This window comes from Mesorhizobium loti R88b, assembly GCF_013170845.1.
Taxonomy (GTDB): Bacteria; Pseudomonadota; Alphaproteobacteria; order Rhizobiales; family Rhizobiaceae; genus Mesorhizobium; species Mesorhizobium loti_B.
Window position 1 is genome coordinate 1,696,369 of sequence record NZ_CP033367.1, and the last position, 55,557, is coordinate 1,751,925.

General features: G+C 62.8%; 56 protein-coding genes and 1 pseudogene (1 of these 57 only partly in view). 25 read left to right on the top strand and 32 right to left on the bottom strand.

The features are described from left to right. Nucleotides 1-7: 7 nt before the first annotated feature. The 6 genes from EB235_RS08325 to EB235_RS08350 all read right to left on the bottom strand — a co-directional run bounded on the left by EB235_RS08325 (nt 8) and on the right by EB235_RS08350 (nt 3,472). On the bottom strand, nt 8-253 hold the full coding sequence (locus EB235_RS08325) for a membrane lipoprotein lipid attachment site-containing protein (RefSeq protein ID WP_027031441.1): 246 nt from the start codon (nt 251-253) through the stop codon (nt 8-10). An 83-nt stretch (nt 254-336) separates the two neighbouring features. Continuing rightward, nucleotides 337-663, bottom strand: a complete 327-nt coding sequence (locus EB235_RS08330; RefSeq protein ID WP_027031440.1) for a hypothetical protein — start codon at nt 661-663, stop codon at nt 337-339. A 129-nt stretch (nt 664-792) separates the two neighbouring features. Continuing rightward, nucleotides 793-969 (bottom strand): hypothetical protein, encoded by a 177-nt coding sequence (locus EB235_RS08335; RefSeq protein ID WP_155256416.1) that lies wholly within the window; start codon nt 967-969, stop codon nt 793-795. A 112-nt stretch (nt 970-1,081) separates the two neighbouring features. Beyond that, entirely contained in the window at nt 1,082-2,116 is a 1,035-nt protein-coding gene (locus tag EB235_RS08340) for a sensor histidine kinase (RefSeq protein WP_027031439.1), read from the bottom strand. Nucleotides 2,117-2,305: 189 nt separating this feature from the next. Then, nucleotides 2,306-2,470, bottom strand: a complete 165-nt coding sequence (locus tag EB235_RS08345; protein WP_027031438.1) for a DUF1328 domain-containing protein — start codon at nt 2,468-2,470, stop codon at nt 2,306-2,308. 207 nt (nt 2,471-2,677) lie between these two features. Then, entirely contained in the window at nt 2,678-3,472 is a 795-nt protein-coding gene (locus EB235_RS08350) for a response regulator (protein ID WP_027031437.1), read from the bottom strand. A 220-nt stretch (nt 3,473-3,692) separates the two neighbouring features. On the opposite strand from EB235_RS08350, the gene EB235_RS08355 reads away from it, so the two are divergent. Together EB235_RS08355 and EB235_RS08360 are read left to right on the top strand one after the other, a co-directional pair. Continuing rightward, nucleotides 3,693-3,896 (top strand): NepR family anti-sigma factor, encoded by a 204-nt coding sequence (locus EB235_RS08355; RefSeq protein ID WP_027031436.1) that lies wholly within the window; start codon nt 3,693-3,695, stop codon nt 3,894-3,896. Between the two features lie 3 nt (nt 3,897-3,899). After that, nucleotides 3,900-4,451, top strand: a complete 552-nt coding sequence (locus tag EB235_RS08360) for an RNA polymerase sigma factor (protein ID WP_027031435.1) — start codon at nt 3,900-3,902, stop codon at nt 4,449-4,451. A gap of 37 nt (nt 4,452-4,488) precedes the next feature. Here the strand turns inward: EB235_RS08360 and EB235_RS08365 are convergent, their stop codons facing one another. Beyond that, the gene (locus EB235_RS08365; protein WP_027031434.1) at nt 4,489-4,938 is read right to left on the bottom strand and encodes a response regulator; all 450 of its coding nucleotides are present in this window, start codon (nt 4,936-4,938) and stop codon (nt 4,489-4,491) included. Nucleotides 4,939-5,018: 80 nt separating this feature from the next. On the opposite strand from EB235_RS08365, the gene EB235_RS08370 reads away from it, so the two are divergent. From EB235_RS08370 to EB235_RS08380, 3 genes are all read left to right on the top strand, one after another. Next, nucleotides 5,019-5,780 carry a Crp/Fnr family transcriptional regulator gene (locus EB235_RS08370; protein WP_027031433.1) on the top strand — a complete coding sequence of 254 codons (762 nt, stop codon included), beginning with the start codon at nt 5,019-5,021 and terminating at the stop codon, nt 5,778-5,780. 191 nt (nt 5,781-5,971) lie between these two features. Continuing rightward, nucleotides 5,972-6,298 carry a DUF883 family protein gene (locus EB235_RS08375; RefSeq protein ID WP_027031432.1) on the top strand — a complete coding sequence of 109 codons (327 nt, stop codon included), beginning with the start codon at nt 5,972-5,974 and terminating at the stop codon, nt 6,296-6,298. A gap of 9 nt (nt 6,299-6,307) precedes the next feature. After that, the gene (locus tag EB235_RS08380) at nt 6,308-6,772 is read left to right on the top strand and encodes a hypothetical protein (protein ID WP_027031431.1); all 465 of its coding nucleotides are present in this window, start codon (nt 6,308-6,310) and stop codon (nt 6,770-6,772) included. 22 nt (nt 6,773-6,794) lie between these two features. Here the strand turns inward: EB235_RS08380 and EB235_RS08385 are convergent, their stop codons facing one another. Further along, nucleotides 6,795-8,327, bottom strand: coding sequence for a sensor histidine kinase (locus EB235_RS08385; protein ID WP_027031430.1), 1,533 nt, complete (start codon nt 8,325-8,327; stop codon nt 6,795-6,797). A 155-nt stretch (nt 8,328-8,482) separates the two neighbouring features. Between EB235_RS08385 and EB235_RS08390 the strand changes: the two genes are divergently transcribed. Next, nucleotides 8,483-8,656 (top strand): hypothetical protein, encoded by a 174-nt coding sequence (locus EB235_RS08390; protein ID WP_080680839.1) that lies wholly within the window; start codon nt 8,483-8,485, stop codon nt 8,654-8,656. A 29-nt stretch (nt 8,657-8,685) separates the two neighbouring features. Here EB235_RS08390 and EB235_RS08395 read toward each other — a convergent pair whose 3' ends face one another. After that, complete coding sequence (locus EB235_RS08395) at nt 8,686-9,606, bottom strand: diacylglycerol/lipid kinase family protein (RefSeq protein ID WP_027031429.1); 921 nt, start codon at nt 9,604-9,606, stop codon at nt 8,686-8,688. A gap of 275 nt (nt 9,607-9,881) precedes the next feature. On the opposite strand from EB235_RS08395, the gene EB235_RS08400 reads away from it, so the two are divergent. After that, nucleotides 9,882-11,165, top strand: coding sequence for a PRC-barrel domain-containing protein (locus tag EB235_RS08400; protein WP_027031428.1), 1,284 nt, complete (start codon nt 9,882-9,884; stop codon nt 11,163-11,165). Between the two features lie 48 nt (nt 11,166-11,213). On the opposite strand, the gene EB235_RS08405 is transcribed toward EB235_RS08400, so the two are convergent. Further along, a complete protein-coding gene (locus EB235_RS08405) occupies nt 11,214-12,785 on the bottom strand; it encodes an alkaline phosphatase family protein (RefSeq protein WP_027031427.1) in 1,572 nt (523 codons plus the stop codon). A 228-nt stretch (nt 12,786-13,013) separates the two neighbouring features. Between EB235_RS08405 and EB235_RS08410 the strand changes: the two are divergent. From EB235_RS08410 to EB235_RS08425, 4 genes and pseudogenes are all read left to right on the top strand, one after another. Continuing rightward, nucleotides 13,014-13,946: pseudogene (locus tag EB235_RS08410) on the top strand (ring-cleaving dioxygenase). 4 nt (nt 13,947-13,950) lie between these two features. Continuing rightward, nucleotides 13,951-14,571, top strand: a complete 621-nt coding sequence (locus tag EB235_RS08415; protein WP_027031426.1) for an alpha/beta hydrolase — start codon at nt 13,951-13,953, stop codon at nt 14,569-14,571. 2 nt (nt 14,572-14,573) lie between these two features. Beyond that, nucleotides 14,574-14,873, top strand: coding sequence for a GNAT family N-acetyltransferase (locus EB235_RS08420; RefSeq protein ID WP_027031425.1), 300 nt, complete (start codon nt 14,574-14,576; stop codon nt 14,871-14,873). A 145-nt stretch (nt 14,874-15,018) separates the two neighbouring features. Next, the gene (locus tag EB235_RS08425; RefSeq protein WP_027031424.1) at nt 15,019-16,077 is read left to right on the top strand and encodes a dipeptidase; all 1,059 of its coding nucleotides are present in this window, start codon (nt 15,019-15,021) and stop codon (nt 16,075-16,077) included. Between the two features lie 10 nt (nt 16,078-16,087). On the opposite strand, the gene EB235_RS08430 is transcribed toward EB235_RS08425, so the two are convergent. The 4 genes from EB235_RS08430 to EB235_RS08445 are packed head-to-tail and all read right to left on the bottom strand — an operon-like array spanning nt 16,088 to nt 20,785. Continuing rightward, complete coding sequence (locus EB235_RS08430; RefSeq protein WP_027031423.1) at nt 16,088-16,348, bottom strand: hypothetical protein; 261 nt, start codon at nt 16,346-16,348, stop codon at nt 16,088-16,090. Nucleotides 16,349-16,350: 2 nt separating this feature from the next. Then, nucleotides 16,351-17,610, bottom strand: a complete 1,260-nt coding sequence (locus EB235_RS08435; RefSeq protein ID WP_027031422.1) for an aminomethyltransferase family protein — start codon at nt 17,608-17,610, stop codon at nt 16,351-16,353. Between the two features lie 3 nt (nt 17,611-17,613). Continuing rightward, on the bottom strand, nt 17,614-19,179 hold the full coding sequence (locus EB235_RS08440; RefSeq protein ID WP_027031421.1) for a phytoene desaturase family protein: 1,566 nt from the start codon (nt 19,177-19,179) through the stop codon (nt 17,614-17,616). Beyond that, nucleotides 19,166-20,785 (bottom strand): phytoene desaturase family protein, encoded by a 1,620-nt coding sequence (locus tag EB235_RS08445; protein ID WP_027031420.1) that lies wholly within the window; start codon nt 20,783-20,785, stop codon nt 19,166-19,168. Before EB235_RS08445 ends, EB235_RS08440 begins: the two co-directional genes overlap by 14 nt. A 201-nt stretch (nt 20,786-20,986) precedes the next feature. Between EB235_RS08445 and EB235_RS08450 the strand changes: the two genes are divergently transcribed. The 5 genes from EB235_RS08450 (at nt 20,987) to EB235_RS08470 (ending at nt 26,100) form a co-directional block, all read left to right on the top strand. Continuing rightward, nucleotides 20,987-21,781: a class I SAM-dependent methyltransferase gene (locus EB235_RS08450; protein WP_027031419.1), complete on the top strand. Its 795-nt coding sequence runs from the start codon at nt 20,987-20,989 to the stop codon at nt 21,779-21,781. A gap of 6 nt (nt 21,782-21,787) precedes the next feature. After that, nucleotides 21,788-22,474 (top strand): transcriptional regulator BetI, encoded by a 687-nt coding sequence (gene betI / locus EB235_RS08455; protein ID WP_027031418.1) that lies wholly within the window; start codon nt 21,788-21,790, stop codon nt 22,472-22,474. A 48-nt stretch (nt 22,475-22,522) separates the two neighbouring features. Then, complete coding sequence (locus EB235_RS08460) at nt 22,523-23,605, top strand: ABC transporter substrate-binding protein (protein WP_027031417.1); 1,083 nt, start codon at nt 22,523-22,525, stop codon at nt 23,603-23,605. A gap of 111 nt (nt 23,606-23,716) precedes the next feature. Continuing rightward, nucleotides 23,717-24,793 (top strand): extracellular solute-binding protein, encoded by a 1,077-nt coding sequence (locus EB235_RS08465; RefSeq protein WP_027031416.1) that lies wholly within the window; start codon nt 23,717-23,719, stop codon nt 24,791-24,793. Next, nucleotides 24,790-26,100 (top strand): flavin monoamine oxidase family protein, encoded by a 1,311-nt coding sequence (locus tag EB235_RS08470; protein WP_027031415.1) that lies wholly within the window; start codon nt 24,790-24,792, stop codon nt 26,098-26,100. Before EB235_RS08465 ends, EB235_RS08470 begins: the two co-directional genes overlap by 4 nt. Here EB235_RS08470 and EB235_RS08475 read toward each other — a convergent pair. From EB235_RS08475 to EB235_RS08485, 3 genes are read right to left on the bottom strand one after another with little or no spacing between them, the layout of a single operon-like run. Further along, nucleotides 26,064-27,137, bottom strand: coding sequence for an ABC transporter ATP-binding protein (locus EB235_RS08475; RefSeq protein ID WP_027031414.1), 1,074 nt, complete (start codon nt 27,135-27,137; stop codon nt 26,064-26,066). The genes EB235_RS08470 and EB235_RS08475 overlap by 37 nt on opposite strands. 52 nt (nt 27,138-27,189) lie before the next feature. Beyond that, nucleotides 27,190-28,011 carry an ABC transporter permease gene (locus EB235_RS08480; protein WP_027031413.1) on the bottom strand — a complete coding sequence of 274 codons (822 nt, stop codon included), beginning with the start codon at nt 28,009-28,011 and terminating at the stop codon, nt 27,190-27,192. Further along, a complete protein-coding gene (locus EB235_RS08485; protein WP_027031412.1) occupies nt 28,008-28,925 on the bottom strand; it encodes an ABC transporter permease in 918 nt (305 codons plus the stop codon). The genes EB235_RS08480 and EB235_RS08485 overlap by 4 nt, the downstream gene beginning before the upstream one ends. Nucleotides 28,926-29,199: 274 nt before the next feature. On the opposite strand from EB235_RS08485, the gene EB235_RS08490 reads away from it, so the two are divergent. After that, complete coding sequence (locus tag EB235_RS08490) at nt 29,200-30,618, top strand: aminotransferase (RefSeq protein ID WP_027031411.1); 1,419 nt, start codon at nt 29,200-29,202, stop codon at nt 30,616-30,618. Further along, entirely contained in the window at nt 30,618-30,992 is a 375-nt protein-coding gene (locus EB235_RS08495; protein WP_032925593.1) for a hypothetical protein, read from the top strand. The genes EB235_RS08490 and EB235_RS08495 overlap by 1 nt, the downstream gene beginning before the upstream one ends. 16 nt (nt 30,993-31,008) lie before the next feature. On the opposite strand, the gene EB235_RS08500 is transcribed toward EB235_RS08495, so the two are convergent. After that, complete coding sequence (locus tag EB235_RS08500; RefSeq protein WP_027031410.1) at nt 31,009-32,046, bottom strand: aldo/keto reductase; 1,038 nt, start codon at nt 32,044-32,046, stop codon at nt 31,009-31,011. 74 nt (nt 32,047-32,120) lie between these two features. Next, nucleotides 32,121-32,876, bottom strand: a complete 756-nt coding sequence (locus EB235_RS08505; RefSeq protein ID WP_027031409.1) for an SDR family oxidoreductase — start codon at nt 32,874-32,876, stop codon at nt 32,121-32,123. Between the two features lie 114 nt (nt 32,877-32,990). Between EB235_RS08505 and EB235_RS08510 the strand changes: the two genes are divergently transcribed. After that, entirely contained in the window at nt 32,991-33,608 is a 618-nt protein-coding gene (locus EB235_RS08510; RefSeq protein WP_027031408.1) for a TetR/AcrR family transcriptional regulator, read from the top strand. Between the two features lie 76 nt (nt 33,609-33,684). On the opposite strand, the gene EB235_RS08515 is transcribed toward EB235_RS08510, so the two are convergent. Next, a complete protein-coding gene (locus EB235_RS08515; protein ID WP_027031407.1) occupies nt 33,685-34,887 on the bottom strand; it encodes an aromatic ring-hydroxylating oxygenase subunit alpha in 1,203 nt (400 codons plus the stop codon). Between the two features lie 499 nt (nt 34,888-35,386). Between EB235_RS08515 and EB235_RS08520 the strand changes: the two genes are divergently transcribed. Continuing rightward, complete coding sequence (locus tag EB235_RS08520) at nt 35,387-35,797, top strand: hypothetical protein (RefSeq protein ID WP_027031406.1); 411 nt, start codon at nt 35,387-35,389, stop codon at nt 35,795-35,797. Between the two features lie 123 nt (nt 35,798-35,920). On the opposite strand, the gene EB235_RS08525 is transcribed toward EB235_RS08520, so the two are convergent. Together EB235_RS08525 and EB235_RS08530 are read right to left on the bottom strand one after the other, a co-directional pair. Further along, nucleotides 35,921-38,008, bottom strand: coding sequence for a PAS domain S-box protein (locus tag EB235_RS08525; protein ID WP_027031405.1), 2,088 nt, complete (start codon nt 38,006-38,008; stop codon nt 35,921-35,923). Nucleotides 38,009-38,087: 79 nt separating this feature from the next. Continuing rightward, complete coding sequence (locus tag EB235_RS08530; protein ID WP_171878140.1) at nt 38,088-38,861, bottom strand: response regulator; 774 nt, start codon at nt 38,859-38,861, stop codon at nt 38,088-38,090. 45 nt (nt 38,862-38,906) lie between these two features. Here EB235_RS08530 and EB235_RS08535 point away from each other — a divergent pair, with 45 nt between their 5' ends. Then, nucleotides 38,907-39,602 (top strand): response regulator transcription factor, encoded by a 696-nt coding sequence (locus EB235_RS08535; protein ID WP_027031403.1) that lies wholly within the window; start codon nt 38,907-38,909, stop codon nt 39,600-39,602. Between the two features lie 68 nt (nt 39,603-39,670). Here the strand turns inward: EB235_RS08535 and EB235_RS08540 are convergent, their stop codons facing one another. Then, the gene (locus tag EB235_RS08540) at nt 39,671-39,838 is read right to left on the bottom strand and encodes a hypothetical protein (protein ID WP_080680838.1); all 168 of its coding nucleotides are present in this window, start codon (nt 39,836-39,838) and stop codon (nt 39,671-39,673) included. Between the two features lie 70 nt (nt 39,839-39,908). Then, complete coding sequence (locus EB235_RS08545; RefSeq protein ID WP_027031402.1) at nt 39,909-40,241, bottom strand: hypothetical protein; 333 nt, start codon at nt 40,239-40,241, stop codon at nt 39,909-39,911. A gap of 343 nt (nt 40,242-40,584) precedes the next feature. On the opposite strand from EB235_RS08545, the gene EB235_RS08550 reads away from it, so the two are divergent. Further along, nucleotides 40,585-41,040 (top strand): L,D-transpeptidase, encoded by a 456-nt coding sequence (locus EB235_RS08550; RefSeq protein ID WP_027031401.1) that lies wholly within the window; start codon nt 40,585-40,587, stop codon nt 41,038-41,040. 143 nt (nt 41,041-41,183) lie between these two features. Here EB235_RS08550 and EB235_RS08555 read toward each other — a convergent pair whose 3' ends face one another. Further along, a complete protein-coding gene (locus EB235_RS08555; RefSeq protein WP_027031400.1) occupies nt 41,184-44,267 on the bottom strand; it encodes an efflux RND transporter permease subunit in 3,084 nt (1,027 codons plus the stop codon). Beyond that, a complete protein-coding gene (locus tag EB235_RS08560; protein WP_032925592.1) occupies nt 44,264-45,571 on the bottom strand; it encodes an efflux RND transporter periplasmic adaptor subunit in 1,308 nt (435 codons plus the stop codon). Before EB235_RS08560 ends, EB235_RS08555 begins: the two co-directional genes overlap by 4 nt. 145 nt (nt 45,572-45,716) lie before the next feature. Here EB235_RS08560 and EB235_RS08565 point away from each other — a divergent pair, with 145 nt between their 5' ends. Then, complete coding sequence (locus EB235_RS08565) at nt 45,717-46,286, top strand: TetR/AcrR family transcriptional regulator (protein ID WP_027031398.1); 570 nt, start codon at nt 45,717-45,719, stop codon at nt 46,284-46,286. A 7-nt stretch (nt 46,287-46,293) separates the two neighbouring features. Here EB235_RS08565 and EB235_RS08570 read toward each other — a convergent pair whose 3' ends face one another. The 6 genes from EB235_RS08570 to EB235_RS08595 form a co-directional block, all read right to left on the bottom strand. Further along, on the bottom strand, nt 46,294-47,373 hold the full coding sequence (locus EB235_RS08570; RefSeq protein WP_027031397.1) for an ABC transporter ATP-binding protein: 1,080 nt from the start codon (nt 47,371-47,373) through the stop codon (nt 46,294-46,296). Further along, nucleotides 47,360-48,298: a PfkB family carbohydrate kinase gene (locus EB235_RS08575; RefSeq protein ID WP_027031396.1), complete on the bottom strand. Its 939-nt coding sequence runs from the start codon at nt 48,296-48,298 to the stop codon at nt 47,360-47,362. Before EB235_RS08575 ends, EB235_RS08570 begins: the two co-directional genes overlap by 14 nt. After that, nucleotides 48,298-49,320 carry an SIS domain-containing protein gene (locus EB235_RS08580; protein WP_027031395.1) on the bottom strand — a complete coding sequence of 341 codons (1,023 nt, stop codon included), beginning with the start codon at nt 49,318-49,320 and terminating at the stop codon, nt 48,298-48,300. Before EB235_RS08580 ends, EB235_RS08575 begins: the two co-directional genes overlap by 1 nt. Then, entirely contained in the window at nt 49,317-50,162 is an 846-nt protein-coding gene (locus tag EB235_RS08585) for a carbohydrate ABC transporter permease (RefSeq protein WP_027031394.1), read from the bottom strand. Before EB235_RS08585 ends, EB235_RS08580 begins: the two co-directional genes overlap by 4 nt. Then, entirely contained in the window at nt 50,162-51,046 is an 885-nt protein-coding gene (locus EB235_RS08590; protein WP_027031393.1) for a carbohydrate ABC transporter permease, read from the bottom strand. The genes EB235_RS08585 and EB235_RS08590 overlap by 1 nt, the downstream gene beginning before the upstream one ends. A 134-nt stretch (nt 51,047-51,180) precedes the next feature. Further along, complete coding sequence (locus EB235_RS08595) at nt 51,181-52,419, bottom strand: extracellular solute-binding protein (protein ID WP_027031392.1); 1,239 nt, start codon at nt 52,417-52,419, stop codon at nt 51,181-51,183. 220 nt (nt 52,420-52,639) lie between these two features. Between EB235_RS08595 and EB235_RS08600 the strand changes: the two genes are divergently transcribed. Together EB235_RS08600 and EB235_RS08605 are read left to right on the top strand one after the other, a co-directional pair. After that, nucleotides 52,640-53,854 (top strand): ROK family transcriptional regulator, encoded by a 1,215-nt coding sequence (locus tag EB235_RS08600; protein WP_027031391.1) that lies wholly within the window; start codon nt 52,640-52,642, stop codon nt 53,852-53,854. Between the two features lie 213 nt (nt 53,855-54,067). Beyond that, on the top strand, nt 54,068-55,557 hold the 5' portion of the coding sequence (locus EB235_RS08605; protein ID WP_027031390.1) for an inorganic phosphate transporter. 121 nt of this gene lie beyond the right edge of the window; 1,490 of the gene's 1,611 nt are visible here — the first part of the coding sequence; it begins with the start codon at nt 54,068-54,070; the stop codon falls past the right edge of the window.

Below are 55,557 nucleotides of genomic sequence, written 5' to 3' on the forward strand. Positions count from 1 at the left end.
CGCCGAATTAGTTGCAGCGAGCCGTATAGATCCGGCCGTGACGATCGCGATACTGGCAATAGCCGTTTTGCAGGTTGCGGACCAGCAGGCCGGTACCGGCACCGACAGCCGCACCGATCAGCGCGCCTTTGCCGCCGCCGACAAGACCGCCGACACCGGCACCAATCAAGCCGCCGCCAACCACGTCCTTCTCGGTGCTCGTGCAACCGCTGAGAGCTGCCATCGCAACCAGGGCAATAATCATCTTCCGCATTGAGTCACTCCTCACTTTGTGTCCACACTTTGGTAAGCTCCAACAGCCATTTAGCACGAAATGACGGCCTTTGCTGCTCGAATTTATTGTTGGCTAACGTAGTCTTTTTCTGGGCGTACGGCGTTCGATGCCATGACGAGGCTGGATATTGCCAGCGAAGCGTCAAGGTTGCCATCGGGGCGCACCTTCCAGACGATCTGGTCATAATCATCCTCGAGCGCGGGATCAACAGCAAGGCATCTGGCGACGATATGCTGTGCCTGCCCCTGCACGTCACCCATCGCGAACGGCCGCTCCGCAGTGCACTCGTCAGCGGTCGCGAAGATGCTGACAGGCACCTGCAGTTCACGACAGTCGGCCATCGTGTTCGAGCAGCCGATGACCAGCAGCAATGCAGCGATGTGTTCCATGGCGACGTCCTCTCGCCATAATAACGGCCCATATCGGCCAAAGTTCCTGACCGACCGGGGTGACATGCAAATAATGTCAGTGCTGCAAGCGGTTAACACTAGGCAGGGCTGCCGGAGGGCGGATTTCAATCAGCTCAATTGGAAGAAGGCGATCAAAAGAAGTGTCGCCGTTGCTGCCAGCACGATGACCCATAGCAGGCCGTGGTGCGGCTGCGAAAGCGGTTCCGCGGATGTCTCGGAATCCTGGAATTCGCCCATCGAAATACGAGCGGCCTGTTCCAGTCTGTTCATGTCGGCGACGGTCAAGCGCTCCTCCCCACACCTGCCGAAACCTTAACGGGCTGCAGCGGTATCTGGGTAAAACAGCATCCGCTCTTATGGTGAACAGCCGGTTAAGGATCGTTGCTTGCCGCAGGCCTCACGGCGTCTCGAAATTGCTGTGCGGAACGACCAGGCGATACTCCAGGTGGCCGTCCGCGATGTCGAGACTCGCGGTCCCGCTCAGCGACGCCGGCACCACCCGCTCCAGCGCGACGCTGCCGAAGCGCTTCTGATAGGCCCGGCCGCCATTGCCGCCTATTGTTTCGGCCCATGTCAGCGACAGGGCGACCTCACCGGTCGCCGCGGTGTTCAGATCGGCGGTCAGTTCGACGTAGCCATCCGGCCGGGACAGGGCGCCGTAGCTGACCGAGTTGACGGCCAGTTCATGCATCGCCAGGCCGATATGCAGCGCGGCGTTGGGGTTGAGATAGGGGTTGGCGCCCCGGAAGCGCAGACTGTGCGATGTGTTCGTGCCGTAGCGGCCAACCTGGCTCGTCACCAGTTCATGAAGTGCGGCACCGCGCCAGTTGGAGGATGTCACCAGGTCCTGGGAGGAGGCCAGTGACTGCAGCCGGCCGCGAAAACGCGTCAGGAAATCGCTGATGCCGTCGGAATAGCGACCGGTCTGGGTTGCGATGCTCTGGATGATCGCCAGCAGATTCTTCGAGCGGTGGCTGACCTCGCGCAGCAGCGTTGTCAGTGTCTGTTCGCGCCGCTTCTGCTCGGTCGTCTCGACCATGGTGGTGACGACACCCTGGACGTCGCCGGCGTCGCCGCGGTCGGCATCGACCCAGACCTGAAACCAGCGGACACCATTCTCGACCGGGACACTGATCTCAAGCCGCGCCGGATTGCCGGTAGCGATCACATCGCGCTTGGAGGCGGCGATGCGGTCAGCCTGCGCCATCGGCAAAATGCCGTTGCCATCAGCACCGTCCGATACCCATGGCGCACGCATGTTGCGGGCCCATACGGTCTTCATTTCGCGATCCTGATAGAGGACGGAAATCCCAGCATTGTGTAATGCGTGGAGAAGAGCCCGGCCAAGCTGCATGCCATTCTCTGCCGGATGCAGGGCGATGACTTCGTCGCTCCGCGCGCCTTCCGATTTATCGTCAGTCCTGGAGCGCATCGGTCAATCTGTCCACCCAACTCAGGTTGAACGGCTTACTGTTGAATGGGTTCCAAAATGAAATTTCCCCGGAAAACTGTCCCTAAAGCGGTCCGCCGGACGGTGTCCACTAAAGGATACCGCCCGGCGGTGGCTGGAAACCGTTTGAGGGGTGCGGCTTCCAGTGTTCGCTCGGATCTACCTTCGCTCTCACGCCCGTTTGAACAGGCCGGCCAGGAGCGAGATGACCAGGAAAGCGAGGAAGATGAAGAACAATATCTGCGCTATGCCAGCGGATGTGCCGGCGATGCCGCCGAAACCAAGCGCGCCGGCTATGATTGCCACGACGAGAAATACGAGCGCCCAGTAAAGCATGGTTCATCTCCTTCCGAATGGTGCGATGAAAACGTGAGTGGATGCGGTTTGTTCCACCTTTTGCCGAAAAAGACGATGCTTGCAAACCGTTAGAGCCGGAGCCGGCCTCGAATTCAGGGATGATGGGTCCGGTTGCAAAAAGGCCGGCCGATGCATCGCATCAGCCGGCCTTCGATGTTGTGTGTTTCTGCTAAAAAAGCAGCGAAACTATGCGGCGGCTTTCGCCTGGCGGTCGAAGAACAGCGCCTGGCTGATCAACGCCTTGACCATGTCGGGATTGAACGGCTTGGTCACCAGGAAAGCCGGCTCGGGGCGCTCGCCGGTCAGCAGGCGCTCGGGAAAGGCGGTGATGAAGATCACCGGCACTGAGGTTGACGACAGGATTTCGTTGACCGCCTCGATGCCCGAGCTGCCGTCGGCGAGCTGGATATCGGCCAGCACCATCTTCGGCCGCGTCTTGCCGAACATCGTCACCGCTTCGGCATGGGTGCGCGCCGTTCCAACGACGCGATGGCCGAGGCTCTCGACCATTTCTTCGATGTCCATGGCGATCAGCGGTTCGTCCTCGATGATCAGCACGTCGGTCGCCACCTGGCGGGAAATCTCATTGCTGGCCTGGGCAAGCAACTCGGAGAATTGCTGGTCGCCGACGTCGAGGATCTCGGCCGCCTCGTCTTCGCTGAAGCCTTCGACCGCAACCAGCAGGAAGGCCTGGCGGGGAAGCGGCGCGATCGCATTGAGGTTGGCGGCGGCGCGCTGCTCCCACGCCGATTGTGCCTGCTCCTGCGGCACGCGGATGGCGACCGAGGTGAACAGCTTGGCGAATACCTTGTAGAGCGCGATACGGTCCGTCGATGCCTCGGGGAAGATATCGGTATCGGCGATGATGGCTTCGAGCATCGCGGCGACCAGCGCGTCGCCGCTCTCTTGCGATCCCGAGACAGCGCGCGAGAAGCGGCGCAGGAACGGCAGATGCGGCGCGATGGTGGCGGATAAACTCATGGTAAGACGTCTCCCTCAGAATGACGTTATTGCCTGGATTGCAGGTCAAGCTGATTGCAAGCCCCGCTAATACAACGCGGGTTTTCCGAAAAAGTTCCGCCGCCATGGAACGAAAAGGCCGGGCCGGCGTTTGGTGTCGGGATGGGCAACCAGACGAGGGTGCCGCTTGCCTTGTGTTGAGTGATATGAGCGGCCTGGGTGCTGGGAATATAAGGGCAAAATGAAGGATATGACGAAAGATATTTTGGCTGGCGCCGCGGGCAAGCGCCGGAATGGAGTTGGCGACCCGCTCGGGGCCAACTCCGAAATCGGACGTAAACTCAAACAATATTACGACGAGCTTGTCTCCGACGATGTGCCGGATCGCTTCGCCCAATTGCTCAGCCAATTGGAACAGACCGAACCCGCACAGAAGAAGGACTGAGGCATGGCCGCGGTCTCCCAAGGCTTCAAGACCGATCTGCTTGGGGCAATCCCGAGCTTGCGGGCCTTTGCCGTGTCGCTGACGCAGAATGCCGACAAGGCCGACGACCTCGTTCAGGAAACGCTGGTCAAGGCCTGGGACAAGCATGAGAGCTTCCAGCCCGGCACCAATCTCAAGGCTTGGCTTTTCACCATTCTGCGCAATGAATTCTATTCGCAGATGCGCAAGCGCGGTCGCGAGGTGCAGGACAGCGACGGCATCATGACGGCCAGGCTTGCGGTCCATCCCGCCCAGCACGGCCAACTGGATCTTAAGGATTTTCGTGGCGCTCTCGAGCAATTGCCGGAGGACCAGCGCGAGGCGATCATCCTCATTGGCGCCTCGGGATTCTCCTATGAGGAGGCCGCCGAAATCTGCGGTTGCGCGGTCGGAACCATCAAGAGCCGCGTCAGCAGGGCGCGCACCCGCCTGCAGGAAATCCTGAAAATCTCCGGCGAGGACGAATATGGTCCTGACGCGATCTCGGCTCAGGTGACAGGCACGGCGGCGCGTTGAGGTGAAGGCCCGGATAGCAGCTCCGGGTCGAACGCTCTCACCCAGGAGAGCCGCGTCCGTAGGCCGCTGCCACCGCTTCGACGAGGTCTTCCCCTGAATAGGGTTTGGTCACCAGCCTCACCCCGGGAAAGGATGTCCTGATCTCTTCGGCATCCGAATATCCCGAGGCAAACACAAAAGGCATGCCTGTTTCCCGCAAGCCGGCGGCGAATTCCAGCGTCGAGGTGCCGCCCAGCATCAGATCGACGATGGCGGCGTCGAATTGCGTTGCGACTTTTTGGTCGTCGATCTCTGTCAGGTCGCGAGCGATCACCACCTCTTGCGCACCATGGTCGCGGCAAAGCTGCTCGACATCCATGGCGATGAGGAATTCGTCCTCCAGGACAAGAATCCGCAATCCGTCAAGCAATGTGGGCACAGGTGAAGGCTCCTTGAAACGCCCGGAGTCATGATCGCTATTGCGCGCGTTGTCATTTAAAAAAGACATGCCTTCAACCCCGGAACTCCAATCCCGGCAAAACGTTTAAATGGACCTGCTGACCGGCAGGCTTTCGAAGAGGGGTCGAAATGCCAGGGCAGAATGGGCGTACTTTTTCCGGTCGCCAGTATCCTTGCGAGAATTGTCCTTTGCGGCCCTTGCCGGTTTTCCGGGAGTTCGAGAAAGAGGAACTGGCTTTCATCAGCAAGTTCAAGAAGGGCGAACTCGCGGTCGACAAGGGCGCAACGGTCCTCGTGGAAGGAAGCCACAGCGCCCACCTTTATACGGTGCTGTCCGGCTGGGCGTTCCGCTACAAGCTGTTGCCGGATGGTCGCCGACAGATCCTCAACTACCTGATGCCCGGTGACCTCATTGGCCTGCAAGGCAGCGTCATGGGGGAGATGCAGCATTCCGTCGAAGCCCTGTCGCCAATGCTGCTTTGCGTCTTCGAGCGCGACAATCTGCACGAGCTCTACCGCAGCCATCCAGGCCTCGGCTACGACATCACCTGGATCGCATCGCGCGAAGAACGCATGCTGGACGAGAACCTGCTCAGTCTCGGCCGACGCAGCGCGATCGAGCGCGCCGCCTATCTGATTGCTTTCATAGCCAGCCGTGCCAAGGTTGTCGGGCTGAACGGAAAGCAATCCATCCAGATACCGATCACGCAACAGCATATCGCCGACACGCTCGGCCTGTCACTGGTTCACACCAACAAGACGATCCGCAAGCTCATGGACCGCAAGCTGATCCTCTGGCGCGACGGTGGCTGCGAGGTCGTCGATACTGAAGGGCTCAAGCATCTCGCTGGCTGGGAAGGGCTGGGCGAGGGCCGCCGGCCGCTGATCTGAAGACGCGCCTCTCGCCCATTGATTGGCGGCTGGCGCTTACGCGCACGTTTTCGGCTCTATCTCTTCTTTTGACGCAACTTGGGACGGAAAACCGCTTCACACTTTTCCTGGAGTTGCTCTAGTTTATCCCGATATCGGAACCTTGAGACGCACGGCGCGTTTGAAATCGAGCAATCACAAGGAGTTAAGCAATGGCAACCGCCGCAGGGAAGACCGCCAACGAGGCGCGGGCGAATTCGGACCTCGAGGCCGACATCCGGCAATTGAAGGCCGATATCGACAAGCTCACCAAGCAGTTGGCCAAGACCGGTGAACATGGTTATGGCACAGCCCGCCGCGCGGCCACCGAAGGTGTCGAGCAATTGCGCGCACAGGGCGAGGCTGCGTTTGACAGCATTCGCGGCAGTGCCAAGGACATCGAGGCGCAGTTGCTGGCAAATGTCCGCGAAAAGCCGGTCACGTCGCTGGCGATCGCCGCCGGTGTCGGCTTCCTCTTCGCGCTGCTCGCGCGTCGCTAGTCGAAAAAAATGGGAATGTTCGCGTCCCTGATCTCGGGGCTCGCTTCTGGCGAGACCTTGGCCGCCATGCGCCGCGCGCGCACGGCGGCCATCATCTATGTGCTGGCGACAATCGCCGCGCTGTGCGGTCTCGGCTTCCTCATTGGCGCTGCCTACATCTGGGCCGCTTTTCGCTATGGGTCGTTTGCCGCAGCTCTGGGTTTTGGCATCGGGTTTCTGATTCTCGCGGGCCTGATCCTGTTGATTTACCAGATATCGGCCGGGTCGCGCGCCAGGCGTCGGGCGGAGCGCCGCAAGTCGGACATGACGGCGATCGGCATTACGGCAGCGCTCGCGGTGCTGCCAACCCTTCTCAAGGGCAAAGGTGGCTTGGGGGTCATACTCGGGCCGGCCGCCGTGCTTGCGGCCTATGCCATCTACCGCGAGAACGTGAAACCGCGCAGCGACGATCCGGATGTCGATCCCCGGAAGTGAGTCTGTCAGGCCCGATTTCGGCTCATTTCGACAGATCTTCCAGCGGCATCGATATTTCGGCGAAGACGCCTTCCGGCCGGAATTCATGGGTCACCTCGCTTGAGATGACCTTGGCCAGGCTGCGGCGGATGAGGATCGAGCCGAAGCCGTGCCGCTCGGGCGGGGCGACTTCCGGGCCGCCGCTCTCGCGCCAGGTGAGCACCAGGCGCCGGCCGTCCTTCTTGCCTTGTGCCTTCCAGTCGAGATTAACCTTGCCCGATGCAACCGACAACGATCCATATTGCAGCGCGTTGCTGGCCAGCTCGTGCAGGATAAGTCCAAGGCCGACGGCCTGGTCGGGCGACAGCAAAAGGTCGGCGCCGGAGATTGTGATGCGCGGCTGGTCGGCGGCGTCAAAGGGCCTGATCTCGATCTGGACGAGTTCGCGGATGCCGATGCCGCGCCACTCGCGGTCGGAAAGGAGATTGTGGGCGATGCCAAGGGCCTGAAGCCGGGCACCGAAAGCCTCGAGGAATTCGCTCGGCTGGCGGGCATGACGCACGGTCTGCGTCGCCAGCGCCTGGACGGTCGCCAGCGTGTTCTTGACGCGGTGGTTGAGCTCGCGCAGCAGAAGCCGTTGCCGCTCGTCGCCGAGCTTGCGCTCGGAAATGTCGTAGTTGACGCCGAAGATCAGTGTCGGCTTGCCGTCGCCATCGCGCTCGATGACGCGGCCGCGCGTGGCTATCCAGCGCGGCGGATGAAAGCCTTTCACCCGGTATTCGCCGAAATAGTCGTCACTGCCGGACAGGGCATCGCGAAAGCGGGTTTCGGTCTGGTAGACGTCGCGCGGATCGATGGCGCCCAGGATGTCGCGCGCCCGAAGCCGGGTCGAGCGCGGCAGGTTGAACAGTTCCGACAGCCGGACATCGCATTCGATCATGTCGGTGCGGATATCCCATGCCCAGCTGGCGAGCGAGGCCGCGTCGAGCGCAATGGCGCGCCGTTTTTCCTCGCGTGCCAGTGCTGCCTCGGCGATGGCGCCGCTGCGGGTCGCGTCCTTTAAGGTGAACAGGCTGGCGGCAAGGCTGGCGAGTGTCTTCAACTGGTCGAGCTCGGTCTGTGACGGAAAGGCGTGCGGCTCGCGGTCGAGCACGCACAGCGTGCCGATCCTCGCGCCTGCCACGACCATCGGCGCGCCGGCATAGAAACGCACATGATGCTTGCCGGTGACCAGCGGGTTGGCTTTGAAGCGCGGGTCCGTCGTCGCGTCGGTCACCACCATGGGCGCGTCGCCGGCGGCGATGGCGTGGGCGCAAAAGGAGATGTCGGTCGCGGTCTCGGTCTCGTCCAGGCCAACACAGGATTTGAACCATTGCCGCTCGAGATCGACGAGCGTGACCAGGGCGATCGGTGCCTGCATCACCGTGGCGGCGAGGCTGCTGATGCGGTCGAAATCCGGGTCGGCCGCCGTATCCAGCATCTCCAGCCCGTGCAGCACGGCCAGCCGGTCCTTGCCATTGACCGCAAGGGCCACTTCAGCCGGCAGGCTGCCCCCTATGTCCGCCTTGCTATTCACCCCAGTGCCCCAATGTCCGTGCCGGCCTTTGCCGTTTTGCCGCTTCGCCAGGCTGCGGCCGGTCGGCTCGCCCGGAACCATCCTAGCGAGGAACCGTTACCCGACCGTGATCTGCCGCGTGCGCCAACAGACGCAAAACGAAACAAGGACCGGCCATGACCAAGATCATTCCGCAGGACAAAGCGCGGCAGGGGCGGTGGGGCTGGCATGGCTTGCGCATCCTGATCGCTGCGCTGCTTCTGGCTATCGCGGCCTGGGGCATCGCTGAAATCTATGGTCAGATGGTCAAGACACCGGCGACAGAGCAAGGAAGTGCGCCGGGTGGCTAGAGTTTCGGCCGTCATTGTTCGAGATTGCATCAGGCAGCCTTTGCCTCCGCAACTCTGGCGGGCACCAGGACATTCAACGCGCCAGGCCGGATTTCGATCGTCGTCTCCCGCTCGAGCCTGACCAACTCGCCATCCATGACGGCGCGGAACTTCCTGCTGCCGGAGTGGATTTTCAGGATCGTCCGATCTGATTGATGGATTTCGACATGTTCATTGTCGCGCCATTTGCCTCGCGCGATGTTGAAGAGGAATTTCATCAGTTCGGTCCGTTGCTGCGCCACCGTGACATAGATGCCAAGCACGCCGCCCGCCGGGTTGTCCGCATAAGGCAGATGGCCCTCGCCGAACAGATTGTTGGTGACGCCGATGGCTGTGATGCGCGCCGTCATCTCGGCCTCCCCGATCCCCAGTGTGACGTTCATCGCCGGCGGATTGTTGATCGTTTCCCATGCGGCCTTGGCCGAAGCGCCGATCTTTCCCAGGCGCGAACCGAATTCCATCCTCTGGCGCAGTTGCACCATCCTGGCATGCATGCCGATCGAGAACTGGTGGATGAAGGGCCGGCCGTTGGCCGTGGCCATGTCGACCGCGATGATCTCGCCATCGGCGAAGGAATTCAACGCGGCATCGAGCGACTGCGGAATGCCGAGGCCACGTGCGAACAGGTTCATGGTGCCGGCCGGCAAAATGGCAAGCGCCTTTTTATTGCCCATCAGCCTTGCGGCCGCCGCAGAAATGGTCCCGTCACCGCCACCGGCCAGCACGACATCGACCGCGTGGCGCGAAGCAGCATTGTCGAGGGTTTCCACCACGTCCCTGCCGGCAACCACATCAATCGTCAGCGAATGGCCTGCCGCTTCCAGCGTCTGATGCATCCTATCGGAAAAAGCGTTGAGATCTGTGGTGCGCAAGGTGCCGCCGTCCCGGTTCAGCACCGCCGCAAATTTCATGCCCCACTCCGTCGGCTCAACCAAGACAGGGCCGGGACGCGCCCAGCCGCAGGCTGAAACGTGGCGATGCCGGGAAGGTTCCATTGCAAGGGCGCAATTCAGCGCGTGCGTCTCCGGCCGTTACGCAACTGTTGCGTGTTTTTTGGCAGTCATTTTTGTCGGAACAACAGCATGATCACGACGTTGTGAACCCGTAGAGAATGCCGTGCCGGCCGTCCTAATGACGGTCAAATCGAGCGCGGCGCGCATGAAATCACGCATTAGGAGATATCATCATGATCCGCACGCTTTTAGCCACAACCGCACTCGCAACATTGATCGCGACCGGTGCCTTTGCGCAGAGCGCGACGACGTCAGCCCCTGCCGCCACCCCCGCTGTTCAGGAGCCGGCCGCGGCCGCTCCGGTGCCGCATGCGGAAGGCAGCATCGTCACCAACATCATCGGTGAATCCGTCTATAATGGCACCGGCGATGACGCCGAGAACATCGGCAAGGTCAGCGATGTCGTCTTCGACAAGGATGGTATGGCGAAATCCGTCGTCATCGGCGTCGGTGGCTTTCTGGGCGTAGGGGCAAAGAATGTCGCCTTCGACTACGACAAGCTGCAGTGGGCCGAAAAGAACGGCGACCGCTGGCTGGTTGCCCAGACAACCAAGGACGAACTTACGGCGCATCCGGAGTTCGACAGCAAGCCTTACGATCCGGCATCGGCGCCTGCCGCTTCCACCGACGCAGCAGCCCCGACCGCGCCCGCGACGACGGATACCGCACAGGCGCCAGCCGCCGCCCCAGCCGAGCCTGTCAAGCGTGCTGACGGCAATCTCGCCACCAAAATAATCGGCGAAACCGTCTACAATGGCACCGGCGATGACGCGCAGAATATTGGTAGCGTCAACGACATCGTGCTGACCAAGGATGGCAAGGCGGAATCCCTGGTCATCGGCGTCGGCGGCTTCCTTGGTCTCGGCGCCAAGAATGTCACCTATGATTTCAGCAAGGCACAGTGGGCCGAGAAAAATGGCGACCGTTGGCTGGTGGCCCAGACCACCAAGGAAGAGTTGACGGCACAGCCGGACTTCAACCGCAAGGCTTACGATCCGGTGCCGGCAACCACCGCGTCCAACGCGCCGGCAGCAACCGCTCCAGCCGCCGCTCCGGCGGATAAGACGGCCGAGGCTCCGACCGCACCCGATCAGACTGAGACCGCCGCCATCGACAAGTCGACGCTGACCGCGATGCCGATTGGCGAAATCAGGGCCGATGACCTGAAGGGCACCACCGTCTATGGCGCCAATGACGCCAAGGTCGGCGAGATCGGCGATGTCGTGCTGACGCCTGACAAGAAGACCGATGCGGTGATCGTCGATGTCGGCGGTTTCCTCGGCATTGGCGCGAAGGAAGTCGCTGTCGGCCTGGATAATCTCAAATTCATGACCGACAAGGATGGCAAGAAATATCTCTACACGACCTTCACCAAGGAGCAGCTTCAGGCGCAAACCGCCTATGATAAGGGCAGCTATGCGCAGAAGCGCGACCAGCAGCGTTTGATCGTGCAGTAATTTCGTTCAGCCGGTGAAAAGCCCGCGCCGACACCGGCGCGGGCTTTTTCATGTCAGGTGAGGAGGAAGGCCGGCGACGTGCCCGGCGACACCATTTTCCGTCAACTCCGCCAGCGCCAGTGACTGGTCGAGATGTTCGGCCCGCCAGGCGAGAAGCCGCTCGGCGAATTCCAGGCGGGTGGACAGATGCGCGGGGCTGTTGGCGAGGTTAATCAGTTCGCCAGGGTCTGCCTCGACGTTGAAAAGCAAGGGTGGCAGACCGCCGCCAAAATGCACGTATTTGAATTTCTTGGTGCGGATGACAGCCAGGTTGCACTGGCGCGAGGCAATGCCGAAATGTGCTTCGGGCTCGCCGCCTGCGATCGAGCGGAAATCGAACTCCCAATGCGCGGCGTCGCGCCAGATAGCAGGGGTTCCGCCGCTCAGGAAGGGTTTCAGCGAGCATCCGTCGAGATGCGGCTCAGGCGCCTCGCCAAGCAGGTCGATAAGCGTGGGCAAGATGTCGACCGCTTCGGTGAAGCGATCGACCGTGCTGCCCGCAGCCTTGCGATGCCGCGGATCGCGAATGATCAGCGGGATGTGGTAGCTGCCGTCGAAATAGCCACCCTTGCCCAGCATGAAATGGTCGCCCATCATCTCGGCATGGTCCGAGGTGAGGACAATGACTGTGTCGTTCCACGCGCCTGAAGCCTTGAGCGAATGCCATATCCGCCCGAGCTGTGCGTCGACCTCCGAGATCATGCCGTAATAGATCGCCCGGATGCGGCGGAAATCATCCTCGCTCCAGTCGTGCACCTTGCCTGCGGCGCCCGGGCGGAAGTTCGCGCGTGTCTTCCGGCTGAGATCATAAGCGAGATAGGGATGGCTCTGCGCTTCGGCCCGCCAGCTCTCCGCACGGCGAAAGGCGGGGCCGTCGGCTGGATCGTATAGTGTGTTGTAGGGTTCCGGCACGACGAAGGGCGGGTGCGGGCTGATGAAGGACAGATGCGCAAACCACGGCGTGGCCTGTTCCTGCTCGCCCAGCCAGCGGATGAACTCACCTGCCAGGAAAGCCGTTGGCGTATGGTCTTTTGAATAGATTGGCGGCGCCTCGGTCACGCCATCGACGTGGCCATCTTCGTCCACGGCACGGTGGATGTCCGGGGATCCGGCGCTGGCGTCGATGCCCTGCAGCTTCAGCCAGGACAACCACTGTTTCTGATGCTCCGGCAGCAGCTGGCGCACCGTGAATCCGGGCAGCACGCCCTCATAGCTTTTCAGCCTCGGATCATCAGGCGCCAGCAGGCGCGGATCGAGCGAGACGTCGGTGTAGCCGAACAGGGTTGGGTCATACCCCGTGCTGCGCGCATGCCGCGCGATGTTGCCATGGCGGGCATCGAGCGGCGAGCCATTGCGGCAGACGCGATTGTTCATCTGGTAGAGGCCGGTGTAGAGGCACGCGCGCGCCGGCGAGCAGGGTGCGGCGCCGCCATAGTGCTGCTTGAACAGCACGCCCTCGGCGGCCAGTGCGTCGGCGCTCGGTGTCTTCACCACGGGGTGGCCCGCGGCCGACAGGCAATCGCCTCGCCACTGGTCGCAAGTGATCAGGAGAACGTTGGGGCGCCTGGCTTTTCCTGTCACTCGCGACACCTTTCGCTGTATGTTCGAATGCAGCTCATGGAACCGATTTCCGGCAACGGCGCAAGGCCACCTGCACTAGCCAATTGGTGAACAAATCTCTTTTGATTGTTCACTTTTACAGCACAGTCCATTCTGTGTTTGCCGCCTTTGCCGCAAGCAGGGCTGTCCTCATATTGGCGTGGACAGCGGCAAGGGCCGCACAAACACCAAGGGAAGGAGCAAGAGACAATGCTCGACCAGATCAAGGGCCTGCATCACGTCACCTCGATGGCCAGGGATGCCCGGCAGAACAATGATTTCTTCACCCACAAGCTCGGCCAGCGCCGGGTCAAGAAGACCGTCAATTTCGACGCGCCTGACGTCTACCACCTCTATTATGGCGACGAGGCCGGCACACCCGGTTCGGTGATGACCTATTTTCCGTTTCCCAACATCGGCAAGGGCCGTCACGGCGTCGGCGAGGTCGGCACCACGGTTTACTCCGTGCCGGAAGGCACGCTCGACTATTGGGAAAAGCGCTTCACCGACGAGGGCGTGACCGGTGTCTCCCGCGAGTAGAGCTTTGGTGAGAAGCGGCTCGGATTTGCCGGGCCGGACGGCGACGGTTTTGCGCTCGTCGAGGACAAGGCCGATAGCAGAGCACCCTGGGTCAAGGGCGGCATTCCAACTGACGAAGCGATCCGTGGCTTCCACTCGGTTTCGCTCAGGTTGAAGGATGGCGGTGCCACCGAGGAGCTCTTGAAATTCATGGGTTACGAGGAAGTCGACAAGTCGGGCAATATCAGGCGGCTTGCCGTGAAGAATGGCAATGGCGCCGATGTCATAGACATCGAATCGCTTCCGACCGCGCCCTTCGCCGATCTCGGCGCCGGCTCGGTCCACCATGTCGCCTTCGCCGTCGAGAACCGCGCCAAGCAGCTCGAAGTGCGCAAGGCGTTGATCGATACCGGCTATGGGGTAACGCCTGTCATCGACCGCGATTACTTTTGGGCGATCTATTTCCGCACGCCGGGCGGCGTGCTGTTCGAAGTCGCCACCAACGAGCCGGGATTCGACCGCGATGAGGATACCGCGCATCTGGGTGAGGCGCTGAAGCTGCCGACGCAGCACCAGCATCTCCGGCCCTATCTCGAACAGCATTTGCAGAAGCTGGAAGGCTAAGGCCATGAGCAAGGACGCTTACATCCACAAGGCGCTGCCCGGTTCGCCGGGCGGTCCGCTGCTTTTCGTCTTCCATGGCACGGGAGGCGACGAGAGCCAGCTTGTCTCGCTGGGGCGCGATCTCGTGCCCCAGGCCACCGTCATCTCGCCGCGCGGCGATGTCTCCGAACACGGTGCGGCGCGCTTTTTCCGCCGCACCGGCGAGGGCCTCTATGACATGGACGATTTGGCGCGGGGGACGAGCAAGATGGTCGCCTTCGTCAAGGCGCATGTTGAGGAGGCGAAGCCCTCGGCGGTGCTCGGCCTCGGCTACTCCAACGGCGCCAACATCCTGGCGTCCGTGGTGTTCGCCGAGCCTGAGCTGTTCGACGCTACGGTGCTGATGCATCCGCTGATTCCGTTCGAACCGCAGGTGAAGGGCAGCCTTTCCGGTCGCCACATCCTGCTGACCGCTGGCAAGCGCGACCCGATCTGCCCGCCGAACGTGACGACGCGGCTCGAGGCCTATTTGCGTGCCGATGGCGCCGATGTCACAGTGGCGTGGCACGAAGGCGGGCACGAGGTGCGGCCAAACGAAATCGAGGCGGCCCGGCGGCTCTTCGCCGGTGTCGCTCAAGGAGTGTAGAAATGCCCGACCAACTGCCTGAAATCGAACTGGAAGACCGCGGCTCCAAGGGGCGTTATGTGCTGCGCGGCCCCGGTGGCGCCGAGGCCGAGATGACCTTCACCAAGATCGGCGAACACCAGATCATCATCGACCACACGGAAGTGCCGGACGCATTTCGCGGCCAGGGTGCCGGGCTTCGGCTCGTCACCCGTGCCGTCGAGGATGCTCGGGCAGTGGGCAAGAAGATCATCCCGCTTTGTCCCTTCGCCAACGCCCAGTTCCGCCGCCATCCGGAATGGGCCGACGTGCTGAAGCAGTAGGGGCGCGCAAGCACATCGTCGATCGGTATGCATGGGAAGAAGGGGCGGTCGCGGCAGCCGATTGGCTTTGTCATTTGCCGCGACCGGATATCTTGCCTAGATATGATATATCGCCGTGCCGACAAACGAAGTGAATGATCCCCCTATGACCGAAACAGACCTCGTCCCCGTCTTCGACGGCCACAATGATACGCTGCTGCGACTTTATCAGTCGAAGGACACGGACGTCGAAAAGCTGTTCATCGAGGGGAAGTCGGGCGGTCATATCGACCTGCCGCGTGCGAAAGCCGGCGGCTTTGCCGGCGGCATGTTCGCGATCTTCCCGCCGCCGGTCGAGAAGGCCAGGCGCAGCGCCGTGCCATTGGCGCCGAGCGACAGCGAGCCGCTGCCGCCGGAGGTGCCGCGCGCCGATGCGCTCAACTCGACGATCGCGATGGCCTCGATCCTGTTCCGGCTGGAACGGGCCGGAGCGCTTGCCGTCTGCCGGACCGCCGCCGACATACACAACGCCATGGCCAGAGGCACGATCGCCGCCGTGTTCCACATCGAGGGCGTCGAGGCGATCGATCCCGAACTCACCATGCTCGACGTACTGCATGCGGCCGGCCTGCGCTCGCTCGGCATCGTCTGGAGCCGGCCGAATGCTTTCGGTCACGGCGTGCCGTTCCGCTTTCCGTCCTCGCCCGATACCGGCCCGGGTCTGACTGACGCCGGCAAGGCGCTGGTCAAGGCCTGCAATCAGCTGAAGATCATGATCGATCTTTCGCACCTGAACGAGAAAGGCTTTCGCGATGTCGCCGCGCTGAGCGATGCGCCGCTGGTCGCCACTCATTCTAATGTGCATGCGCTCTGCACCCATTCACGCAATCTCACCGATTGGCAGCTTGGCGCGATCCGCGAGTCCGGCGGCATGGTCGGGCTGAATTTCGCCACCGGCTTCTTGCGCGAAGACGGCAGGATGAACAGCGACACCAGCCTCGACATCATGGTGCGCCATGTCGATTCGCTGCTGCAGGCGCTGGGCGAGGACGGCGTCGGTCTCGGTTCGGATTTCGACGGCGCCATGATTCCGGCCGTCATCGGTGACGTCGCCGGCCTGCCGAAGCTGATCGATGCGTTGGCCGCGCGCGGTTTCGGCCGGGCATTGATCGAAAAAATCGCCTATCGCAATTGGTTGAACATGCTTGAAAAGACAATTGGATAGCGCGCAGGCGCTATTCGAAACCAATTCTTTTGAGCCAGTCCTTGCCGACGCCACGATCGCGGATGATCGGCAGCGGATTTTCTGAATCAAGCCGGGCGCAGATGCGGTAGACTTCGAGCGTCTCGGCGCTCATCTCGTCGCGCTTGTAGAAGAACATGGCGGCGGCGTAGCGCGTGCGGCCGGACCATTGTTCGCCAAGCGGCGTGTTGACCAGCTCCCACTGCTCTGCGGCTTCCCCATCTTCTTGTAGCTTGTCGGCTTCGTCGGCCATGGTCAGAAATCCGCTGGCGGATTGGCGGTGCGGCGGTCGAGCTTGATGAAAGGCCGTGCCACCACCTTGGCCCGTTTCATCAGCTTCTGATACTGCAGCTCGCGCATGGCGTAGATCTCGACCCAGAGGTCCTCAACCATCGTATCACCATATGGCCGCTCCAGCGAAGCGATGGCGATGTTGCGCTTGGCCATCGGCGACCACATGGCGGCACTGACCAGTCCGACCTCCTGGCCTTTCTTGTGGTAGACGATGGCGTGTTCGGCCGGGATGTTGCCTTCGATCTCCAGCCCGACCAGCACATGGCGGAGCTTGCGTTTGGCGCGCGCTTCGAGGATGGCGCGGCGGCCGTTGAAATGGCCTTTTCCCGGATCGATCATGAAGCCCAGCCCGATCTCGTCGGGCCTGCGCAAGCGGTCGGCGCGGATGGCGTGTTCGGCGGTGGTGAAATCGGCATTGGCAACGATCAGCCCGGCCTCGAGCCGGGCGCGGTTGAGCGCGATGTAGCCGATGGCCCTGATACCGCGCAGTTCGCCCGCTGTCATCAACCGATCCCACAGGCTCAGCGCCTTGTCTGCCGAAACGAACAGTTCGTAGCCGAGATCGCCGGTGAAGCCGGTGCGCGATATGGTGACGGTGCCGCCATCATGGGCAAACTCGGCGAGGTCGAAGATCTTCAATCGCTCGACGGCGGCAAAGCCGGCATCGCGCAGTACGGCGAAGGAGGTTGGCCCCTGCAGCGCGAGCCCGGCGACCGCCTCGGTTTCCTCCTCGACGATGACGTCGAAGCCGATGGCGCTGTCGAGCAGCCAGGGCAGATGCCGCTCCTGCGAACACAGGCGGAAGCGGGTCGGCGACAGCCGGAACAGAGTGCCGTCGTCGAGGACAAAACCTTCGTCGTCGCACCATGCCGTGTAGTGGACGCGGCCGGACCTGAGTTTGGTGACATCGCGCAAGGTGACCCGATCGAGGAAGGCTTCGGCTCCCGGCCCCTCGATCCGGTATTTGGTCATCGGCGAGATGTCGAACAGCGCCGCCTGGCTGCGGATGGCGAAGTATTCGAGCTCCTCGTCCCACAGCGAATGCGGTGCGCGGTAGCCGGCCCAATTGTACCAGTCCTGGGTTCTGGCCAGCGCATCGAGGCGCGGCTGGAATGGCGTGCCAAGGCGCAGCGTGCGGAAATGGCCTTGGGCGGCGATGCGCGCGGAAACAGCCACATTGGCCGCCTTTGCAACGGGCTTCTTCCTGGTCGCTTGGGCCATGACCTATTCCTTCATCGCGATGATGCGCTTTGCAGCGTTGAGCCCTGGTGCACCGGAGACACCGCCACCGGGATGCGAGCCGGCGCCGGCCAGGAACAGCCCTTCGAGCGGCGTGTTGTAGCCGGACCAGCCGGAGACCGGGCGCGAGATCAGCATCTGGTCGGCCTGTAATTCGCCATGGTGCCAATGGCCGCCCGGCATGCGGTAGCGCGTCTCGATATCGGCCGGGGTGAGAAGCTCGGCATGGACGACGCTCTTGCCGATGCCAGGCGCATAAGCCTCGAGTTGCGCCATGATCGCCTTGAGCAGTTTTGGCTTGCCGGAATCCCAGCCTTCTTTCAACGCGTAGGGCGCGTATTGCACCACCGCCGACAGCACACAGGCTCCATCAGGCGCAAGCGAGGGTTCGGCGAGGCTGGGCAGGGTGATCTCCATCACCGGCTCGGGCGAGAATTCACCGTATTTGCATGGGTTGAAGGCGCGTTCGACATGATCGGGCGAGGGGGCGATGACCAACCGGCCCTTGTGGCCTGCTGCATCGACCCCGCCAAATTGCGGCGGCCGGTCGAGCGCCAAGTGGAGCTTGGCGGCGTCGCCCTTCATGCGGATGTTTTTCACCTTGCGCACGAAGCCGGTATCGATCTCGCGCGGCCCGACAAGGTCGAGGAACGTGGTTGCCGGATTGATGGCCGAGACGATGGTCCTGGCGCGCAACTCCTCGCCAGTGTCGAGCACGACGCCGACAGCGCGACCTTTCTCGACGATGATTTTTGCCACGGAAACCGATGTGCGGATGGTGACACCGGCCTTCTCCGCCGAGGCGCGAATGGCGGCGACGACAGCGCCCATGCCGCCCTTTGGCAGAGCTTGCGCACCGGATGCCCCGCCGGTCTCACCCGCCAGTCGATAATAGAGCCCGAGCAGCGAGGTTGGCGAGCGCGGGCCGAGATGGCTGCCAAGGGTTGCGTCGAAGGCGAGCAGGCCTTTCAGCCTGTCGTCCTCGAGCTGTTCGTCGAGCAAATCGGCGATGTTCATCAACAGCACGCGCAGGAAGTCGCGCATGTCTTCCTTGCCGAGCTTTTTCAGCGCCAGTGCGGTCTGGCCGAGGGACGCGGTCTCCAGCAACGACATGCCGGCGAGATCGGGGGCGCGGCGGGAGAGGAACGGCTTCAGAATGCCGGCATAGCGCAGCAGCTGCGCGCGCAATTCTTTCCAGGCCGATTGCTCGGAGGAACTGGCGCCGGTCAGCACCTCGCCATAGGCGCCATGCAGCATCAACGATGGGCCATCCTTCGACAGGGCAACAGACGGCAGGAAGTCGGCGCGGGCAAATTGCAGCCCATGTTTCTCCAGCTCCAGCGTCTTCACCACATCGGGATGCAGACGGTTCAGCACGTGAGCGATTGATGAGGCGCGGAACCCGGGTGCGAATTCCTTGGTGCGCGCGGCGCCGCCGACTTCGGCGCCCGCCTCCAGCACCAGCACCTTGCGGCCGGCTTTCGCCAGCGTGGCCGCAGCGACAAGGCCGTTGTGGCCGCCGCCAATGACGATGGAATCAAATGACGTCATGGGCTGGGCTCATATGCGAGGTGGATTTGGCGAGATCGCGCAGGATCTCGGCGGCGGCATTGCGGCCGGGCGCACCCATGACGCCGCCGCCGGGATGGGTCGAGGAGCCGCACATATAGAGCCCGCCGACCGGCGAGCGATATTGCGCGTAGCCCGGCACCGGGCGGTTGAACAAAAGCTGGTCGAAGGTCAGTTCGCCCTGAAAAATGTTCCCTTCGGTGAGGCCGACCTCGGCCTCGATCTCGCGTGGCGTGCGCACCTCCATGTGGATGATGCGGTCACGGAAGCCCGGCGAGTATTCGGCTATCTGCGCAATTACGCTTTCGGCGAAACCATCGCGGTCGGCATCGGTCCAGTCTTGGCCGTTCACCTTCGGCGGCGCGTACTGCACGAAGCAACTCATGAAGTGTTTGCCCGGCGGCGCCATGGTCGGGTCGAGCGTCGTCGGGATCACCATGTCGAGGAACGGGTCAGACGACCAGCGACCGGCCTTCCAGTCGTCATAGGCGCGCTCCATGCGCTCCATCGAATCGGTGAAATGCATGTCGCCGCGATAGACCGGCGAATCCTTCGGCAGCGCGGGGAATTCCGGCAGCGAATCGAGCGCGATGTTGACCTTGCCGGACGAGCCGCGGATCTTGAAGTTCTTCACCCGGCGCAGGAAAATGTCGGGCAGTTCCTTCTCCTCGACCAGCTTCAGGAACGTGCGCTTCACGTCGGCGTTGGAGACGACGAGCTTGCCGTAAATCTCCTCGCCGCCGGCCAGAACCACGCCCTTGGCCTTGCCTCGGCTCACCAGCACATGGTCGACCTCGGCGCCGGTGCGGATGGTGCCACCCGACGCCTTGAACGACGCGGCAAGCGCCTTGGTGACCGCGCCCATGCCGCCGCGCGCATAGCCCCAGGCGCCGACCGAGCCGTCGACCTCGCCCATGTAGTGGTGCAGCAGCACGTAAGCCGTGCCGGGCGACATCGGCCCGAGTGCTGTGCCGATGATGCCGGACAGAGCGAAGTTCGCCTTGATGACATCGGTCTCGAAATATTCGTCGAGGAATTCCGAGATCGACATGGTCCAGAAGCGCAGTGTCAGCGCCATTTCCTCAGCAGACAGGCCGGCGAATTTCTTACCAAGGTACAGCAGCTCGCCGAGGTCGCGCGGCTTGAGGCTGGTCGGGTCGGGGGCGGTCCGCATCAAGAGCGGCTGGATGAAGCGGCACTGCCGCGTCACGTCGCGGGCGTAACGGTCATAGGCTTCTGCATCGCGTTTGGAAAAGCGGGCGAATTCGCGCCGGTGCGCATCGTGGTCGCGGTAGTTGGCGAGGTAGTCGCCATCGCGGGTGAACACCGCGCCGCCCTCATAGGAGATGACCTGCAGGCCGAAGCGCGGCAGTTCGAGGTCGCGCATGATCTCGGGGCGAAACAGCGAGCAGACATAGGAGCAGTTGGAGTAAAGGAAGCCCGGCGTCAGCTCACGGCTGGTGGCTGCACCTCCGACCCAGTCGTTCTTCTCGACCACCAGCACGTCGAGCCCGGCACGCTGCAGGTAGCAGGCGTTGACCAGACCGTTGTGTCCGCCGCCGATGATGATCGCGTCCCAAGCTTTCATGTTGGCCCTGTTCTCATGCGCGACCCGCTGTTCATTTTTGCGTGATCTGTTCCCGATTGGGCGGAATCTGGCACGATATCAGCCGTTCTGTCCAGCCATACTGAATGAATGTTCAACAAATGATGTTGCGTTTTCCCCAGCATGGGTTACGCTTTGCCGGCATTCGAAACTGATGAAATCGGCTGACGGAGCCGAAGTCCGATGATCGAAACGGCAGATGCCGAGCCGGAGTATGACGACACCGCCATCCGCTTCCTCGAGGCGCTGTGGGGCGACGGCTACCTGTCACCGGGTGGGCCAGAAGAGGTCGACCGGGTGGTCGAGGGCCTTTCGCTCCATGACAAGACGATCCTCGACATCGGCTGCGGCTCCGGCGGCATCGCGCTGCATCTGATCGAGCGCCATGGCGCTGCCCAGGCCACCGGTTTTGATGTCGAACAGCCGGTGATCGAGGCGGCCCGGCAACGTGCCGCGGCGCGTGGGTTGGAGCAGAAGGCCAGCTTCATCCTGGGGCCGCCGGGACCGCTGCCTTTCGCCGATCGCTCCTTCGATGTCGTCTTCTCCAAGGATGCGCTGCTGCACGTGCCTGACAAGGACGCGCTGTTCGCCGAGATATTCCGGGTGCTGAAGCCGGGCGGCGTCTTTGCGGCTTCCAACTGGATGATTGGCCATGACGGTGAACCGTCGCCCGAGATGAAGGCCTATGTCGCCGCCGAGGGGCTGTCCTTCGCCATGGCCTCGCCCGCGCGCTATGCCCAGGCGATGCGTGGCGCCGGCTTTACCGATGTCACCGTGCGCGACCGCAATCCCTGGTACCGGGAGGTGGCGCGCGGGGAACTCACGCGGCTCAAGGGACCGCTCTACCGACAGGTCGCGGCAGCGGTCGGCGCGGCCTATGTCGACAAGAACATCAAGACCTGGGAGGCAATGCAGAAGGTGCTTGACAGTGGCGAGCACCGTCCCACTCATCTGCGCGGTTGGAAGCCGGTAGGATAGCCGGCAATGCTGGAGACCGTCACATCCATGAAGACTTCCGAGGCCAGGGACATTCTCGCCGAAACGGCGCGAAAGGGCGATGCCGAAAAGCGCGGCCGCAAGGCTTCGAAGGAGGTCCGTCAGCTGCAGCTGATCGAGGCGACGATCGATTCGCTCGCCAAGCGCGGCTACGCCGAGACGACGATGGCCGATGTCGCCGATGGCGCGGGCCTGTCGCGCGGCATCGTCAACTTCCATTTCGAGAGCAAGGAAAAGCTGCTGATCGCCACGCTGCAGCACATGTATGACGAGTATTCGGCGCATTGGCGCGCTTCGCTGCAGAAGGCAGGCGACGATCCGGCGCGACAGCTGCAGCAACTGGTGTGGGCCGACTTCGACCGCTCGATCTGCAACAAGCGCAAGCTCGCCGCCTGGCTGGCCTTTTGGGGCGAGGCCAAGTCGCGGCCGACCTACCAAGCGCTGAGCAGTTCGCGCGATAATTATTACCAGCAGGTCTTCATCGATCTCTGCACGACGCTCAAGCAGAGCGGCTCCTATGCCTATGAGCCGCAGGTGATGGCGTTGGCGCTGTCGGCCATGCTGGAGGGGCTATGGCTGCGGCTGATGATGGGCACCGAGGACACAACGCGCGAAACAGCCTTGCAGGCGGCCAACGCTTTCTTGGCCTCTGCCTTCCCGAAGCACTTCGGTTAGCAACAGCCGGCCGCCAAGACCGGCAAGACCAAAAGAGGATGGAGCAGCATGAAGAAACTTAGCCGACGCCTGACATTGACATTGGCGCTGGGCGGCGCGCTTGCGGCTTCGGCCACAGCGTTCGCCGTCGCCGCCGACAAGGACCTGATCGTGTTCGACTGGTCCGGCTACGAGGATCCGAGCTTCCATCCGAAATATGTCGAGAAGAACGGCGATTCGCCGACCTTTGCTTTCTTCGGTGACGAGGATGAGGCGTTTGAGAAGGTGCGCTCCGGCTTCAAGTCCGATCTTGGTCATCCCTGCTCGCAGAGCGTGACGAAGTGGCGCGAAGCCGGGCTGCTGCAGCCGCTCGACACCTCGAGGATCACGGGCTGGAAAGACCTCAATCCCGGCATCATGGCGATGAAAAACCTCGCCACGACCGCTGACGGCAAGGCGTGGTTCATGCCTTGGGACTGGGGCAACACGCAGCTCACCTACAACTCCTCCAAGATCGACGCCAAGGACGTGCAGTCGCTGAAGGCGTTTGCCGATCCGAAGTTCAAGGGCCGGGTGTCGATCGGCGACAATGTCGACGACGCCTATGCGCTGGCGGCGCTTGCCATCGGCATGAAGGACTGGACCACGATGACGGACGACCAGTTCAAGCAGGCGTCCGACTTCCTGCGCCAGGTGCACAAGAACGTCCGCTCTTACTGGACCGATACCACCGATATCGTGCAACTGTTGAGTGGCGGCGAGGTCGACCTCGCCTGGGCCTGGAACGACGCGACGGTGCAGTCCGTCAAGGCAGGCGTGCCGATCAAGTCCATAAAGGACACCAATGAAGGCATCTCGACCTGGGTCTGCGGCTATGTTCTGTTCAAGGACGCGCCCGGGAACATCGACAAAGCCTATGACTACCTGAACGCCGTGAACGATCCGGAGACCGCCAAGGTGCTGGTTAAGGACTGGGGCTATGGCCAGGCCAACGCCAAGGGCATGGCTGGCGTCGATCCGGCGATCCTCAAGGAAAAAGGCTATGACGACGTCCAGAAATTCGTCGACAAGACGCTGTTCCAATCGCCGCTGCCGTCCGACCTCAAGCTGAAGATGATCGCCGAGTTCGAGAAGATCAAAGCCGGGTATTGATCTCGTTTCTACTGCCCGTCCGCCGCCGACATGGCGGGCGGACGGGCCTCGCCAAAGCAGATGATTTCTCCTAACCTCGCAGCAGCTTTTTCGCGATGGGGGAGTTTCGCCATGACGTCAGTGCTGCGCCGCCTTGCCCTTGCCGCCGCCTGCCTGATCGGCGCCGGCGCGGTCTATGCGTTCGCGGCAGGCGGCGGCGATCTCGTGGTGTTCGACTGGTCCGGTTACGAGGATCCGTTGCTGCATCCCGCCTACACCGCCAAACATGGCGCCGAGCCGACCTTTGCCTTCTTCGGTGACGAGGACGAGGCGTTCGAAAAGATGCGGGCGGGCTTCAAGACCGACATTGCGCATCCCTGTTCGCAAAGCGTGGCGAAATGGCGCGATGCGGGTTTGCTGCAGCCGCTGGATACGTCCCGGATTGCCGGCTGGAAGGACCTCAATCCAGGCATCATGGGGATGAAGAACCTCACCACCACCGCCGACGGCAAGGCCTGGTTCATGCCGTTCGACTGGGGCAATACGGCACTGCTCTACCGCACCGACAATGTGACGGCTCAAGAGGCGCAGTCGCTGCGGATCCTGGCCGATCCGAAATTCAAGGGCCGCGTCACCATCGGCGACAATGTCGACGACGCCTATGCCCTGGCAAGCCTGGTCATTGGTCTCAAGGACTGGACCAAGATGACCGACGCGCAGTTCAAGGAGGCGTCCGATTTCCTGCGCCAGGTGCACAAGAACGTCCGTCTCTACTGGACCGATTCGAGCGATATCGATCAGGCTTTTTCCGGCAATGAGGTCGACCTCGCCTGGGGGTGGGGCCAGACGCTGATCGCGATGAATGGGCAAGGCGTTCCCGTCGCCATGAACCGCGATACCAAGGAGGGCATGTCGACCTGGGTGTGCGGCTACGTGCTGATGAAGGACGCGCCAGGCAAGCTCGACCAGGCCTATGATTTCCTGAGCGCGGTCAATGCGCCTGGCATTTCGAAGTACATGGTCACGACGTTCGGTTACGGTCATGGCAACAGCGCCGGAATGGCCGCGATCGACCACAAGGTGCTGGCCGAGCGCGGCTTCGACGACATCGACAAGTTCCTCGACAAGACGCTGTTCCAGCAGCCGGTCGCGCCCGAGCTGAAGAAGCGCATGGTCGACGAGTTCGAGAAGATCAAGGCCGGCTATTGACGAGCAAACTGCAAAGAACCGAAATCATCATCGTCGGCGCCGGCTTCACCGGCGTGTCGGCGGCGCTTGAACTGAAGCAGGCCGGCGTCGATTTTGTGCTGCTCGAGGCACGCGATCGTGTCGGCGGACGGGTCGAAGCGATCCGCAACGGGCTTGACGAGCGCATCGATAGCGGCGGCCAGTTCCTCTGCGAAGATATGCCTGAAGTGATGGCGCTGGCGAAAGCCCGCGGCAAGACATTCGTCGAAACCTATGTCGACGGCGATTTCATCACCCATCCGTCGATGTCGGCCAAGGACGCCAAGCGGACCTATCACGGCGCGATGGCGATCCGCGAGCGTATGAACGGGATCGAACCGGACGACCCCTCGATAGTGGGGCTGACCGTCAACGTCTGGCTCGACCGTCAGAAAGACGCTACCGATGCCAAGACGGCTTTCCGGTCGATGATCGAGGGCCTGTGGTGCCTGCCGATGGACAGGGTGCCGCTCTGGTACCTGATCGACAATGACCGCCGCATCACCAACGAAGTGCCGGAGCTGCAATATTTCCTGCGCGAGACCATGCAGTCTCTGGCCGAGGATCTGGCTGGCGATATCGGCGACCGGATGCGGCTGAATGAGCCGGTAACGCGCATCGAACATGGGCCGCGAGGCGTTCGGGTCGTCTCTGCCAACAGCACGATCGAAGCGCGTCAAGTGCTGGTCGCCCTGCCGCCGGCGACGGCCGCGAAGCTCGACTTCGCGCCCGCCTTGCCGCTCTGTCTCGGACGAGCGCTTGGCGTCTGGGAAAGTGGCGCGGTGATCAAGGTCCTGGTGCGCTATCCCAGCCCATTCTGGCGCGAGCGGGATTTGAGCGGCATGGTGATGTGGCGCGACCTGCCGGGATTGTTTGCCTGCGACGCCAGCAAGGACGCGGAGCATGCCGCGCTCGTCGTCTTCATCGGCGGACCGCTGGCGCTGCGCTGGCGGGGGTTGAGTGGGGCGGCACTGCGTGCGGAAGTGACGGCACGATTGCAGGAGGCCCTCGGTCCGGATGCCGGCGATGTCATCGATTTCAGCTCGCGCGACTGGATTGAGGACTGCTGGAGCGGTGGCGCCTACAGCGACCTGATTGTCGACGTGACGGCGAGGGATGCTGAGCGCACGATTCTGGCGGGTGCATCACCGGTCCATTTCGCTGCTTCGGAACTGTCGCCGTCATTTCCCGGCTATGTCGAAGGCGCGATCGTTGCGGGCCGCATCGCGGCCAGGAAGATCGTGATCGACCTTCAGTCTCCCATCGCCACCAGCGCCTCGGGGTCGTAGGCGAGGCGGATCGAGGTGCCGACCGGGATGTCATCGGCGCCGAAATCATTGGTTTCGGTCACCGATAGCGGCTTTTCCAGCCCGGGTATCTCGACGATCAGGTGGGTGATCTCGCCGAAATAGTGGCGTTCGACCACCTTGCCGGCGACCTCGAATTTTGCCGTCGCATTGTCCCACAAAACGCGCAGGCGCTCGGGCCGGATCCCTAGCGTCGCGCCACCGCCATTGCGCACGAAGGCCTTTGGCTTGTCGGTTTTCACACGCCCGAAGCCCAACGTGTCGACGACCAGCGAAGCGGCATTTTCCTCGACGATCTCAGCCTTGACGAAATTCATGCCGCCGAGGAAGTCGGCGACCTGGCGGTTGACCGGCCGCTGGTAGATTTCCTTGGGCGAGGCGACCTGCGCTATTCGGCCGCCGAACATCACCGCGATGCGGTCGGACATGGCGAGCGCTTCATACTGGTCGTGGGTGACCAGCACGAAGGTGATGCCGACGGCCTGCTGCAGGCGCCGCAGTTCGACCTGCATCTGCTCGCGCAATTTCTTGTCCAGCGCTGACAGCGGTTCGTCGAGCAGCAACACCTTGGGCCGCATGACGAGCGCACGCGCGAGCGCCACACGCTGGCGCTGGCCGCCGGACAGTTCTGTGGCCAACCGCTTGCCGAGGCCGGTCAGCGACACCTGCGCCAGCGCCTCCTCGACGCGGCGCTTCTCCTCGCCGCCCTGCAGCTTCAGCCGCTTCAGCCCATAGGCGACGTTCTGCTCGACATTGAGGTGCGGGAAGATCGCATAGCTCTGGAACACCATGTTGGTGGGACGGCGGTTGGCCGGAATGCCTTCCATCGGCTGGCCGCCAACTGCGATCGATCCGCTGGTCGGATTGTCGAAGCCGGCGATCATGCGCAACAACGTCGTCTTGCCGCAGCCGGACGGACCAAGCAGCGAGAAGAACTCACCTTCCCTGATCGTCAGCGAGGCGTCGTCCAGCGCCTTGAACGATCCATAGCTGCGGGTGACGTTGCGGATTTCGATCATGGCCCGATCAGATTGGGCCCGATCGGATTGGGAGCGCTCGATCTGCGGCTGGTCAGGCATAGAGGCCTCCCTCGTTCTGGGTGCGTCTGGCCGCGCGGCGACGCAGGATTTCGGCGACGGTCATCAACAGGAAAGAGGCAACCAGAAGCAGCGTGCCCAACGCCAGCACGCCCGGCAGTTTCGAGGCGAAACGCAACTGGCCCCAGATGTAGATCGGTAACGTCGCTTCGGTACCGGTCAGGAAGAACGCGATGATGAACTCGTCGAGCGAAATGGTGAAGCAGACGAGCAGGCTGGAAATGATCGCCGGCGCCACCATTGGCAGCGTCACACGGCGGAAGGTGCCGAAGGCGCTTTCGCCGAGATCGGCGGAGGCCTCCTCCAGGCTGCGATCAAAACCTTCGAAGCCGGAGGTCAGCACGGTCATCGAATAAGGAATGCAGACCAGCACGTGGCCGAGCACGACGGTGAACAGCGACAGGCTGAGGCCCAGCTGCAGCATCACCAGCAACATCGAGATGGCGACGATCACCTCCGGCAGCACCAGCGGTGCCATGATCAGGCCGTTGATGGTGCGGCGGCCGGGGTAGCGGTAGCGGGTGATGGAGCGCGCGGCGAGGATGCCGAGCACCGTAGCGAGAATCGAAGCCGAGACGCCGACTTTCAGGCTGTTCCAGGCGGCGTCAAGCAGAGCCGGCGTGTGTGGCAAGTCCGCATACCATTGCAGCGTGAAGCCGGTGAGCGGGAATTTTGGCGTCGGAGCGGTGTTGATCGAGAAGATCGGCAGGAAGATGACAGGCAGATAGAGAAAGACGACGTAGAGGAACGCATAGACGGACAGCCAGCCGCCCGACAGGAAACGCCGCGCCCTCATCGTGCGAGCCTCTGCAAAGCGCGGATGATCAGCACCGTAGCGCCCGCCATCAGCGTGACGATCAGCATGGTGGTGACGGAAAGGGCGGCACCCAGCGGCCAGTTGGCTGCCTTGCCGAATTGCGCCTGGATGGCGTTGGCGATCATGACGCCATCCTTGCCGCCGACAAGCTTTGGCGTGACATAGTCGCCGACCGTCGGGATCATGACGATCAGCGCCGCCGAGATGACGCCCGGCGCCGACAGCGGCAAGGTCACGCGCAGAAACGAGCGCAAGGGGCCATCGCCGAGATCTGTGGCTGCTTCGACCAGCGTGCGGTCGACCTTTTCCAACGAGACGAAGATCGGCAGGATGGCGAAGGCCGCCCAGGCATGGGTGAGCGTGATGATGACAGCAGTCGAATTGTAGAGCAGCGCCGTCGACGGCTCATCAATGATGCCGAGGCCCATCAGGCCGGAATTGAGCACACCATTATAGCCAAGGATGACCTTCCACGACATGACGCGCAGCAGATAGCTGGTCCAGAACGGGATGGTGATGAGGAACAGCCACAGGCTCTTGTGGCGGCCGCCATGGAAGGAGATGAAGTAGGCGATCGGATAGGCGAGGATGACGGTGAAAAAGCTGACCGTCAGCGAGATGTAGAGCGAGCGCCACAACAGGTCCCGGTAGATCGGCTCGGTCAGCGCGACGCGGTAATTCTCCAGTGTGAAGGTGCGGTCGATGGTCAGATAGTGCTGCGTCCAGAACGAGTGGGCGATGACCACCAGGATCGGCAGGACCAGAAGAATGAGGGCGTAAAGAAAGGTCGGGCTGATCAGGGCAAAGCCCTGAACGGGCTCGGATTGCAGAAGGGCATTTCGTCTGGCCCGCGTCATGCGCAACGGGGGCGACCCTTCCGCCGCCGCCGTCATTGGCAGACTCCGGGGGGCATGGCTCCGGGTGTGATCTCGGTTGCTGGCCTGGACTGTTCCGCCATGCGGCATCCCATTTGTGCTGGCGCCGGCTGTTGTTCCCCTTGCCGGCTTTCTTTGATCATGCCCGCATCCAACGATTGAAATCAAGCGCTATTTCTGCAATATTGATTGAACGGACATTCAAAATGATGTGAAGAAAGCCGTCGTTTCCGGCCTTTGATGCTGAGTTTCATGTCCGCGAAAAATTCGATGGTATGGTATGGAGGCGACAATGGCTGCTGTCAGAGATCTCAAGGCGACGGAAATGGCTCCTTCCGGGGGCGACGATGCCATTGAACTGGGCAAGCGCCATCTCATCCAGCCCTGGCCCTATGCCGGTTCGGTCGGTGCTGAAGCGCGCGCGCTGATCGGCGAGGGCGACGGCATCTACATCACCGACAACACCGGCAAGCGCCTGATCGATGGGCCCGCCGGCATGTGGTGCGTCAATGTCGGCCACCGCCGCGAGGAACTGGCCAAGGTGATGTACGACCAGGCGATGGCGCTGTCCTACAACACGCCCTGGTACACGATGAACGCGCCGTCGGCGGAACTTGCCAAGCGCATCGCCGATCATGCGCCGGGCGATCTCAGCCATGTCTTCTACACCACCGGCGGCTCTTCCGCCGTCGAGACGGCACTGCGCTTCATGCAGTTCTACAACAATGTGCGCGGCCGGCCGGAAAAGAAGCTGATCCTGTCGCGCGGCGGCGCCTATCACGGCTCGACCTATCTGTCGGCCTCGCTGAACGGCCGCCCACGCGACCGCGACTGGATGGACGGCGCCGACGAGTTGGTGATCAAGCTGTCCTCGCCCGATCCGTTCCGCCGTCCGCAAGGCATGAGCCTTGCCGCCTTCACCGATTTCCTCGTCGACCAGTTCCGCGACACGGTCGCCCGCGTCGGCGCCGACAAGATCGGCGCTTTCGTCGGCGAACCGGTGCAGGCCTCGGGCGGCGTCGTCATTCCGCCCGACGGCTATCTGAAGCGCATCCGCGAGATTTGCCGCGACAACGACATCCTCTATGTTTCCGACGAAGTGGTGACGGGCTTCGGCCGGCTTGGCCATGTCTTCGCCTCGGGCGACGTGTTCGGCATCGACCCCGACATGATCACCTTCGCCAAGGGCGTCACCTCAGGCTATTTCCCGCTTGGCGGCGTCATCATCTCGGAACGGCTGCTGCAGGAGTTGCGCCGCTCGAACCATCCGGACGCCATGTTCGGCCATGGCCTGACCTACACCAGCCACCCCGTCGGCTGCGCCGTGGCGCTGAAAAACCTCGATCTGCTGGAAGGAAGCGTGCTGGCGCACACGCAGGACGTCGCGCCCTATTTCCAGGCGCAGTTGAAGACGCTGGAAGAACTGCCGCTGGTCGGCGAGGTGCGCGGCGTCGGGCTGATGGGCTGCGTCGAATGCGTTGCCGACCGCGAAAGCAAGGATCCGCTGCAGCTCGACAAGGATGTCGGAAAACGCATCGACGCGCATTGCCACGAACTCGGCCTGCTGGTGCGGCCGCTGATCAACATGTGCGTGATGTCGCCACCGCTGATCATCACGCGCGAGCAGATCGACGACATGGTCGGCATTTTACGCGAAGGCATTTCGCGGACCATGGACGATCTCAGGAAAGAGGGCGTGTGGCGGGGTTGATGGCTTTTTCCTTCTCCCCGTTTCACTGGGAGAAGGTGCTCGAAGGCCGCGCGATTCAGGACATCTGGATCAGGCCCAGGCGCCCAGCGCCGTCCACCATGTATGGCACGACCTTGCGCGTCTTCGATCCTGGAATCGATGGCTGGCACATCCTCTGGAACGACCCGCTCAACCGGGATCATTCACACCAGATCGGACGGGCCGAGGGCGCGGACATCGTCCAGCTCGGCAATGACTCGCGCGGTCTGAAAGCGCGATGGCGTTTCACGGAGATCACGGCCGACAGCTTCCATTGGATCGGCGAGGAAAGATCGTCCGAGGGCGATCCCTGGCAAATCACCTATGAACATTTTGCCCGCCGAACAAAACCCTGACGCTGGTCGTATCCGTCTAAGAGCCTGCAGCGGCACGTTCGGCGGTGGGTCGGCGGCGCAGTTCCGGCTTCAGGACCGCCGGCGGGTTGTAGGCCGCATCGATCGGCCCGACATCGGTGCCGGGCGGCACGATCCCGTCGATCCGGTCGAGAACGGCGTCCGTCAGAACGACTTCGGCGCCGGCGAGCACATCGTCGAGATGTTCCATCTTGCGCGGACCGATGATCGCCGACGTCACGCCAGGGTGAGCCGTGGCGAAGGCCATCGCCATGTGTGTCAGCGACAGGCCGGCTTCCTCCGCTAGCGGAATGAGCTGTTCGATCGCGTCCAGCCTGCGTTCGTCGGACATCTGCCTGGGGAACCGCCTGGCGCGCCCGCTGTCGGGTTGCTGCTGGCCCTTGCGGTAGCGGCCGGTAAGCATGCCCATCGCCAGCGGGCTCCACACCATCGCGCCCATTCCGTGGCGCTGGCAGACAGGTAGCACTTCACGTTCGATGCCGCGGTTCAGGATCGAGTATGGTGGCTGTTCGGCGCGGAAGCGCGCCAGCCCGCGCTGTTCTGAAACCCACTGCGCTTGCACGATCTCCGAGGCAGGGAATGTCGAAGACCCGATCGCGCGCACCTTGCCCGCCCGCATCAGGTCGGTCAGGGCCGAAAGGGTTTCCTCGATGTCGGTATCGGGTGACGGCCGGTGAACCATATAGAGATCGACGTGGTCGGTCTGCAGGCGGCGCAACGAAGCCTCCAGCTCGCGGGTCAGCCAGCGCCGCGAATTGCCCTGGTGGTTCGGATCGTCGCTCATCGGTAGGTGTGCCTTGGTGGCCAGCACAATGTTGTCGCGCCGGCCCTTCAGAGCCTTGCCGACGATCTCCTCGGATTCGCCCCGGCTATACGCATCGGCGGTGTCGATGAAATTGATGCCCGCGTCGAGCGCCCTATGGATGATGCGAATCGACTCATCATGGTCGGGATTGCCCGCGGCGCCGAACATCATCGCCCCCAGGCAATAGGGGCTGACCTTGATGCCGGTTTTTCCAAGTGTGCGGTACTGCATGATCTATTCCTTTTTTTCCTTGATCCGTCGTCAGCGTCGGCTGTTGTGGCGGATTTCATGCGCTCCGGACTGCCTCACCACGGGATAGGGCCATTCGTGCCTGAGAACGCTCCCGTCGGTCCCTCCGGGCCGAGCAGCGCAACGCGCACCACTTCGCGGGCGCCCTCCTCGACGGTCTCGGTGCCCGCATAGTTGTTGAGGTTGGTCTTGGTGAAGCCGGGCGAGACGGCGTTGACCTTGATCCCGGTCGGCTCCAGCTCGATCGCCATGGCCAGCGTCATGGCGTTGAGAGCGGTCTTGGACGCAGGGTAGACCGGGCCGAAGATTTGGCGGTAGGGAAAGGCAGGGTCCGAGTTCCGCGTCAGCGAGCCAACCCCGCTCGACACGTTGACGATGCGGGCTGCCGGCGCCTCGCGCAGCAGCGGCAGCATCGCCTGGGTAACGGCAAGCACCCCGAACACATTGGTCTCGAACACCGCGCGCACCTCGTCGAGGGACACGTTGCTCGGGCGGGTCGACTGAGAGTACTCCTCGACGGACATGCCGGGCCGCAGTCGGGTATTCGAGATAGCCGCGTTGTTGACGAGCACGTCGAGGCGGCCCAGTTCATTGCGGATGCGCTCCGCGGCAGCGCCTATCGAAGCCTGGTCCGTCACATCGAGTTGAAGCGCACGGGCATCCTGCCCGATCTTCTCGGCGGCTGCCTCACCTTTCTTGAAATTGCGCGACCCGACCAGCACGGTGAAGCCGTGTGTGACCAGGTCCTTCGCGATCTGAAGACCAATCCCTTGATTGGCCCCGGTAACCAGGGCGACGGGTTTGTCCTGCATGGTGATCTCCTTTTGCGTTGATGTGGCCAACGCCAGCCTGCTGTGTTATTCAGATAATCGGAACAGTATTCCGTTTTATACGGAACATTGTTCCGTTTAGCAAGTAGGTTCGCCGTGAACGATAGAACAGACGATTCAGATGATGGCTTGAAGCCGCGTGGCGACACCGAGCGGCGCGTGCGCGCCGACGCCCAGCGCAACCTCGATACGTTGCTGCAGACGGCGATGGCGGTGTTCGCAAGCTCCGGCGTGGACGCGCCGGTGCGCGAGATTGCGGACAAGGCGGGCGTCGGCGTCGGCACCGTCTACCGGCACTTTCCGCAGCGCTCCGACCTGGTTGCCGCCGTCTTCCGCCGCGAGATCGACGCCTGCGCTGAGGCAGCCCCCATCCTGTCGGCCACGTACGCGCCCTTTGAGGCGCTGGCGGCCTGGATGCAGCGATACGCCGCCTTCATTGCCGCCAAGCGTGGGCTGGCCAAGGCGCTGCACTCAGGAGATCCGGTGTTCGACAATTTGCCGGGCTATTTCGACCAACGGCTCCGGCCTGCCTTGCGCACGCTGCTGGAGGCCGCGACCACCGCCGGCGAAATCCGTTCCGATGTCGATGCCGAGGAGCTTCTAGGCGCGGTAGCGAGCCTGTGCATGTCGGCCCACAATGCCGGAAGCGGCCGCGCTGAGCGCATGGTCGCGCTCCTCGTTGACGGGCTGCGCCACGGCGCGCAGTCGTCGTAGCGACGCGGCATCAGTATTGCCCGACCTGGTTTGAAGTGTGCGATCCCGGCCCGCGCCTGGTCCGGTGCCCCGTCCCTTATGACCGCGACCTGAGCGCGTCGTTCAAATTCCACATGTCCTTCTCCTCGGGCGCGGTCTCCAGGTCCAGCACCGGCAGCATCTTGCGCAGATGGTCGTGGTGGGTGCGCACGCCATATTCCAGATCGGAGAGGTAGAAACCCTCGAAAGCCTCGGACAGCATGGACTCGTTCGACCATACCGAAAGCTGCACATCCTCCGACATGGTGTCACGGTCGATGCGGAACGACAGATAGCGAGCGGCCGCCTGTTCACGGCTTTCGTCACGGTAGCGATAGATGGCGCCGCGCAAAAGGGTCTCGCCCGTCGACAGCGGGAACTCTTGATAGAACTGCACCGATTCCGGCATCACCGAAATGACCGCGTTGGGGAAGATGCCATAATAGACCCAGGCCTTCTTTAGGTGGTCCGGCAGATGTGCCGGCTCGGGCGCGATCTTGACATAGTTCTTGACGCTCCAGCGGCGGCCAGCATGCGGGTTGTAGGTGGCGAAGGAGCGCGACACGCCATTGATGAAGGGCTCGTCGAAATAGGTGGCGCCGTAGAGATCCTGCAGCGCGGGGTGCGCCATGGCGACGTGATAGCCTTCATTGTCGACGTCGCGCACGGACTTCCAGTTGACCGGGGTCTTCTGGGTCCAGATGCCCCAGGATGGCACCATGTCGGCTGCGTTGTAATGCGCGAGTTCGGTTTCAATGGGCTTCAGAAGCTCAGCGACTGAAGGTTGCGGTCCACCATTGCGAAAACGGATGAAGATGAAACCCATCCAGATTTCGAGGTCGAGCGGCATCAAGCCGAAGTCGGTCTTGTCGAGATCGGGGAACGAGCGCGGGCGCGCCGCGCCGCGCAGCGTGCCGTCGAGATTGTAGACCCAGCCATGGAACGGGCATACCAGCGCGTTCTTGCAATTGCCCTGGCTGTCGGCAACGACGCGGCTGCCGCGGTGGCGGCACATATTGTTGAAGCCGCGCACGACGCCGTCCTTGCCACGCACGATCAGGGCACGCTCGCCGACCACATCCATGGTCAGATAGTCACCGGCGTCCGGCAGGTCCGAAACATGTCCGACGATCTGCCAGTGATTGCGAAAGACGTGCTCCTTCTCGAGTTCCAGAAGGGCATCGGAATGGTAACTCCAGCCCGGTAGTCCCCGCCGGTCCCAATCGTTGGGGATCGCCACGTCACGGAGGTGCGGGTTCATAAAACGTCTCTTCTTTTTGTTGAATAATCATTCAATAAAATCATATTTTGCATTGAAATGCAATGGCTTGTGAAAATCAGAAAGATTCTGACGCGAAGCTCGTACGCCGCCCTCGGCTCAATTCGATGTAGCCGCAAGCCAGGAAAATCACGGAGAATCCGGGTGTTAGCTCCAGTTCCGAAAGACCATTTCAGCGCGATTCTGCAAAGCGTGGGGGGCTGAAGAGCAAGGTGCCCTTACAGGGACGCAAAGCGCTCGCCGCTCGCCGGTACGACTGCTGTTCGGCAGGCGCTTGGGCTGGGGTTGGCTTGCGGGATTCGGCCTGCGATCCGTTTGCCTTTGGCAAGATGCAGGCAGAAATGACCGATTCTGCCCGGTTCTGCCCGAAATCGCTGTTTCAATTTGGTTACATTGCCAGGCTGGCACCATGGTTGTGCCGTTACAAAGCGCGATTAAGTTCGTTTCATCACCAAAAAGAAACTCAGCGAAGGGGAAGGCAATGCATGCGAAAGTCGAGACCATCAGCGGCGAGCGTCGGCTTCAGGCTCCGGCGCGCGCTGACCGCCGCCCGAAACTGGCGCTCCGCCAACGCGCCAGCGACCACCCCATGGCCATGTTCATGGCGCTGGCTGCTTGCGCCTTCATCGGCATGGCGCTCACGCCGACAGTCGGGCCGGCCTTCGCTTCGTTGAACCCGCCGGCCAACGTCGTCGACGGCGCGCCGACTACAATCAAGACCGCGCGCCTGCCGGTGCCGGAGACCTATTTCGCCTGCAAGGGACAGAATTGGGGTGCCGAGAGCGTGGATTGCCTGCGCGCCATCGCCGAGCAGTCCGGCACGCACAAGGCGCGCGCGATCCGCATGATCGCCAATGCCGCGCCGCTGACCAACACGCCAAACATTTTCTAGATTTCCGTCGAAGCGTGACCCCGAAACCGGTTCCCAGCTCGGGACCACGCCCTGACCTCCCCGAGCGCTTCCTCCAGCGCTCCATTCGGCTCCTGTCCGCAAAGTCGGCCGGGAGCCTCTTTTTTATCCTTTCAACGCGGCCTGCTCGGCGATGGTTGAAAGCACGCTGCGTACATCCAGCGTGCTGAACGGTTTCTCCAGGATCTGCGGCCGCTGCGGCGCCGGCAAGGCTTCGATTTCCGCTTTGGCGCCAATCAGGTCGCCGGTGACCAGCACGAAACGCCGCGCGAGATCGGGCCTTTCGACCAGCAGCTCGCGATAGATGGCAATGCCTGATATGCCGGGCATGCGCAGATCCGAAAAAACGATGTCCGGGGGCATGTGACCGCCCAGGGTGGCGGCGCCCGATTCCCAGATGGGCGCGATCCGCGATTTGATGCCCATCAGTTCGAGAATGTCGGATAAGGAGCCCGCGACATCAGGCTCATCATCGATGATCAGGGCGTGGCGCAGGCCGCTCGAGCGTGGCTGGTTCTCGCCGGCGGCAGCAATGCCCGCCGAGATGGCCGGCAGCTGGACGACGAAACGCGCGCCTTTCGGCAGCACTTCCTCGAACCAGACATTGCCATTGTGCCGTTCGATAATTGATTTCGAGATCGACAGGCCGATGCCGGTGCCGACGCCGACCGGCTTGGTGGTAAAGTAGGATTCGAAGATGCGGTTGCGGATCGCTTCGGGAATGCCTGGCCCATTGTCCTCGACCGAAAAACCGGGTTTGCCCAACTCGCTGCGGAACGTCCGCACCTTGATCAACCGGTCGCCCGCAACACCGGCCAAGGCGTGCTGGCTGTTGATCAAAAAGTTGGCGGCCACCTGTGTCACGTGGTCGGCGTCGGCCATGGCCAGCAGCGGACCCGGCGCGAAATCGGTATCGATGATGATGCCGCTCGAGCGTGCGCCATAGGCGGTCACCTCGAGTGCCGCGCGGATCACCTGGTTGAGATCGGTCTCGGCCTGCGCTGCCGGATGGAGGCGGACCATCGACAGGAAGCTCTTGACGATGCGTCCGCAACGCTCGGCGGCGGCGCGCACCTTCTCGGCACGCACCTTGGTCTGCGGATCGGTGGCGAATTCATGCAGCAGCGTCGATTGCGCGACCACCACCGCGAGCGGGTTGTTGAGCTCGTGCGAGACACCTGCAAGCAGCGAGCCCATCGCCGCCATCTTCTCGTTCTGGTGCAGTTTTTCGCGCTGGCGGTTGATCTCTTCCTCGGCGCGTAGCCTGTCGCGCAGGTCGCGGATCGAGCCGAAGATCAGGCGACGGTCGGCGACGCGCATCTCGGTCGCCGTCAGCTCGATCGGAAACACCTCGCCGGCGGCATTCTGCGTCACCGTCTCGATCCGCTGGCCGACCATTGGCGCGCCGCGACCGGACATGTAGTCGGCGCCGGAGGAATAGCCCTTGCGGTAGTATTCGGGCACGACGGTGTCGAGCAGGTCCTTGCCGAGGATGTCGCTGCGCAGGAAGCCGAACATCTTCTCGGCTGCCGGATTGAATTCGATGATTGATCCGGCCTCGTCGATGACGATGATGGCGTCGAGCGAGGCCTGCAGCATGGTGCGGCGGATGACTTCGCTGGCATGGGCGTCGGAGGGCGAGTGTTCGATGGCGTCGCCAATGGCGAGCGCGATGATGTGCAGCGTCGCCTCTTCCTCATCGGTCCATTCACGCTCCTCGACGCAATCATTGACGGCGAGCGTGCCCCACAGATGGCCGTGCGCGAAGACCGATACCGACAGGAACGACTTGATGTTCTGCTTTTCGAAATCGGTTCTCAGGAACCCTTCTAGGTCGCGCGTATGCCCGGCGAAGATCTTGCCCTGCCGTTCGTCCTCGGCCACGCGCTCCAGCAGCGGGTCCGAATTGACGATCGACTGCATGATGACGGTTGGAGACGCGAGCTCGCCGCCAAAGTCGGGATCAATCCAGTAGGCGGCGACCGACTGGGCAAAACCCTGGCCGGGCAGTTCGCGCAAGCGAAACAGGATGCCGCGCTGGCACTCCATGGCACGGCACAGCGTTTCCAGTATGCCGTCCATCTCGCGCTGCCAGTCGCCGGCCTCGCGCAGCCGGCGAACGACGCGCACGGCCGCCATCGCCGCGCCTTGCCTGAAACCTTGCATTTCGGTGCTTGTTGGTTCGCCCGTCATTATCAGCCGTCATTCCAAAGTGATGCCAATTCGATCGGCGAACAACGGCTGCGAAGCTGAAGCCTCGTGGGCCTGGCGCTCAGTTGCCGTCGCCGGTCGGCAGCGAGAAGATATAGCCTTCGCCGCGCACCGTGCGCAGGAATTTCGGGTTGGCCGGATCCGCCTCGATCTTCTTCCTCAGGCGCATGATGCGGATGTCGACGGCGCGCGACGATTCTGGGTCCTCGGTGAAGCCGATTGCCTCCGAGATCGCGGCGCGCGTCAACAGCCGGTTGGCGCGGGTCAGGAAAACCTCCAGCACGTCGAATTCGCTCTTGGCCATGTCGATCACCGTGCCGTTGGCGCCGGTGACGAGCCTGCCGTCAAGGTCGGCCTGGAAGGGGCCGAAGGCGACGGAGCGCCGGTTTGTCGCGAGCTTCTTGCCCTGCGGCTCTGTCGGCTGCGGGACGCGGCGCAGCACGCTGCGGACCCTGGCCAGCAATTCACGCAGTTCGTAGGGCTTGACGATATAGTCATCGGCGCCCAGTTCCAGCCCGACGATGCGGTCGAGCGCGGTGCCGGCGGCGGTCGCGTAGATGATGCCGATCGGCATTTTCGAGCGCAGCCAGCGGCCGAGCGACAGTCCGTCCTCACCCGGCATGGCGATATCGAGGATTGCCAGATGGAAGGCTTGAGTTTCGATAAGGCTGCGTGCGGCGGCCGCGGTTTCGGCGGTCGCTACATCATAGCCGGCGGCGCCGAGATATTCGGCAACCGCGTCCCGCAGGTCGGGCTCGTCCTCGACAATGACAATTCTTGCCCGCACGATGCCCTCGCTGCCACTTTCAGTGGAAAGTAGATTGGGTATAAACATGATGTCCAGCACTCATATCCGGTTGCCAGGGAACGGTTGGAAAATATGGCCACACGAGCCGTCATCGCGCTTGTTTCCGTCGCCGAAATGGTCGCAACCGAGCTTGCCGACCATCTTGAGCGGCGTGGCCATGATGTGCGCCAGGCGCGGCAGCCATGGGAGGCGGAATCGCTGCTGGCTGGCAAGGGCATCGACGTCGTCGTCGTTGGCGACAGTCTCAGCCAGGCGGAAGGGCGGGATCTGCTCAGGCGTTATGGCGGCCAAGGCGGGGAGGGTGGGCCGGATTTCATCCTGATCTGCCGGCCGGCCGATCTCGTCGACAAGGTGCTGGCACTCGAACTGGGTGCGGCCGACGTTGTCGAAAGCCCGCTCAATGTCCGGGAACTCGCCGCCCGTGTCGGCGGCCTGCTTTCGCGGCGCGGCAGGGGCACCCAGGAACTGATCGTGCTGGAGAACGCGACCGTCGATTTGAGATCGGCGATCGTCATGCATCGTTCCGGTACCGAGGAACAACTTTCGCCCGGTCAGGTGGCGCTGCTCAGATTGTTCCTGGCCAGCCCGCGCAAGGTGCTGACGCGTGACGACATCATCGCCGCCGCGCCGGCCGAGAATGCCGATGCCTTCGATCGCTCGATCGATTCGCGCATCGTGCGGCTGCGCCGCAAGCTCGACACCGAGACCATCACCACCATACGCGGCACCGGCTACCGGTTCGATCCGCCGCGCCAATTCGCCGACTGACGGCGGCGCATCCGGGTTATCTTTCTGGCTGAGCATCGGATTTTCCAATTCACCGATGCTCCCGACGCTCAGCGGACCGCCAGCAGCGACGGACCCGACGGCATGTCACTTGCCATGACGAGTTCGTTTGCCTGGGCGCGGTTCTTGAGCAGCACGGTGGCAAGGGCGGCAAAGCCAAGCAGGCCCTGCGCGTAAAGCAATGCGGAAAGCACCGAGGCCGCGAATTTCGTTTTCATCGTTCCAATCCCCAGAAATGCCAATTGGTCAAAATGCCAATTCTTCAAAGATGATGTGTCGCGGGTCGCTTCAGGAAACTCCCGAAGTGCCCGCGCCGCTTACGGAGCCCCCCGTCGCGGCGCGGGCCTTCGGTCCTCCAGGCAGCAAGTTGCCGGAGGGGCCGCGCAATGCCAGCAGCCGAAGGCCAACCCGCCAGAGGGCCTTCAACCGGGCGATGCGCAGGCTGGATACAATCCAGACCGTGGCGGAAAACAGGGCGACATGCAGGGTTGAAATCTCGCTCGAACTCATCGCCGCCAGCCTTGCTACCGGGCCGCCGGCAATTGTGCCGAGACCGCTGATGGCCGCCGCTGCGATGCTGATCCTGAAGAGCCAGGACCGCGTGTTCGTTTTCGTTCCCATTGGTCGTTGCCGTCTGCTTTCGTTGCGTCAACTTTTGCGTCCGGCTCGTATCCGGATCATGCCGCCCAAAGCCGCGCTTCGTTGCAGATTGGTTTCGAGATTGACCCCTTATCTTTCATATTAAGGCAATTCGAACTTTCGTTTCGCAGAGAATACCTATGTTCCCCATCTCGCCCCATTTGGCGAGTGCCGGTGTGTCACGACTGTGATCACTTGGCTGTTAACCAGAGGAAACAGATTCGAAACACAAACGAGCATTTAGCGAAATCTGGCCGAAACATGCCGCGCCGATAAGCCGCTCATCGAATTGGAGCCGGCCGGACCGGCAGAGAGAGGGGACATCATGAACACCACCATCACCGCCAGGCTCATCAACATCACCGCCGCCGCGCTCACGGCTACGGCACTTCTGTTCGGCGCCGACGCGGCGCACGCCGCCAACAAGATCGTGGCGCGGGTGTCGCTTTCGCAGCAGGTCATGGAAGTCTCGGTCGATGGCCGGCCGACCTTCGCCTGGAAGGTTTCGACCGGCGACCGGGCGCATGTGACGCCGACCGGCTCGTTCAAGCCGACGCGCATGCATGAGATGTGGTATTCGAAGAAGTACGACAACGCGCCGATGCCGCACTCGGTGTTCTTCAGCGGCGGCTACGCGGTTCACGCCACCTATGCCATCAAGCGCCTTGGCCAGCCGGCCTCGCATGGCTGCGTACGGCTGCATCCCGACAATGCCGCCGATTTCTACCAGCTCGTCGAGACCTTCGGGCCGGCCAACACCAGCATCGTCATCGTCAAGTAGCAGGCTGAGGGACGGGCACGGTTTACTCCCGTGCCCGTTCGAGGCTCCCGCTGGAAAGCGTCCCGCGACACTGGGCACTGCTTAAACCAGCGGTATCGAGCGCAGCCAAAAAAAGAGGCCGGAGATTTCCGGCCTCTTTTTTATCAGTTCGGCAGTGCCGGCATCAGCTTCGGATCCGGCTTTTCCGCCAGATGCGGCAGATCCTTGCTGGCGATGAAGGTGTAGAACATGGGCACGACGAAGAGCGTGAACATGGTGCCGACCAGGATGCCGGTGAAGATGACCAGGCCCATCGAATAGCGGGCAGCAGCACCAGCGCCGCTGGACGTGATCAGCGGTACGACGCCAAGCGCCATCGCCGCCGTGGTCATCAAGATCGGGCGCAGGCGCACTTTGGCCGAAGCGATGATGGCGTCGCGCCGCCGCATGCCATGGAGTTCGCGCTGCTGGTTGGCGAACTCGACCAACAGGATGCCGTGCTTGGTGATCAGGCCGATCAGTGTGATCAGGCCGACCTGCGTGTAGATGTTGAGTGTGCCGAGGCCCAGATTGAGCGGCACGATGGCGCCGAAGATCGACAGCGGCACCGCCATCATGATGATCAGCGGATCGCGGAAGCTTTCAAACTGCGCAGCCAGAACCAGATAGATGACGATGACGGCGGCGCCGAAAGCGATCAGGATCGTGTTGCCCTGTTCCTTCTCCTGCCGGGACTGTCCGGAATAGTCGATGAAGAAGGTGTCGGGCAGGCTCTCCCTGGCAATGTCCTCGAGGACTTTCAAACCGTCGCCCGTGGTAACACCGGGCAGCGGCAGCGCCGAGATCGTCGACGAATTCAGCTGGTTGAACTGCTCGATCGCCGCCGGCGACGGATTGTTTGAAATCTTCACCACAGCCGACAGCGGCACCATCTCGCCTGTCACGCTGCGCACGAAATACTGGCCGAGCTTTTCGGGATTGTCGCGGAATTCCTGCGGCACCTGCGGGATGATGTCGTAGCTGTTGGAATCGCGGTCGAACTGCGCCACCTCGGCACCGCCGACCAGCAACGTCAGCGTCCGACCGATATCGGCGATCGGCAGATTGAGCGCGGCGGCCCGGTCGCGATCGATGGTCACTGTCACCTGCGGTGAATCATAAGACATCGAGTTCTGCACGACGATGAAGCGGCCGGAGGCCTGCGCCTTGTTCTTGATCTGCTCTGCTGCCTCGTACACTTCCGAGGAATTGCCGGTCGATCGGACCACAAGGGCGATCGGCAGGCCACCACCGGAGCCCGGCAGCGTCGGTGGAGCGAAGACGAAGGCCTGGACGCCGGCCACCTTGGCGATGCGAGCCGTGATGTCGGCCTGCAGCTCCTTCGAATTGCGCTTGCGCTCCGCCCAGTCCTTGAAGGCAAAGCCGACGAAGGCACTGTTCGTCGCGCCACCGAAGGCGACTGCGGAGAACTGCGCTCGGGTTTCGGGAATATCCTTCACCAGGCCGAGCATCTGGTTCACATAGGTTTCGGTATAGTCCGATGTGGCATAGGTCGGTGCGGTCACGATCGAGAGCAGGAAGCCCTGGTCTTCTTCCGGCGCCAGCTCGCTCGACGTCTTGGTGAACATGAAGCCGGTCACGCCGACAAGCGCCAGCACGATCAGCAGCGTCAGAGGGCGATAGTTCAGCGAACCGGTAACGGCCCGCTCATAGGTGTGTTCGACCCGCGCGAAAATGCCATCGACAATGCGCTGGAAACGGCCGGGCGTGCCGGCCTTCAAGAGGCGTGCCGACATCATCGGGGTGATGGTGACGGCAATGATGCCCGACAGCACGACCGAGCCGGCGAGCGTCACCGCGAATTCGCGAAACAGCGCGCCGGTCAGGCCGCCAGTGAAGGCCAGCGGCGCGAACACGGCAGCCAGCGTCATGGTCATGGCAACGATGGCCGAGGCGATTTCGCGCATGCCGCTGAACGCCGCCTGCATCGGCGACATATGGTCTTCTTCCATGTGGCGGTGAATGTTCTCCACCACCACGATGGCGTCGTCGACGACAAGGCCGATCGCCAGCACCATGGCCAGCAGCGACAGAAGATTGATCGAATAGCCTACCGCAAACAAAAGGAAACAGACGCCGATCAGCGATAGCGGGATGGTGATGATCGGCATCATCACCGAGCGGAACGAGCCGAGGAACAGAAGGATGACAACGACGACGATGGCAACTGCTTCGGCGATGGTCTTGAACACTTCGTCGATCGAGGCGCTGATCTGCCCCGTCGCATCGTACACCACTTCGATCGTCATGCCTTTCGGCAGCGTTTCCTGGATCTGCGGCACGAGCTTGGTGAGCGCTGCCGCTGTGGTCAGCGGGTTGGCCGCCGGGGTCGGGAAGATGGCGAGGAAGGTGCCGGGCTTGCCGTTGAAGGAGACCCTCGTGTCGGTGTTCTCAGCGCCGAGTTCGACGCGAGCCACGTCTCGCAGCCGCACGACATTGCCGTCCGTCGAGCGCAGCGGCAATTCGGCGAAGGCTTCCGGCGTCTGCAGCGTCGAACGCACCGTGATCGACGAGACGACATATTCGTTCTGGGTGTTGCCGGGCGCCGACAGGAAGTTGGAGTTGTTGATCGCCGCCAGAACTTCCGAGGCCGTCACGCCGCGCGCGGCGAGCCGGATCGGATCGATCCAGACCCGCATCGAATATTGCTGGGCGCCGAAGATCTGCACATCGGCGACGCCTTCGACCGTCGACATGCGCGGCCGGATGACGCGCTCGATATACTCGGTCAGCTGCTCCTTCGTCATGTTCGGATTCTGCATCGAGATGTACATCATCGCGAACTGCTGGCCGGTACCCTTGACGATGACCGGGTCCTTGGAGGCGTCCGGCAAGGTGCCGCGCACGCCCTGGACCTTGGACAGCACTTCGGTCAGCGCCACGTCGGGGTTGGAGCCGAGCTTCATCTGCACTGTCACGGTGCTGGAGGAAGGGCGGCTGGACGAGGTGACGTAGTCGATGTTTTCGGTCGAGGCGACGGCGCGCGCGATCGGGGCGGAAATGAAGCCCTGGATCAGGTCGGCGCTGGCGCCGGGATAGGCCGTGGTGATGGTGATCGCGGTTTCGTCAACCTTCGGATACTGCCGGATCGACAGGTTGAAGATGCCCTGGAAACCGAGCAGCAGGATCATGCAGGCAAGAACCGTCGACAGGACGGGCCGGCGGATGAAGAGATCGGAAAAGCTCATTGGTTGTCGGCCTGCTTGTTCGCCGATTTGGTCGGATCAATGGTGTTGTCGACGTTGACGGACATGCCGTTGAAGAGGCGGTTCTGGCCTGCGGTGACCACCTCGTCGCCAGCCTTCAGACCTTCGACGATCTCGACCATGCCTTGGTTGCGGCGGCCGGGCTTGACGAAGACCTGCGACAGAACTAGTGCAGGCTTGTCACCTTCCGCCGCCGGCTTGGCTGCATCAGCCGCGGGCTTCATGGCGTCGGTCGGCTTGGCATCTGCGGGCTTGGCATCCGCTGGCTTGGTATCCGCTGGCTTGGTATCTGCAGGTTTGTCGGTGGCCGCCGCGGCAGGCTTTTCTTCCGCCTTGGCCGGGGCCGCCTCGGCAGGCTTCGCCGGCTGCACCACGAAGATGTAGTCGCCATAGAGGCTGGTGGTCAGGGCCGTCTGCGGCAGCACCAGAACGTTTTGCTCCTCGGGGAGTTCGACACGCACCTGCACGAACTGACCGGGGGTCAGCTTGCCTTCTGGATTGGCGACCTCCGCCCTGATGTTCACCAGCCGGCTGGACGGGTCGATCTTGGGGTCGATGCCGCGGATGGTGCCGGCAAAAGGCTTGTCGTCGCCACCAAGCCCGAGCCGAACCGTCTGGCCGATCTTGAGCAGGGGGAGCTCCTGTTCGGGAACCGTGAAGTCCGCCCGCATCGTGTCGAGATCCTGCAGCGTCACCACCGAGGTGCCGGGTGCGATGTACTGGCCAAGGTCGATCTTTGGAATGCCGACCGTGCCGGCGAACGGCGCCGTCAGCTGCTTCTGGTCGAGCACGGCCTGCAGCCTGGTGACCTGGGACGCCGAAGCGGACGCCGCGGCCCGCGCGGTGTCGAGCGTCGAGTCGGAGCCGACACCACGCTTGGTCAATTCGATGGCGCGGGTCAGCGATGTCTGATCAAGCGCGGCCTGCGCCTTCTGCGCCTCGAGATCGGCGCGCTCGACGGCGTCGTCGAGCTGCAACAGCACCGCATTGGATGCGACTTTCTCGTTGGCATGGAAGGGGATTTCCTTAACGATACCGGCGGTCTCGACCGTCAGGTCGACACCGCGCACGGCCCGCACCGTACCGATCGCCTCGACGCCCGGCGTCCAGTTCGATGGCTTGACGATGGTCGTCGACACAGTCGCCGCCGGTGGCTTCATCGTGGCGAAATACTGCTTGATGCCGTTGTCGCGCAGGAAGTTGAAGCCGACGATGCCGCCGACCACGATGACGAGCACGACCAACACCAAGACGATGAGAAATATACGGAGTATGCGCTTAAACAAGGAAGTCCCCTCAGTCGAAATCCGGCGCTAAGCTCGGACATCGGGACACATATCGACTGCGGGTCCCGATTACAAATAGCGGTGATCTTACTGTACCGTCTGGACGGTCTTGTCAATTGGGCCTAAGCTTGCTTGGGGAGGCGCCATGAGAGCCCAACGACCGAACTCGCGCGAGAAAATCCTCGCCGCGGCGGCTGATGTTGCCCGGGAATCCGGGCCCGGCAGCCTGTCGCTCGAAGCGGTGGCCAGCCGCGCCGGCGTATCGAAGGGCGGGCTGCTCTACAATTTCCCGACCAAGGCCAAATTGATGCAGGGGCTGGTCGAAGGCTATCTGCGCGATTTCGAGCAGGCGCTTGAATCCGCCAACAGCAACGACAACGGCAAAAATCCACTCGCCGTCTATATCAGCCTGTCGGCCGAGGACTGCGAGGAAAAGCAACCATCGGCATCCTGGATCTTTTCGGCCATCGCCGAGGATCCGGATTTCATGACGCCGATCAAGACATTCAAGCGGCAGCTTTTCGAACGGCTGAAGGGCGAGACACCAGACCTCAAATCGCTGCTGGTCTGCTATCTCGCAATCGAGGGGTTGCGCAGCATGAACCTGTTCGATGCGGATGTGCTGTCGAAGGACGAACGCGAGCTGCTGGTGGCGTCGTTGCTGGACATCGCCGGATCACCAAATGCCGCCGCTGCCCAAGGGAAACGATCCTGACAGGCTTTCAGCCGGCAAAAGCCTTGCCCGTGTCAGGGTCAAAGAGCCGCACCGCATCTTCGCTGAAGGTGAAGATACCAGCCTGACCTTTCGAAACACGAGACCCCGGCGGCAAGCAGGCCGTCAGCCGCTGCGCTCCTATCCGTGCGGTCGTGACCAGTTCGGGGCCAGTCAGCTCGACGACTTCTATCTCCACGGGCAGCGATGGCACGGTTGCGTCGGCTGCCACACGGAGCGCTTCGGGCCTTATCCCGACCACGACCCGTGCGTCGTCACCGACCATATCGCGGAAGCGGGCGGGCAAGGGCAGCCGCGCGTCGGCGCCCTCGATTGCCAGCGTCGCGCCCTCGACTTTCGCCTGCAGCATGTTCATCGACGGCGCGCCGACGAAGCCCGCGACATAGAGTGTGGCTGGATGGTTGTAGATTTCTTCGGGCGTGCCGAGCTGCTCGATCCTGCCGTCGCGCATGACGGCGATGCGCGATGCCAGGGTCATGGCTTCGATCTGGTCGTGAGTGACATAGACGACGGTCGTCTGCAGCATCTGGTGCAGCCGTTTCAGCTCCGTGCGCATCTCCAGGCGCAGCTTGGCGTCGAGATTGGACAGCGGCTCATCGAAGAGGAAGACCTGCGGCTTGCGCACCAGCGCCCTGCCGATGGCGACTCGCTGGCGCTGGCCGCCGGAAAGCTGGCTCGGCTTGCGGTCGAGCAGAGCCTCGATCTGCAGCAGTCTTGCCGCTTCGTTCACCGCCTTTTCGCGCGCCTCGGCGGCAACGCCGCGCATCTCCAGTCCGAAGCCGATGTTGCGGCGCACGGTCAGGTTCGGATAGAGCGCGTAGGACTGGAAGACCATGGCGATGTCGCGGTTCTTGGGGTGGACGCCAAGGATCGAGCGGCCGCCGATCAGCACATCGCCGCTTGTCGCTTCGGCCAGGCCCGCGATGATGTTGAGAAGCGTCGATTTTCCGCAACCCGACGAGCCGAGCAGCACCAGGAACTCGCCGTCCTGCAGCGCAATGTCGATGCCTTTCAGCGTTTCGACACTGCCGTAGCTCTTGCGGACGCCGCGGATTTCAAGCGCGCTCATGCATGGATTCCTTGAACTGCATCGGCCCGCCATAGTTGCGGGGCAGGCTGGAAATGGCGCGCGAGGCGACATGCGTCGCGGCGGAAAGGCAAGCGGACAGCGGCTGTTCCTGCGCCAATGCGGCGAGGAAGGCAGCGTTGAAGACGTCGCCGGCGCCGATCGTGTCGACCACGCGGACGTCGGGCGCGACGGCTTCGACAAGCGTGCCGTCCGGGCCGATGGCGATGGCGCCTCGCGGTCCGCGCTTGACGACGAAGGTGGCGCCTTGCCGCATGCTGGAGCGGATTTCGCGCGCGGCGTCGATGGTGCTCGACAGCCCCGCCAGCGTCACCGTCTCAACCTCGTTGAACAGCGCCAGCGCGCAGCGCGAGAGCCACGCCCGTGTTGCGGCGCAATTGGCCTCCGTCCAGCCATCGATCGGCCAGCCTGTGTCGAGCGCGACGGCAATGTGGTGGGTGTCGGCCCAGTTGAAGAAGGCCTCATAGTCGCGGGTGAGATCATCAGTCAGGAAAGAACCGCACAGCAGTGCGTAACCGCCGGAGAGCGCGCTGCCGTCGAGAACCGACAAGACGTCGGCGAGGCTGAAGCGCGGCAGGTGCCCGCGCGTGGTGAAGAAGGTGCGTTCGCCGTCCGGGTGGGTCATGCCCACGGACAGTGTCGTGCCTTCGGGGCGGACCGGCCACGTCTCGGCGCGATGGCCAAAAGCCTCGCGAAGCCAGTGTCCGAACTGGTCGTCGCCGACATTGGCGGCAATGGTGAAGTCGACGCCCAGCGCTTGCCATGCGAGCGCGCTGTTGCCGGCCTGGCCGCCGACGCGCAGTTCGTCATGGTCGACGACGGTTTCCGTGCCTGCCTTCGGCCATGGCGCGACCGGGCCGACAATCAGGTCGACATTGACATTGCCGATCACCGCGAGCGGACGCATCACTCGCTCCTGGTGATCTTGGTCGAGCGCACAGGCGTGCCGGCATTGTCGACGCGGCTGTCGGCGAACGCGATCATCAGGCGCTGCGCGACCGGCAGCATGGCGAAGATGGCGGCTAGGCCCGAGGCAGGCTTGAACGATAGCGTGACGGCACCGGCGACGGGCGATTGCCCTGACGCGTCGAAGATGATGAGCGGTGCGCCGGCCTCGACCACGGAGGTGGCCATGACTGTCACCAGTTCCGCTGTCGGGTCGTTGCCGCGAAACAGGATGACGCCAATGTGGGGGCCGAGCATCTCCATCGGCCCATGCCGCAACTGGCCGCCTTCGAGCGAAAAGCACGGCAGCCGCGACAGTTCGGTGAGGCCGAGCGCCAGGGCCTCGGCGACGCCTTGCAGCCGGCGGCCGGAGGTGACGATACTCGTGACCTTATCCAGCGCCGCGAGCGCTTGCGCGATATCGTTATCCTGTGGCTGATCCAGTGCGCCGAGCGCGGCATTCGGGTCTTCGCCAAGGGCTGCCAGAATGGCCAGATGCAAGGCGAAGGTCACGGTCAGGCTGCGGGTGGCGGCGAAGGCCAGTTCGGTGCCGCCAGCGCCGACCAGGCAGGGCACGGTGCGCGCGAGGAAAGAACCGCCTTCGAGCGTCAGGCCGAAAACATCGGTAGTGCTGCCGGCCTCCGCAAACCACCTGACGACCTCGGCGCTCTCGCCTGATTGGGAGGTGACGAGCACAGTCTTGTTCGCGAGCGGCAGTGGCTGGCCGAGTTGTTCGGACAGCGGCAGCGCCAGCGCATCGATGCCGAGCGCGCGGTAGAGCGGCTCGACGGCGCGCCCGACCGCATGCGAGCCGCCCATGCCGAGCAGAAGCAGACGACCGGTCATCCTGATCGAGGCGGCGACGTTTGCCGCCATGGCAGCGTTGTTCTCGAACGAGGCACGCGCATCCGCATGCTGGCGCTCCATTTCGCGGTCGATGGCGACCAGTCCGGCCGGCCGGGATTTTGCTGCAGTCATCATCATCCTTTCACACCGCCACTGGTCAGGCCGGAAATCAGCGCGCGTTGCATGACCAGGCCGATCAGCACTGGCGGCAAAGCGGCCAGGACGCCGGCGGTGGCGATCAGTCCATAGTCGGAAACACGACCGCCGGCCAAATCGGCGATGGCGACGGTCAAGGTCTTGGCGCGCTGGTCGGAGGTGAACAGCAGCGCATAGAAGAATTCGTCCCAGGCGAGCAGCACGGCAAACAGCGCCGACGTCGCCATCACAGGTGCCGCCAGCGGCAGCGTGATGATGCGCAAGGTCTGGAACAGGCCGGCGCCGTCGATCATCGCCGCCGCCTCGATTTCGCGTGGGATCGAGTCGAAGCCGGATTTCATCAGCCAGGTGGTGAAGGGCGCCAGGATGGTCAGGTAGACCAGGGCCAGGCCGAAGACATTGTTGAGCAGGCCGAGATGAGAAAGACCCATATAGAGCGGCACGGCGAGCGCCACCGGCGGCAGCATATAGGTGGCGATGACCATCGAGAGCGACCAGCCGATCGCCGGCGTGCGCGAGACCGCCCAGCCGGCGGGGATGGCGAGCGCCAGTGCCGCCAACGTTGCCATGCCTGCGATCTCGAGGCTGTTGCGCAGCGACGAGGTGAAGGCGGCGCCGGCGCTGTTTTCAGCCGTCGACAGCAATGTCTGGTAGCGAGAGAAATCGGCGGCCTGCGGCCACCAGCGCAGCGGCTTGGCGGCAAGGTCGGCGGCCGGCGAAATGCTCATGATGAACAGCCAGGCGATCGGCGCCAGGATGACGGCGGCGAGCAGAAGCGCGCAGGCATAGATGAAGATTGTGAAGGCGGGGCTCTGGCGTTCCATCAGGTGGCGCTCCCGGCGGTCTTCCTGACCAGCGCCGCATAGGCGACGGCGAGCACCGTGACCAGCAAGGTGACGATCAGCGCCAGCGATGCGCCGGAGCCGGCGCGCTGGAAGGAGAAAGCCTCCTGGTAGACGAGGATCGACAGCGAGCGGGTGCTGTTGGCAGGGCCGCCGCGGGTCATCACCCAGATGATGTCGAAGACCTTGAAGGCCTCAATGGTGCGCAGCACCAGCGCCACCATCAGCGGGCCGGCAAGATAGGGCAGGATGACGAAGCGGAAGCGGTTGAAGGCTCCCGCACCATCGACCAGCGAGGCGGCAGTGATGTCGCGCGGCACTGCCTGGAGGGCAGCGAGCGCAATCAGCGCCACCAGCGGAAAATTCTTCCAGCAGTCGGCGACGATCAGCGCCGCCAGCGCCGTGCCGGGTTCGCCGAGCCAGGAGCGATAATCGTCGACGAGATGCAACTGCGTCAAGGCAGCGTTCAGCGCGCCATATTCGGGATTGTAGATCAGCCGCCACAGCGTCGCGTTGACCACCGTCGGCAACGCCCAGGGCAGGATCATTAGGGCGCGCAGGACGGCGCGGCCATGGAATTGCTGGTTAAGCAGCAAGGCGGCGAGCACGCCGATCACCATCTCGGCGGCAACCGAAATCACCGCGAACAGCGTCGTGGTAACCAGCGTACGTGAAAAATTCGAGCTTGAGAGCATGTTGGTGTAGTTGGCGAAGCCGACGAAATCGCCGCCGGTGCCGACCAGCTTGGCGTCGGTGAAGGAAAGACTGACCGTATCGACCAGCGGCCAGCCGATGACGGCGACCATGACCACGAGCAGCGGCAGCATCAGCAACCACGCGCGGGTCGTCATCCAGGTGCTCGACATCAGAGCAGCCTCTCTTCATTCATGGTGATTTCAGACATAGCACGGGCGGCAAGCTCAAAAAGCGCTACAGCGTCCTTTGCCCGTCCAAATGGACGGGCGGCGCTGTAGTGCCGCCCGTAACTGGAGAAAGATGCTCAGAGGCCGCTGTTCTTGGCGGCCGTGTTCAAGGCATCCTCGGGTGAAGACTGGCCAAGCAGCGATTCCTGGATCGCCTGCTGCAGCGCGGTCGACAGCTCCTGGTATTTCGGCGTGGTCGGACGCGGATACATGGCGGCAAGGCCAAGCTTGGCGGCGGCGATCAGCTCTTCCTGGCCCTTGGTGACCGCCGGGTCGTCATAGGACGAAGCCCAGATCGGCAGCGACAGCTTGGCATACTGGTTCTGCGTCGCCTGCGAGGTCATGAAGGTGATGTACTTCCAGGCCTCGTCCGGATGCTTGGAGACGGCGGTGACGCCGAGGCCCATCGAGCCGTTGACGGCCGACACGTCGCTGATGCCGGTGACGCCCGGTGCCGGCACGACGCCGACCTTGCCCACGACCTTCGAGTCCTTCGGATCGTTGGCCATGTTGTACATGTAGGTCCAGTTCAGCGCGAAGGCGGCGTCGCCGTTTTCAAAGACCTTGCGCACGTCCTCTTCCAGGAACTCCTTGGAATTCGGGTTGGTGAGGCCGGACTTGTAGCTGTCGACCATGTATTTCAGCGCCGAGAGGCCGCCGCCATTCTGGAAATCGGGCTTGCCGTCCTTGAGGAAGTCGCCGCCATAGGCGCTGACCAGCGTGGTGTAGTCGCAGATCGCGGCTTCGGCCTGCGACCAGCTCCAGGCGATCGGCGTCTTCAAGAGGCCCTTGTCCTGGATGATCTTGGCCTGTGCGCCGAGCTCTTCCCAGGTCTTCGGCGGCGTCTTGATGCCGGCCTTTTCCAGGATATCCTTGTTGTAGAACAGGTATTTGGTGTCGAGGATCCAGGGCATGCCGTAATATTTGCCGTCATACTGGACCGTGGTCCAGGCGCCAGGCAGCACGCCCTTCTTCATGTCGTCGGTGATCTTCGGCGTGACATCGACCAGCACCTTGTTGGTGGCGTATTCGGCCGGCCAGATAACGTCGAACAGCACGACGTCGTAGCCGCCGCCCGAGCCTTGCGCGAGCACGGTCTTGTCGTGCAGGCCTTCATAGGGGACGAATTCGAGATTGACCTTGACGTCCGGGTTGGCCTTGGTGAAGGCATCCGTCATGGCGCGCACGTCCGCCTCGCTATAAGCGGCCTGCGCCATGAATAGCGCGTTCAGTGTCGTTTCGGCGAAGGCGTGGGGGACGAGCAGTCCTCCTGCGAAGACCGCGCCGACCAGTGTCTTGGTGATTGTCTTAAGCATTTTACTTCTCCCATTTCAGGCGTTGACGGGCTGGCGATACGGATATGTCGCATCGTCTTCCCGGATCCATGTCGCGTGACCTGATGGTTACCCGGCTGACCAGTGGCGTCAGGCCGAGGGCCTTTGCCATCTTTTTTTGGGCGTCCGGTTCGCATTAAGTCAACTCGCTTGACTTAATTAGTCGATCAATATTCTAATGGAGTCAAGAGGGGAAACGCCGGTGGACGACATCAGCCCGATCCGCGCCAAAAGCGGCACCAATCAGGAAGGCACGAGCGCGCACAACCGCCGGGTCATGATCGAGGCGCTGCGCCTCAACGGCGCCCTGTCGCGCGCCGATCTGGCGCGGGCCACGCAGCTCACCAAGCAGGCCGTGTCCAACATCATCGAGGATCTCGAAAGCGACGGCCTGGTCGTTGCGCTCGATACGGTGCGCAAGGGCAGGGGGCAGCCGTCGACCCCCTACCGGCTGGTGCCCGAAGGTGCCTTCGCCATCGGCCTGCATATCGACCGCCACCTGACGCGCGCGGTCGCCGTCGACCTGATGGGCAGCGTGCTTGCGCGGGCCGAGGCGAACCTGCCTTTCGATGAGCCGTCGAAGGGCGTCGAGATCATCCTCGCGCTGATCGCTGGTGTCCGCCGCGACCTGGCCGGCATTTCGGCCCAGTCGGAAAAACGGCTGGTCGGTCTCGGCGTCGCCATGCCCGGCCCATTCGGTCTGAAGGATTCCGACGACAAATGGATGATGCCGGCCTGGCAGAAATTTCCGCTGCTGGAGACGCTGGCCAAAGGAACGGGACTGAATGTCGGCCTGCAGAACGATGCCGCCGCCTGCGCAACAGCGGAGCGTATCGTCGGCGCGGCGCATGGCGTCGATCACGCGGTCTGCCTCTATGTCGGCTATGGCATCGGCGCCGGTCTGATCCTCAATGGCGAGCTCTACAGCGGCGGCCATGGCAATGCCGGTGAAATCGGCATGGCGCTGCTGGTACCGGCCGGTCCTGGCTCGACACCGCTCGAGCATCGCGCGTCGCTGGCTTCGCTCTACCAGCATCTCGATCTCAATCCGGCAGACAGCGATATCTACCAGCAGATGAACGCCCTCGTGCTGGCCGAGAACCCCGGGATGATGGCCTGGATCGACGGGGCAGCCCATGATCTGCGCTGGAGCGTGCATCTCATCGAAACGATCTTCGATCCGCAGACCGTCATCCTGACCAGCGGTGCGCCGGAGACGCTGGCGCGCCGGCTGGTCGAGGCGATGCATCCGCTGCTGCCGTCGATCGCCGACCGGCCGGGACGAACCCTGCCGCGCCTGCAGCTCGGCACCACCGACCCCTGGTCGATCGCGCTTGGCGCTGCGGCGGCGCCGATCAGCCGTGCCTTCGATCCGCTGTTCTCGGCGATCCTGAAGACAAGCTCCGGCTCGGTGTAGGCTCGTCACGAGCCCAAAGCGCATCGCGTCGAAACGGATTCAGGCGACGCGTTTTGGGCCTTTGTTCCTACGCATGCCTTCTCCCCGAAGCCGAGGTCACTTTTGGGTAAGATGCAATCATGTATCAAAGCCGGCTGTCGGCGTCACACAGGGTTCATCGTCCGGACATAGCGTCTTTCCCAGTTCTTTGCTGCAATGCAATAGGAGTGGGACATGGTGGACATAGTTTCTAGTGAGGCGGGGATTCCGAGACCGGAGCATCCGCTGGATAGTTCGGCCAGCGCGAAGTGGTTCCTGCCGGCCTTTGGTGTGCTCGTGCTGGTCGGCGTCGTCTATGTCGGCTACGCGCTGAGCCGGGATCTGGCGGTGGCCAAGGCCGTGCCGTGGATCCTGCTCGGCATCGCCTTGCTGATCGCGCTCGGCTTCGAATTCGTCAACGGTTTCCACGACACCGCCAATGCGGTGGCGACGGTTATCTACACGCGCTCCCTGCCGGCCGAGTTCGCGGTCATGTGGTCCGGTGCCTTCAACTTCCTCGGGGTTCTCACCTCGAGCGGTGCGGTGGCCTTCGGCATCCTGTCGCTGCTGCCGGTCGAACTGATCCTGCAGGTAGGCTCCTCCTCCGGCTTCGCCATGGTGTTCGCGTTGCTGGTCGCGGCAATCCTATGGAACCTCGGCACCTGGTTCCTCGGCCTGCCGGCCTCAAGCTCGCACACCATGGTCGGCTCGATCATCGGCGTCGGCCTCGCCAACCAGTTCATGGCCCCTGCCGGCAGCGCCACCAGCGGCGTCGACTGGTCGCAGGCGACCAATGTTGGCGTGACCTTGCTGGTGTCGCCGATCATCGGCTTCTTCGCGGCGGCAATCCTGCTCTATGTGATGAAGCTGCTGGTCCGCAATCCGGCGCTCTACGAGGCACCGAAGGGCAATGCCCCGCCGCCCTGGTGGATCCGCGCGCTGCTGATCTTCACCTGCACCGGCGTCAGCTTCGCGCATGGCTCCAACGACGGACAGAAAGGCATGGGCCTGATCATGCTGATCCTGATCGGTGTCGTGCCGACGGCCTATGCGCTGAACCGTACGCCCGACATCAACTATCTCGAAGCTTACAAGTCGGCTTCCGTCGGCGTCGAGACCGCGTTGGGCAAATACGTCAAGCCCGGTGTCACCATTGCCGATGCCAAGGCCGCAAAGGCGGCCGTCCAGGATGCCGTGCGCACCCGGAGCTGGAACGACCAGACGACTGTTGCGCTGCAGACCTACATCCACAACACGACTGCTGAGCTGGTGCCCTATGCATCGGTCGACAACGTGCCGACCGATCTGGTCAGCAACGCCCGCAATGACATCTATCTGATCGGCGAGGCGCTCAAGCTGATCGACAAGAAGCAGTTGCTGCCGATGCAGGCCGACGATCTCAAGGCGGTCACCGACTATCACAAGGCCGTCGACAACGCGACGAAGTTCATTCCGATCTGGGTGAAGGTCGCGGTTGCGCTGGCGCTAGGCCTTGGCACCATGGTCGGCTGGAAACGCATCGTCGTGACCGTCGGCGAGAAGATCGGCAAGAGCCACCTGACTTATGGCCAGGGCGCCGCCGCCGAACTCGTCGCGATGGTCACCATCGGCATGGCCGACCGGCTCGGTCTGCCGGTGTCGACTACCCATGTGTTGTCATCGGGTGTCGCCGGAACGATGGCCGC

Bases quoted from the DNA above. Each gene is read 5' to 3' on its own strand.
- EB235_RS08325 (WP_027031441.1), bottom strand. From the start codon at position 253: ATGCGGAAGATGATTATTGCCCTGGTTGCGATGGCAGCTCTCAGCGGT.
- EB235_RS08330 (WP_027031440.1), bottom strand. From the start codon at position 663: ATGGAACACATCGCTGCATTGCTGCTGGTCATCGGCTGCTCGAACACG.
- EB235_RS08340 (WP_027031439.1), bottom strand. From the start codon at position 2,116: ATGCGCTCCAGGACTGACGATAAATCGGAAGGCGCGCGGAGCGACGAA.
- EB235_RS08345 (WP_027031438.1), bottom strand. From the start codon at position 2,470: ATGCTTTACTGGGCGCTCGTATTTCTCGTCGTGGCAATCATAGCCGGC.
- EB235_RS08350 (WP_027031437.1), bottom strand. From the start codon at position 3,472: ATGAGTTTATCCGCCACCATCGCGCCGCATCTGCCGTTCCTGCGCCGC.
- EB235_RS08355 (WP_027031436.1), top strand. From the start codon at position 3,693: ATGAAGGATATGACGAAAGATATTTTGGCTGGCGCCGCGGGCAAGCGC.
- EB235_RS08360 (WP_027031435.1), top strand. From the start codon at position 3,900: ATGGCCGCGGTCTCCCAAGGCTTCAAGACCGATCTGCTTGGGGCAATC.
- EB235_RS08365 (WP_027031434.1), bottom strand. From the start codon at position 4,938: ATGTCTTTTTTAAATGACAACGCGCGCAATAGCGATCATGACTCCGGG.
- EB235_RS08370 (WP_027031433.1), top strand. From the start codon at position 5,019: ATGCCAGGGCAGAATGGGCGTACTTTTTCCGGTCGCCAGTATCCTTGC.
- EB235_RS08375 (WP_027031432.1), top strand. From the start codon at position 5,972: ATGGCAACCGCCGCAGGGAAGACCGCCAACGAGGCGCGGGCGAATTCG.
- EB235_RS08380 (WP_027031431.1), top strand. From the start codon at position 6,308: ATGGGAATGTTCGCGTCCCTGATCTCGGGGCTCGCTTCTGGCGAGACC.
- EB235_RS08390 (WP_080680839.1), top strand. From the start codon at position 8,483: ATGACCAAGATCATTCCGCAGGACAAAGCGCGGCAGGGGCGGTGGGGC.
- EB235_RS08395 (WP_027031429.1), bottom strand. From the start codon at position 9,606: ATGAAATTTGCGGCGGTGCTGAACCGGGACGGCGGCACCTTGCGCACC.
- EB235_RS08400 (WP_027031428.1), top strand. From the start codon at position 9,882: ATGATCCGCACGCTTTTAGCCACAACCGCACTCGCAACATTGATCGCG.
- EB235_RS08415 (WP_027031426.1), top strand. From the start codon at position 13,951: ATGAGCAAGGACGCTTACATCCACAAGGCGCTGCCCGGTTCGCCGGGC.
- EB235_RS08420 (WP_027031425.1), top strand. From the start codon at position 14,574: ATGCCCGACCAACTGCCTGAAATCGAACTGGAAGACCGCGGCTCCAAG.
- EB235_RS08425 (WP_027031424.1), top strand. From the start codon at position 15,019: ATGACCGAAACAGACCTCGTCCCCGTCTTCGACGGCCACAATGATACG.
- EB235_RS08430 (WP_027031423.1), bottom strand. From the start codon at position 16,348: ATGGCCGACGAAGCCGACAAGCTACAAGAAGATGGGGAAGCCGCAGAG.
- EB235_RS08435 (WP_027031422.1), bottom strand. From the start codon at position 17,610: ATGGCCCAAGCGACCAGGAAGAAGCCCGTTGCAAAGGCGGCCAATGTG.
- EB235_RS08440 (WP_027031421.1), bottom strand. From the start codon at position 19,179: ATGACGTCATTTGATTCCATCGTCATTGGCGGCGGCCACAACGGCCTT.
- EB235_RS08445 (WP_027031420.1), bottom strand. From the start codon at position 20,785: ATGAAAGCTTGGGACGCGATCATCATCGGCGGCGGACACAACGGTCTG.
- EB235_RS08450 (WP_027031419.1), top strand. From the start codon at position 20,987: ATGATCGAAACGGCAGATGCCGAGCCGGAGTATGACGACACCGCCATC.
- betI (WP_027031418.1), top strand. From the start codon at position 21,788: ATGCTGGAGACCGTCACATCCATGAAGACTTCCGAGGCCAGGGACATT.
- EB235_RS08460 (WP_027031417.1), top strand. From the start codon at position 22,523: ATGAAGAAACTTAGCCGACGCCTGACATTGACATTGGCGCTGGGCGGC.
- EB235_RS08465 (WP_027031416.1), top strand. From the start codon at position 23,717: ATGACGTCAGTGCTGCGCCGCCTTGCCCTTGCCGCCGCCTGCCTGATC.
- EB235_RS08475 (WP_027031414.1), bottom strand. From the start codon at position 27,137: ATGATCGAAATCCGCAACGTCACCCGCAGCTATGGATCGTTCAAGGCG.
- EB235_RS08480 (WP_027031413.1), bottom strand. From the start codon at position 28,011: ATGAGGGCGCGGCGTTTCCTGTCGGGCGGCTGGCTGTCCGTCTATGCG.
- EB235_RS08485 (WP_027031412.1), bottom strand. From the start codon at position 28,925: ATGACGGCGGCGGCGGAAGGGTCGCCCCCGTTGCGCATGACGCGGGCC.
- EB235_RS08490 (WP_027031411.1), top strand. From the start codon at position 29,200: ATGGCTGCTGTCAGAGATCTCAAGGCGACGGAAATGGCTCCTTCCGGG.
- EB235_RS08495 (WP_032925593.1), top strand. From the start codon at position 30,618: ATGGCTTTTTCCTTCTCCCCGTTTCACTGGGAGAAGGTGCTCGAAGGC.
- EB235_RS08500 (WP_027031410.1), bottom strand. From the start codon at position 32,046: ATGCAGTACCGCACACTTGGAAAAACCGGCATCAAGGTCAGCCCCTAT.
- EB235_RS08505 (WP_027031409.1), bottom strand. From the start codon at position 32,876: ATGCAGGACAAACCCGTCGCCCTGGTTACCGGGGCCAATCAAGGGATT.
- EB235_RS08515 (WP_027031407.1), bottom strand. From the start codon at position 34,887: ATGAACCCGCACCTCCGTGACGTGGCGATCCCCAACGATTGGGACCGG.
- EB235_RS08520 (WP_027031406.1), top strand. From the start codon at position 35,387: ATGCATGCGAAAGTCGAGACCATCAGCGGCGAGCGTCGGCTTCAGGCT.
- EB235_RS08525 (WP_027031405.1), bottom strand. From the start codon at position 38,008: ATGACGGGCGAACCAACAAGCACCGAAATGCAAGGTTTCAGGCAAGGC.
- EB235_RS08530 (WP_171878140.1), bottom strand. From the start codon at position 38,861: ATGTTTATACCCAATCTACTTTCCACTGAAAGTGGCAGCGAGGGCATC.
- EB235_RS08535 (WP_027031403.1), top strand. From the start codon at position 38,907: ATGGCCACACGAGCCGTCATCGCGCTTGTTTCCGTCGCCGAAATGGTC.
- EB235_RS08540 (WP_080680838.1), bottom strand. From the start codon at position 39,838: ATGAAAACGAAATTCGCGGCCTCGGTGCTTTCCGCATTGCTTTACGCG.
- EB235_RS08545 (WP_027031402.1), bottom strand. From the start codon at position 40,241: ATGGGAACGAAAACGAACACGCGGTCCTGGCTCTTCAGGATCAGCATC.
- EB235_RS08550 (WP_027031401.1), top strand. From the start codon at position 40,585: ATGAACACCACCATCACCGCCAGGCTCATCAACATCACCGCCGCCGCG.
- EB235_RS08555 (WP_027031400.1), bottom strand. From the start codon at position 44,267: ATGAGCTTTTCCGATCTCTTCATCCGCCGGCCCGTCCTGTCGACGGTT.
- EB235_RS08565 (WP_027031398.1), top strand. From the start codon at position 45,717: ATGAGAGCCCAACGACCGAACTCGCGCGAGAAAATCCTCGCCGCGGCG.
- EB235_RS08570 (WP_027031397.1), bottom strand. From the start codon at position 47,373: ATGAGCGCGCTTGAAATCCGCGGCGTCCGCAAGAGCTACGGCAGTGTC.
- EB235_RS08575 (WP_027031396.1), bottom strand. From the start codon at position 48,298: ATGCGTCCGCTCGCGGTGATCGGCAATGTCAATGTCGACCTGATTGTC.
- EB235_RS08580 (WP_027031395.1), bottom strand. From the start codon at position 49,320: ATGATGATGACTGCAGCAAAATCCCGGCCGGCCGGACTGGTCGCCATC.
- EB235_RS08585 (WP_027031394.1), bottom strand. From the start codon at position 50,162: ATGGAACGCCAGAGCCCCGCCTTCACAATCTTCATCTATGCCTGCGCG.
- EB235_RS08590 (WP_027031393.1), bottom strand. From the start codon at position 51,046: ATGTCGAGCACCTGGATGACGACCCGCGCGTGGTTGCTGATGCTGCCG.
- EB235_RS08595 (WP_027031392.1), bottom strand. From the start codon at position 52,419: ATGCTTAAGACAATCACCAAGACACTGGTCGGCGCGGTCTTCGCAGGA.